The organism is Nocardia sp. NRRL WC-3656, from assembly GCF_000720265.1.
Lineage (GTDB): Bacteria > Actinomycetota > Actinomycetes > Mycobacteriales > Mycobacteriaceae > Nocardia > Nocardia nova.
Map to the genome: position 1 here is coordinate 283,110 of NZ_JOJF01000003.1, position 57,671 is coordinate 340,780.

The window sequence follows — 57,671 nt, forward strand, 5'->3', positions numbered from 1 at the left end:
GGCCGGCTGGGCCTGAACTACCTCGCCGACGACGTCGCACAGCTGGATCGGCGCCTGGACACCCTGTCCGGCGGGGAGACGGTACTGCTCGGACTGGTGGCCGAACTGCTGCGCGAACCCGATCTGCTGTTGCTCGACGAACCTACCAACAATCTGGATTCCGCTGCGCGGCAACGTCTTTACGACGTGGTCGAGGGATTCTCCGGCACCGTGCTGACCGTCAGCCACGACCGCGAACTGTTGCGGCGGGTCACCACCGTCGCCGAACTGCGGCGCGGTGAGATCCGCACCTTCGGCGGGAATTTCGACGATTACGAGCAGATCGTCGAGGCCGAGCAGGAGGCCGCGCGCGCGGCGATCCGCGATGCCCGCAGCGATGTGCGTAAACAGTCGCGCGAACTGGTGGAGGCCAGGATCAAACTGGACCGGCGCCAGCGCTACGGGCAGAAGATGTGGGACACCAAACGCGAGCCGAAGATCGTGATGGCCGAGCGCAAACGCCAGGCGCAGGTGTCGGCGGGCAAACTGCGCAACAACCACATCGCGAAAGTGGAGGAGGCCAGATCGACCCTGGAGCAGGCCCAGGAACTGCTGCGCGATGATCGGGAGATCCGCGTCGACCTGCCGGGAACCAGGCTCTATCCCGGCCAGGACGTGGTGGCGATGGAACAGGTGCGGCTGGCCAACGGACCGGTGGTCACGCTGCGGGTGGACGGTCCCGAACGCATCGCCCTCACCGGGCGCAACGGCGCCGGCAAGACGACCCTGCTGCACCGCCTCGTCGAGGAACCGCCGAAGGTGCCGTGGCGGCTGCTGCCGCAGCGACTCGACATCTTCGACGAGCGGCTGTCGGTCTTCGGCAACGTCTCCGCGGCGGCGCCACACGCCGGCGCCGAGCAGATCCGCGCACAACTGGCGCGGTTCCTGTTCCGCGGCGCCGACGCCGATGTCGCGGCGGGGGCGCTGTCGGGCGGCGAGCGGTTGCGGGCCGCGCTGGCGATGCTGCTGCTCGCCGAACCGGCGCCGAAACTGCTGCTGCTCGACGAGCCCACCAACAACCTCGATCTGCCCAGTCTCCGCCACCTCGCCGAGGCGCTGACCAGCTTCGAGGGTGCGCTGATCGTAGTCAGCCACGACCCGCGCTTCCTCGATGAGATCGGCATCACGCGCCGCCTCGAATTGACCCCGGACGGGTTGGTGGATGAATCGGACTCCGGAACCGGTTGAACGAACGGGGTGCGTCGGGCCGGACCGGTGCGCCTTGGGGAAAACTCCTACTAAAGTGGGTGTTCTGGGCTGTTGAAGCGGTCGGCTAGGGTGTGGCGATCGAGGCGTGAGAGGTGGTGGCATGACTCAGCATCTGGAGAAGGCGAATGCCGGGAATTCGGCAGCTGGTGATGCCGCGCCGGCTGCCGCACCGGCGACTCCGCCGGCCACCCCCGCCGCGCCGCGTCCGGCGGTGTCGAAGTCGGGCGCCGACCGGAGCGGGCAGCCCGCGGCGCCCTCGCCGCGGAACATGCCGATGAAGCAGCCGGGTACGCCGGCGGCGGTGCCGAGTTCGGCCTCGCGCCGGGTGCGGGCCCGGCTGGCCCGCCGGATGACCGGGCAGCGGGGTATCGCCGCGGTCAAGCCGGTGCTGGAGCCGCTGGCGACCGTGCACCGGGAGCTGTATCCCAAGGCGAATCTGCAGTTGCTGCAGCGCGCCTTCGACGTGGCCGACGAGAAGCATTCGCATCAGTTCCGCAAGTCGGGCGACCCGTACATCACCCACCCGCTGGCGGTGGCCAACATCCTCGCCGAACTGGGGATGGACACCACCACGCTGGTGGCCGCTCTGCTGCACGACACCGTCGAGGACACCGGCTATTCGCTGGACGAGCTGACCGCGGATTTCGGATCCGAGGTGGCGCATCTGGTCGACGGCGTGACCAAGCTGGACAAGGTCAACCTCGGCGCGGCCGCGGAGGCCGAGACGATCCGCAAGATGATCATCGCGATGGCCCGCGATCCCCGGGTGCTGGTGATCAAGGTCGCCGACCGGCTGCACAATATGCGCACGATGCGCTTCCTGCCGCCGGAGAAGCAGGCGAAGAAGGCGCGTGAAACGCTGGAAGTCATTGCGCCACTGGCGCATCGGCTCGGTATGGCCACGGTCAAATGGGAGCTCGAGGATCTGGCGTTCGCGATCCTGCACCCCAAGAAGTACGACGAGATCGTGCGGCTGGTCGCCGACCGCGCACCGTCGCGCGACACCTACCTGGCGCGGGTGCGGGCCGAGATCGTGAACACGCTGGCGGCGAGCCGCATCAACGCCATCGTCGAGGGCCGGCCCAAGCACTACTGGTCGATCTATCAGAAGATGATCGTCAAGGGTAAGGATTTCGACGACATCCACGACCTGGTCGGCATCCGGATCCTGTGCGACGAGGTGCGTGACTGCTATGCCGCCGTCGGCGTGGTGCATTCGCTGTGGCAGCCGATGGCGGGCCGGTTCAAGGACTACATCGCCCAGCCGCGCTACGGCGTCTACCAGTCGCTGCACACCACCGTGGTGGGCCCGGACGGCAAACCGCTGGAGGTGCAGATCCGTACCCAGGACATGCATCGCACCGCCGAATTCGGTATCGCCGCGCACTGGCGCTACAAGGAGACCAAGGGCAAACATTCCGGCGACGTCGCCGAGGTCGACGATATGGCCTGGATGCGGCAGCTGCTGGACTGGCAGCGGGAGGCGGCGGATCCGGCCGAGTTCCTGGAGTCGCTGCGGTTCGACCTGAAATCCCCGGAGATCTTCGTGTTCACGCCGAAGGGCGATGTGATCACGCTGCCGCAGGAGTCGACTCCCGTCGACTTCGCCTACGCGGTCCATACCGAGGTGGGGCATCGCTGCATCGGCGCACGAGTCAACGGCCGGTTGGTGGCGCTGGAACGGCAGCTCGAGAACGGTGAGGTCGTCGAGATCTTCACCTCGAAGGCGCAGAACGCCGGCCCGAGCCGGGACTGGCAGAACTTCGTGGTGTCGCCGCGGGCGAAGGCCAAGATCCGGCAGTGGTTCGCCAAGGAACGCCGCGAGGAGGCGCTCGAGGCGGGTAAGGAGCAGATCTCCAAGGAGGTCCGCCGCTCCGGTCTGCCGCTGCAGCGGCTGATGAGCGTGGACGCGATGTCCGCGTTGGCGCACGAACTGCACTATGCCGACATCTCCGCGCTGTACGCGGCGGTGGGCGAGAACCAGGTCTCGGCGCACCACGTCGTGCAACGCCTGATGGCGCAGCTCGGCGGCGTCGGCGACGTGGAAAACGAACTGGCCGAACGGAGTACGCCGTCGACGCTGCCGGCGCGGCAGCGCACCATCGGTGATGCCGGGGTCGAAATCCCCGGCGCTCCCGGTACGGTCGCGAAGCTGGCCAAATGTTGTACACCGGTGCCGGGCGACGAGATCATGGGCTTCGTGACCCGCGGCGGCGCGGTGAGTGTGCACCGGACCGACTGCACGAACGCGGATTCGCTACGCGCGCAACAGGAACGGATCATCGAGGTCAAATGGGCGCCCTCGCCGTCGTCGGTCTTCCTGGTGGCGATTCAGATCGAGGCGCTGGACCGCACCCGGCTGCTGTCGGATGTGACCAAGGTGCTGGCCGACGAGAAGGTCAACATCCTGTCCGCGTCGGTGATGACCTCCGGTGACCGGGTGGCGATCAGCAAGTTCACCTTCGAGATGGGCGATCCGAAGCATCTGGGGCACCTGCTGAACGTGGTCCGCAATGTGGAGGGCGTCTACGACGTCTACCGGGTGACCTCGGCGGCCTGATCCGCCGGGGGCAGCTCCGCCTGGGCACGCGACAGCTGTATCGCGGCCACGCACATCACCAGCACGGAAGCGATGACGACGATCGTGCCGATCGGGCCGGTCCGCAGTCGCTCGTCGAGCACGGTGAGGCCGAGGAAGGCCGCGCCGAGCGGTTCGGCGACGGTGAAGGCCGGCAGCGAGGCCGACAGCGCCCCGACCTGGTAGCCGCGCTGTTGCAGATAGAGCCCCACGATGCCCGCGGCGACCAGGGTGTACAGCTGCCAACTGGTGAGCGCCGTGCCGAGTCCGCGCCCGAACAGATGGATGACGTGCTGGGTGAGCGCGGCGGAGACGCCGAACAGCAGACCGGCCGCGGCTCCCAGCATGAGCGCCTGCAGTCCGGTCACCCGGACCACCACCGCCACCACGACCGCGGCGGCGACCACGCCGAGAACCAGCACCAGCGGCCACATCCAGGTCGACCACGGCGCATCGGGGATGCCCTCGGTGGGGTCGCCGACGACGAGGAAACAGGCCAGCGCGGCCGAGAGGGCGATCGCGTGCGCCCACATGACCGGCGTGACCGGGCGGCGGCTGTAGTGCGCGGCCAGCGGCAACGCGAAGACCAGGGCCGTCACCAGGATCGGCTGCACGATCAGCACCGATCCCAGCGCCAGCGCCACCACCTGGAAGACGAAGCCGCCGGCGTCACCGAGGATGCCGGCCCACCAGCGTGGATTGCGAACGAGCTGGGCTACCAGCGCGTCACCGGCGGGCACGTCGGCCGCCGCGCGTTGCTGGGCGACCGCCGACACGGCGAACAGGAGGGCGCCGACGAAGGCGCAGACGACCGCGGCGACGGGAAAGTTGCTCACCCGATCAGTCTGCCGTCCGCGACCGGGTGCCCGGCATCGGGGACCGGTGTGCCGATCCGAGGGGGTGTGGTGACGACGCTGCGAGACCGCGGAACCGCGATGGCGGTTTCGGAATAGGCGGAATGTGCGCTACGGGCGAATGGCAATTGTTCGGCAACACATTTCGGGCCGGTGTCCGCAGTCGCGTCGAGTTGCCCTCCGCCGGGCGCGAATTGCGCATTCGCCGCAAAGTTGCCGGGGCTCATATCGACTCTCGGTGTCGGCCGGCCGGTCCGGCCGCGGCGAATCCTTCGCGCAGGTAGGAAGGTTCGCGGGCGGCGATCGCGGGTGTGCTCGAGCCCCGACGGGGGCCTGCACTCCGAGCCGGATTCTGTTACGGTTTATTGCGTTTCGGGGCGCGCGCGATGTTCGGCGACAACTCGAATCCACATGATGATCGCCGGACGGGTCGCAGTGGCACTCGACCCTCAGAACTGTTGCAGACAGCGGGTTTAAAGGGGGTCAGATCATGCTGACCGTGCTGACATGCTCGGCGGCGACCGTACCGGTCGCGTCGGGTCCTCATTGCGGATTTCGCGCATCCACATCCGCGCCGGCCCTCGATTCGGCGTTCGAGATACCCCCGTTCACACCCCTTGACCTGCCTGGATGTGGTATTGCCCGAATCTCGGCGGCCTCGGACGGCGCGTCGAGTTCGCCGAATTCGTCGGGTACGGGACAATTTCCGTTCGGGAAGGGCCTCGGTGACGCCGCACCCGGTGGTGTGCCGTTGGCGACGTCCCATGGCGGTACCGCTGACAACAACTACCCGTTCTCCACGAACTGATCGCCGAGAGGGTCCGACGATGCTGCACGACGTGCCCGGCTCCGCGGGGATGAGGGAATGTTGAAGCCGTACAAAGAAGTCCAACGGTGGTTCCCGGCGCTGGAACCCGAACATGCCGTTCCCGTGGCCGCACCGGGGGAATCCGACGCCGTCGACGACGAGGCGGAACCTGGAGCGGCGCGGTACCCGCACTACATCCGTGACACCGAGCCCGAGCCGTTCGACATTCCGTTCGCCGACGAACCGGCCACCCGGCGCAGCGAATTCGTCGGGGGCTGGACCGACTGGGTCGGCAGCCACGCACCCGGGCCGGACGACGACTACCCGGTCCACGAGGGTGAGGTACTGCGCCTGCCCCGCGACGCCGAGACCGGCGAGGGCCGGGCTCGTGGCCGCCGCCGGACCCGCCCGGCCGGTGCCGACGGCGACGATGCGGAGGGATCCGGGGCGCGCTCACCGGGCGACGACGCGGACGAGCGCGACGACGTGGACACTCCCGAGTGGATTCTGCCGCCCCGGCGCGAACACGGCGACGGCGCCGCGGGCCGGATCGTGCGCCGCGCCCCGGGCCCGGCCTCACCGGCCCTGCGCGACTACATCCGCCCGAGCCGGCTGCGAGTCGCGCTCGTCCTCGCGGTAGCCCTGTTATTGCTGGTCGCCGCAGGCGGTTTCGCCCTGTACGTGCTGCGCTCCGGTCACGACGGAAAACAGTCGGTGGCGCCGCTGCCGGCGCGCCCGGCCGTGGGTGACGACGCGCCGATGCTGCGGCTCACCTCGGCGTTCGGCGCCGATTCCGGCCCGCGGGTGGGTTCGGCCGGGCACTGCCCGACCGAACGGTCCGCGCGTGTGGTGCGCGGCGCCGAGGTCGGCGGCACCGATTCCGGGCCGGACGCGATCATGTGGTTCCAGCACGCCTTCTACGTCGAACGCTCGGCCGAGCGTGCGCGCGAGGTGGTGGCGCCGGATGCGGCGGTCTCGCCGGCGCCGGTGATCCAGCGCGGCATCGCCTCGGTGCCGCTGGGCACCGACTATTGCGTGCGGGTGGTCACTGTGGACGACAACAGGTATTCGGTGGAGGTGACCGAACGGCGGCCGGGCGCGGCCCCCGCCACCTACGACAAGCAGTTGGTGACCACCGCGGTGGTCGGCGGCCGCACCCTGATCACGGGCATCACGGCCGGGTAAGAGGAGAGCTGAGATGGGACAGGACTGGAGCCGATGGCTCGACGAGACGTCCGACGCGGACGTCGCGGCGGGCTCGCGACCGCGTGGACGGGCGCCGGTGGTCCGGTTACGCAAGGGTCGGCGTGACGACGGCGAGGGCGGCGGCCTGCCGCGTCCGATCCTGGTCGTCGGCGGCTGCGGTGGCGCCGGAACCACCACCACCGCACTGGGACTCGCGGGTGAACTGGGCGCGGAGGCGGCGGCCGTCGCCGTCGACGCCACCGTGGCCGGCAGTGATCTGGCCCTGCGCGGCGCCGACGAACATCTGAGCCCGATCAGTCTGCAGCAGTGGCTGTACGGCCGCGGTGACGACGAACCGGCGCCGCTGAAGGAATGTCTCTCGCAGGCGAGCTCCGGTATCGGCCTGCTGTGGCGCGACGCCTCCCCGTTGCGCCGCCGCGCCACGTATCTGACGGTGGCCCGGGCCGTCGCCGACGCCGGATACACCCCGGTGTACGACGGCGGCAGCCCGATCGCCGCCCGTCAGCTGCGGCCGCTGCTCGAGGATGCGGAAGTGGCTCTGGTGCTGTCGATTCCGGCGCGCGCCGACGCCGCCAATCGTTTGCGGGTCACGCTGGAATGGCTCGACGACGAATTCGGCGGTCACGCCGAGGGGCAGGGCGGCGGCATCGTGGGCGACACCACCATCGTGATCTCACATCAGTTGCCCGGCAACAACTCTCGGGTGGCCGACCATCTGCGCGAACACCTCACCGGCTGGGTGCGCGACATCCGCGAGATCCCGTACGACACCCACCTGGCGCGCGGAGAGCTGGTGCGCCACAACGCACTCGATGCCGAAACCCGGAGGGCGTACCGGCGGCTGCTCAGCGGGATGGCATCATGACCGCGGCCATGAAGGAACCTCGCTCTTCCGAAAACCCGCCTGCGGCAGGCGTTGTCGCACCGGCGGAGTCTCGTCGCGCACCCATCTGGGACCGTCCGGTACCGGGCGCCGGACGTGCGCCGCTGGTGTGGTTGCTGGGGGTGCACGGCGGCGCCGGAGCCAGTACCCTCGCGCATGTGCTTGCGCCTGCGGCGGATTCGCACCGGCGCTGGCCCGGTGTGTTCGAACGCGAATCACCTTTCGTGGTGCTGGTCGCCCGCGAGACCATCGCCGGGCTGACCCGCGCCCATGATCTGCTGCGCCAGCACCGGGCCGGGCTCGCGGGACCGAGCGAGGTGCTGGGCCTGGTGACCGTGGCCGCGCGCCCGGGCCGGATCCCGGCAGAGATCCGGCGCTACCGCGATGTGGTCGGCGCATTGGCCGGGGAGGTGTGGCAGATGCCCTGGATCGAGGAGTGGACGCTGGTCGAACCCGATCAGCTGCCGGTGTGGTCGCCCAGCGACCCGCCGCCACAGCAGCGCAAACGCAAACTCGATCCGCTGCAAGAAGTTCCGCACGAGGTGGACGCGCTGGGAATGAGCATCGTCGACCTCGTGCGGGAGACGGTCGGCGCCGGTTCGCAACAGGAGGAGCAACGATGATCGTGCCCGGACGTTGTGCTGCCGCGACCACGCCGACAGCTGTTTCCGACGGTGTACCTCCGGTACCCGGCTTTGTATTCCGATCACCTATTGAGAAGGACGCTCGATGAGTACCATCCTGGCCGCTGTACACGAGACGTACGGCGTTGTTCTCGCTCAGGTCGGGAATCCGACACCCGAGACGCCGCCGGCCGCCGACAAGCTCATGAAACTGGTGCGCTACTTCACGTGGTTCGTGCTGCTGTCGGGCATCTTGGGCATCACCTACGCCGGTGGCCGCTTCGCCTGGGAGAAGTGGACCGGTGGCGGCCTGGAATCGCCGAAGATGGTGGCGGGCGCCATGATCGGCGGCATCGTCGCCACCAGTGCGGGCACGATCATGAACGCAGTCATCGGATCGTGAGGGGCGCCGCGATCGTGCTGGCCTACAAGCAGATGCCCGCGGACGTGATCGAACCGATCATGCAGCTGATCAACTGGTTACTGTGGTGCGTGCTGTTGCTGTGCCTGGCCTGGATGATCATCTCCGCGGGCCGGCTGTGGTCGGCGATGCGCGACGACATGGCCGTCAACGACGCCTCGCACGGCATCGTGATGAGCCTGCTCGGCGCCATCGTGGCCAGTTCGGCGAGTGCGATCGCATTGACCCTGCTTCCTGCGTGAGCCGGTGACAGATTTCCGTATGCACGCCGACGACACCACGGCGACAACCACATTCGACGAAACGACATTCGACGACGACCTGCGACGGGAGGTGACGGTATGAGTAACAAGGACACCTACGACGAGCGCAGCGGCGTCTCCTTCGGCGTCATCGTCTCCGCTGCCGTGATCGCGCTGATCGTGATCGTCGGCGTCTTCGTCTACGTCGGCCGCGACACCTCCTCTTCCGGAGCCCGGAAAGCGGATCCGCCGCCCTCGCCCGTCGCGGGCTCGGGCGCGACCGGATTCGCCGGACCCGATACGGATCTGTTCGGCCGGCGGGTCGATATTCCCAACAACCCTGCGGGACAACCGCTTCCGCAGAATTCCGCGCAGCAGCACAGCTCGTCGGATTCGGACTGGCTGACCGCGGCACCCGCCGGCACCACCGAACCGCGCGGCTGGCAGCGGGTCTACGGCGCCTCGGTGCCGTTCTCCACCAGCGACGGTCCGACCCGGATCGACGACAAGGGGCTGGCCGTCGACTATTCCCACACACCGCAGGGGGCGGCATTGGCGGCGGCGCAGATCACCTATCGGCTCAACGCACGGCCCGGCGACCGGGATCTGTACGTGCGCCAGGTGCGGGTCTCGGCCCAGCAGATCGCGGCCTACGACAAGGCGCGCGGTGACGGCAAACTGCCCGATCAGCAGCCGGCGCGGATCACCAAGTACCTGGTCGCACCCGACGCGTTCCAGATCGAGAACTACGCCGACGATATGGCGATCGTTCGGCTGGCCGCCCGCGGGCCGAACAACGACGGCAAGCAGGTGTGGGCGGCGATCCGGCTGATCATGGTGTGGGACAACGGGGATTGGCGACTCAAACCCACCGACACCAAAGCCACGCCGAGTGAATACGTCGACACCCTGCAGGGGTGGACCCGATGGTGAGCACAGCGATTTCGAGAAAGGCACGAGAGTCAGCCGATGGTCCGGATCGATTCCCTGCGACGCATCGAGGAGTGGATCTCATGGTGAGGCGCATCGTCACGATCCTCGCGGTCGTGTTCACCGTCATGATCGCGACCCCGACGGTGGCCTACGGGCAGACCTACGGATTCGACCAGACCTGTAACGAGATTCACGACGATCTCGACGGTCTGGGCCTGCCCGGCGTATCGCTCGGCGATGCCGCCTCCGCGGCGTGCAAGGCCGGCAACGCCGCCACCCATCCCGGTGACGCCGCGAACGCGGTGAAGGACAAGGCGTGGGATTCCACCTTCGGCAAGGTGGTCGACTCGTTGATGAACGGTCTGGGCGAGGCGCTGATCCTGGCGCTCACCTTCTGGATGAAGGTGCCCAACGATCGCATCAGTGACGGAGGAGCGCTGTTCCAGAAGATCAACGACTACACCTATCAAGCGCAGATTCTGCTGCTGATCGTGTCGGTGATCCTGTCCGGCGCCAGACTCGCCGAAGCCAGACGCGGTGCGGCACTGAGCGAGGCCGCGGAATCGTTCCGGATGTTCGCCCGCGTGGTCTTCAGCTCCTGGATGCTGGGTGCGGTGGTAGTCGCGGGTACGCAGGCCTCGGACCGCTTCTCGCAGTGGGTGATCGAGGACGCCACCAACGGCAATGCCCGCAGCCTCGCCGAGTTGATGGTGAAAACCTCCAAGCTGCAAGCCTTTTCGCCCGGCCTGGTGCTGATCATCGCGATCGTCGGCCTGCTCGGCGCGCTGGCGCAGATCGTGCTGGCCATCGTGCGCCAGGGCATGCTGGTGGTGGCCGCGGGTGTGCTGCCGCTGGCCGCGGCGGCGTCGGGAACCAGCACCGGCCGCCAGGCGTATCCGAAGCTGATCGGCTGGATCATCGCGTTCATGCTGTGGAAACCGGTGGCCGCGATCGTCTACATGATCGCCTTCGTCACCGCCGGTGACACCAACTCGACGACACCGACCTCGGGTCTGCCGGACGCCGACCAGGCGCAGCGGATGCTGGTCGCGATCGTACTGCTGTGCAGTGTCGCCTTCGTCCTGCCCGCGCTGATGCGGCTTGTCACCCCGGCGGTGGCGATCGCCGGCAGCGGTGGATCCGGCCTGGGCGCCACCGGAGCGGTGCTGCTGGGAGCAGCCGCACTGGGCGCGGTGGGTACCAAGGCGGTCGGCGTGCGCACGCAAGCGGCGGCGGGAGCGCCGGGATATGTGGGCCGCAACGGAGGTCAGCGTCCGCCCGGCGGCACGGGCCGCGGCGGCAGTCCCCGGCCCGTTCCGCCGCGCGGCCCGCGCCCGGGCGGCGGAGGCGGGGGTCAGCAGGCGCCCGCGAGTCCGCGCGCACCCGGCGGTGCCGCGGCGGTACCATCCGGCGCGTCGCGAGCCATGAACAACATCGCGACGGCCCGGGCCGCGGGCGCGCACCTCAACCGCGCCGACGAAGCCATGGGCGATATCGCCGGTGACCGCTGGACCAACCGCGCACCCGACCTCGGCAGGAGCACCATCCCGCGATGACGACGACCGACACCTACGAGCGCCGCTCGTACGGGCTGTGGCAGAAGCCCCGCAGCGCAGGCCTTTTCGGGTTGCGCTGGGGGGAGACGGTGCTCGGCTTCGTCGTCGTCATCACCGCCCTGATGACGGCGCTGGTCGCCGGGCCGAAACCGGCGCTGTTCGTCGCGATCATCGGTGTGGTCGTGATGGTTCCACTGGTGTGGCGGACGGGGGGCCGCTCCGGTTACGAGACGGGATTGATGATGTTCCATTGGTTGCGCGGCCGCAGCAAGGGCGAGCACGTCTATCGCGGCGGCCGGTTCTCCCGCATCCCCGGCGGCGTCGCGCGCCTGCCCGGGCTGATGGCGCCCTCGCGGCTGTACGAGGGAATCGACGCCGGCGGCTACAGCTTCGGCATGATCCACCTGCCACAATTCGCGCAGTACACGGTCGTGCTCCGGGCCTGGCCGCAGGGACACGAGGCGGTCGACCAGCCGGTGATCGATCGGTGGGTGTCAGCCTGGGGAACCTTCCTGGCCTCGCTGGGCCAGACCTCCGACATCGTCGCGGTGGTTCCGGTGATCGATACCGTGCCGGAGACCGGAAACCGTTTGCTCACAGAGGTTTCCACCATCACCCGGCCGGAATCGCCGGCGCTGGCGCAGCAGGTGATGTACGAGCTGGCAACCGAATTGCCGCAGGAGCGCGTGCAACTGCTGCCGCGCGTGGCGATCACATTCAAGGCCACCACCGCCGAACGACGCAAGAATCCGGCCGAGGAGGCCGTCGAGATCGGTCGCCGGCTGCCGGGGATCTGCGCGGCGCTGGCCGAAGCGGGCGTGCGGGCGCAGCCGATGTCGGCCGACGAGGTGATCTCGTTCATCCGTCGCAGCTACGACCCGGCCGCGCAGGCCGATCTGGAAGTGGCCGCCGGCGAGATCGGCGGGCACGGGCTGGATTGGGCCGACGCGGGCCCGATCTCGCACGAGGAACGCTGGGATCAGTTCATCCACGACGGCGGCCGCTCGGTCACCTGGGAGATGGACGCCGCACCCGAGGGCGCGGTCGACGAGCGGGTGCTGCAGCGCCTGCTGGCACCGAATCCGGAGGTCCCGCGCAAGCGGATCGCGATCGTCTACCGTCCGCATTCGGCCGCCGACGCCGCCGAGATCGTGGACGACGACTACAAGAACGCGCTGGTCGCGCAGCAGAGCGAACGGGGCGTGGTCTCCGCCTCGGCGACGCTGCGGGTGGGCGCCACCCAGCAGGCGCGTGAGGAACAGGCGCGCGGTCACGGCGTGACCCGATTCGGTGCGCTCGTCACCATCACCGAACCGCTGCGCGGTGATCTCCCGCGGATCGAAGCCATTACCCGCGACCTGTCCACACAGGCCCGGTTGAAGATCCGGCGTTGCTACCGATACCAGGCGGCGGCCTTCGCGGCCTCACTCGGCTGCGGGGTGATCCTGCCGGAACACGCGAGTATTCCCAAGGCATTGGCGGGGTGAGCGCAGATGGCAGGTGAGCACGAGCCGCCGGTTCGCTACCGGGGCGAACCACCGCGCTACAGCGAACGGGTGGTGGATCCGGAGAACCCGGTCCAGGCCCGGCCGCGCCCGCGCACGGCCCACGACGACGAGTGGGGCATCGAGGCCTACGCGCCCGGCCTGCCCCGCTCGGAATACGGTGGCGCACCTGCCGATTGGGACGACGTACCGCTGCGCCCGGCGCGCCGCCGAGCACGACGCGAGGAGGGCGAGCGCACCCGACCGGACGCCGCCGCGCCCCAGGAACGCGGTGGGCGCGCGACGGGGCACTCGCGCACGGATGCCGGCGCGGACGGTGCGGGACGCACCCGAGGAACGGCGGCTCCCCGGCGGGAGACCGAGCGTCGCCCGGCACCCGAACAGGGCGTGAGCGGTGGTGCGCCGCACCGTGGTTCGGGCAGTGACCCGATCTCCGGCGAGCGCGGCTCGGGAAGTCCGCGGCGGCGCGGTGACGATGCGGCGAGGCCCGGATCCGCCGGGGGCGAACGTGCGATGCGGCGGGCCGAGTCGGAGCCGGGGCGTCGTCGTCCGGCGGACGGCGACCGAGACGGATCGGCCGGGCGCGACGGGAACCGCCGCGGAGCCGGCGATGCGGGCGGCGCCCGCGGCCGTGCGGGCGGGGATGCGGTGGAGTCCGAGCGGAACCGTGGCGGCCGGTCGACATCGGAGTCGGCGCGCAACCGGTCCTACGGTGGCCGGGACATCGACCGGTCGAGCACGCACCCGGGCCGCGATACCGGATCGACCGGTGACGCGGCACCGCGAACGACCTCGTCCGAGAACGACGAGACGCGCGACGACGTCGCGACGACCCGCACGGCGACGTCGCGAGCCGGTAGCCGGATCGCGGGCGCGGAAGACAGCGCGGACCGCGAAAGCCATGGCGCCGAACGCGATACGGTGATGCCGACGACAACGAGCGGCCCTCGACAGGCCGGCACAGCCGAGGAGTCCGGGCGGGACGGGAGCGCGGCCGGAGCGGTTCCGCCATCGCCCGGTGATGCGGACTCGCCGACCGCGACGCGCCCGGCGCCGAGCGACCACGACTCACCCGACCAGGGTGCGGACCTCGTGGACGGCGACCGCGCCGCTCGTGCCGAGGAGGCCGAGCAGGACGCCTCCGCGGACCGCACCGAATCCGCGCGCACCCGCGCGAGCGGTCGAGCCGGTGCGGCGGGCGGCGCCGCCGCCGACGACCGGATCGCGGCACGCTCCGGCGGTGACACCCCGTCCGCGTCCCACGTCGCCGACCACGATGCGCCGCACGACAATTCGGCCGGTGCCCGCACCCGGCGCCGGGTGAGCGGGCCGGAGGACCGGTCCGACGATCGAGAGATTTCCTATGCGCATGGCACCCCGCACTCGGCCGAGCTGCCGGCCGGATTCGACCAGGTATCGCCCGAGACGCGCGGAGGGCGCTACATGACCGGCGACCACGAGCCGGCGCCGCGGCGGAGTACGCGCACCGAATACAATTCCGGGTCGTCGCGCCGCCGGACGGAAGCGCCCGCGCGGCGATCCGGCCGGGGCCAGCGCACGCTCCGTGATCGCAACGGCTCGAAAATGGCGTCCTACGAACAGCTTTCGCGGGCTTCTCGTGCCGACGCCGAAGCGGGCAATCGGCGGGATCGGCGCAGTAAACCGGTCAAGAAGAAGAATCAGGGCCCGCCTCTGCTCGACGACGCGGCCCGGGCGCGGCTGGAGGCGGTGGCCCGCGAGGGCGCCGGATTGCGCGCCGCCTGGGCGGCGTTCCGGATTCGCACCGACGACCTGCGCCGCGTCAACGCCGCGGCCCGCATCGAATCGGTTGTCGAGGACGGATTCGACCGCGGCACGGCGCAATTGACCGATCGCGGCTATGTCGGTCCCGGCGGCGGCCGGATGAACGTGGTGGGCCGCCCGGTCGAATACCGGGCCACCACCGCGCAGGTCGCCGGACTGTGGCCGTGGTCGGTGGGCGCCGGCGCCCCGCTGATCGGCACCCCGCTCGGCTCGCATCTGCACACCGGCGCGCCGGTGTGCTTCGACCCGATGAACTGGTTCATGCGCGGCAGTTTCATCACCGCCCCGAGCCTGTTCGTGCTGGGGCTCAACGGTTTCGGTAAGTCGTCGCTGGTGCGCCGCATCGTGCTCGGCGGTGTCGCCCAGGGCATCACGCCGCTGATCCTGGCCGATGTGAAACCCGACTACCGCAAGCTGGTGGAGATGGTCGGCGGCCAGGTCATCGACCTCGGCTACGGACACGGCAAACTGAATCCGCTCGCCGGTGGTGTGCTCGGCTCGATCGTGCCGCTGCTGGACGACCTGCCCGCACTGCAGCTGCAGGTGACCCAGGAATTGCGGGCCCGCCAGGTCACGTTGATCGCGGGTCTGGTGGAACTCGTGCGCGGCGCCCGCGTGCGCGACTACGAGGAGACGTTGATCTCCACGGCGCTGCGCATCCTGTACCGCGAGGGCAGCGGCTTCGCGCCGGAATCGCCGCCGATCATGGAGGATCTGCTCGAGGTGGTGGTCGGCGGCGGCCAGGAGCTGATGCTCGATGCCGGCGCCGACAACGCCGAGGAATACCACGAGGCCACCAAGGGGCTGCGACGGTCGCTGCGCGCACTGACCCAGGGACCGTTCGGCGCGGTCTTCAACGGTCAGACCACGACACCGATCGACACCTCCGCGGTGGCGGTCTGCATCGACGTCTCGCACATCCCGACCGGGGACAAGAAGCTCAAAGCCGGTGTGATGCTGGCCTGTTGGGCCGACGGCTTCGCCTCGGTGGAGGCCGCGCACGTCCTTGCCGACGGCAAACTGGGACCGCAGCGCTACTTCCAGGTCGTCATGGACGAGCTGTGGCAGGTGCTGGGACTGGGCGACTTCATGGTCGACCGCGTCGACGAACTGACCCGTCTGCAGCGCGGCATGGCGACCTCGCTGATCATGATCAGCCACACCATCAAGGACCTGCAGTCGCTCGGATCCGAGGCCGCGATCGCCAAGGCGCTGGGCTTTCTGGAACGTGCGCGCGCCAAGATCTTCGGTGCGCTGCCGCCCGAGGAGATCAGCCGCCTGGACTCGACGATCCCGTTCACCTCCGCCGAGGAGGAGATGGTCACCAGCTGGTCGGCCCCGCAGGCGCTGACCGGCGAGGCGCTCAAACCCGGCCAGGCCCGACCGCCCGCGCCCGGCACCGGAAAGTTCCTGCTCAAGATCGGTGAGGATCGCCGCCCCGGCATCCCGTTCCATATGGAGTTCACCGTGTCGGAAAAAGAGAGCGGAATCCACGAGACCAACCAGCGTTTCAGCGAATTCACCGAATCCACGGCCCGGCGGGGCGACGAGGGGAGTGCCGCGTGATGCCGCACAGGTCATACCGAAGAGTGTCGCCGCAGGTGCGGAAGGCGGCGGTGGAGCAGGTCGTCGCGCTGACCGACAAACTGCGCAGCGAGTCGGAGGCCTGCCGGGTCGTCGCCGAACAGATCGGCGTGCACACCAATTCGGTGCGCAACTGGGTGCGTGCCGCGGAGGGACCCAGCCTCGAACGGATGGACGCGGTGGCCCTGCGCCGCAAAGTGGCGCTGCTGCAACAACAACTGGCGGCCGCGGCGGAGATGAACCGCACCCTGGTGGAAACCCTGAACGAAACCCGCCGCGCGACATGACGGGTGCGCGGTGAACGCGAAAACCCTCACCGCCCTCGTTCTCGGCGGTGTCGTCTCTCTGATCACCCTCGTGGTGGTGATCGTGTTGCCCTCCTCGGAGGATCCGTGCGCCGATCAGCCGACCGCGCCCGGTTCCGGCCTGCCGGATACCTCCGGCGCGCCGTGGGCAGCGGGTGCGTCGGAGTCGGGCTCCACCACACCGACCGCCACGACGGACCCGCGCGGCTCCACATCCGCCTCCACCAGTGCCGCCGATATTCCTGCGGCACAGGCGAATCCGAGTGCGACCGGCGCGCCGTCGCTGGCGGCGGGGATCGCGCCGATCCGGCGCACCTGGCCGCTGCCGGGCGGATCCTTCACGGTGTCGGACACCTTCGGCGCGCGCGGAGGCACCCATCTCGGTGTGGATCTGGCCGCACCGGACGGCACCCCGGAGTTCTCGGTGGCGGACGGCGTCGTCGTCGCCGCCGGTCCCGCCTCCGGCTTCGGCAACTGGATCGTGATCGACTCCGTCGACGTCAACGGTCGTCCTTTCTCCGCCGTCTACGGCCACGAATGGGCGAGCGGGGTGAAGGTGCGGGTCGGGCAGCGGGTGCGGGCCGGTGAGGAGATCGGCGCGGTCGGGTCGGCGGGCGAATCCTCCGGTCCGCATCTGCATTTCGAGATCGTGCCCGGCGGGCGCCTGACCGGCGGGCGTCAGATCGATCCGCTGCCGTGGCTCGACGGCGCGCTGACACCCAACGCCGGTGGCGCCTTCCCGTATTCGACGAACCCGCTGTGCAGCCGCGGATTCGGCAGCGCCGGCGGCGCGCTCGCCGACGGCAAGGTACCGCCGGAACTCGAAATCTGGTATCGCCGTGCGGGTTCGCTGTGCCCGGAGATCACCGCCTCGGTGCTGGCCGCGCAGGGCCGTCAGGAATCCGGATTCCAGCGCGGGCTCACCTCGCCCGCCGGCGCCGAGGGACTGGCTCAATTCCTGCCCACCACAGCGCGGGCCACCGATCCCGACGACGGGCGGCCGTATCTGCTCGACGCGGACGGCAACGGGCAGGCCAGTCTGTGGGACGACGGCGACGCGATCATCGCTCAGGGGCGCTATATGTGTTCGATCGCCCATCAGGTCGAGCGGTGGATCGGCGAGGGCAAGGTGCACGGTGATGTGGTGCCGCTGTCGCTGGCCGCCTACAACGCCGGCGAGGGTGCGGTTCTCGCCTCGGGCGGGATGCCCAATCAGGTGGCCGCGCACTTCTCCGAAACCCGGCCCTACGTCACGAATATCCTCGCCATGGAGGCGCAGTACCGGGCGCCGGGATCGATGGGCCGATTCCAGCCCGGGCACGGTTCGGCGGGCGCCGATATCCTCGCCGCGGCCCAGCAGTGGATGGGCACCCCGTACGTGTGGGGCGGCGGTGGCCCGCAGGGGCCGACCGGCGGCGGACTGGACGGCCCGGGCCTGACCTCGGCCGCCGTGTTCGCGGCGTCCTCGGGCGCGAAGACGTTGCCGCAGACCGCCGAACAACAGTGGGAGGCGGGGGTCGAGGTGCCGATGCGCAACGCGCAGCAGGGCGATCTGGTGTTCTCCCGCTTCGGGGTGCGCGGGCCGGCCGAGGTCGGCATCTACGCCGGCAACGGCCGGATGATCCGTTCCACCGACCCCTCGGGCGTGAGCGAAGCGCCCGTGCCCGGCGACGCGCGGTTACGGAGGGTGTTGTGACGGTACGACGATCGGGACACGCCGGGATCGCCGGATCGCCGGGAGTCGCCCGGCACGAACCGGGACCGATAATCTGGAGACAGCGTCCGGAGTTCCGGGCGCCGGGCCGCCGACCTACGGGACGGGCCGTCTACGCGAACCTGGTGGTGATGCTGGTGGTGAGCGTCGCACTGCTGTCCGGCTGCGCGGGCGGGTCCGAACGAGCCGAACCACCGGCGGCCACGTCGACTCCGCGTCAGCTCGAGGCCGCCCCGGCACCGGATCCCGGCACTCCCGACGGCGTCGCCGTCGCCGCGCTGCGCGAGATCTTCACCTGGTATCCGGCCACCGAGACGCAGGGCGCCTCGCTCTCCCGGGCTCGGAAGTGGCTGGGCCCCAGCCTGCTTCGCACACTCGACGCACCGCCGGGCGAGGAGACTCCGAAACCGACGCTGCGCTGGGCCGAATGGGGACGTTCGGGTGTGCGCGTGGAAGCGTTCACCTTCGCATCCGGCGAACAGGCCCCGGGCAACGGCGATTCGGACCACCAGCAGTTCAAGATCGGTATCGAGCAGACCGCCGTGCACGCCGACGGTACCCGCGAGCCGCTACCCCCCACGACGGTGATCGCCACCGTCGTCCGCACCCCCGACGGCTGGCGGCTCGACGGATTCCGTTGAGCCGCAGCCACATACTCGGTCATTCCAGGAGGCGAGATGGCGAAGAAGGTGAAGGACCCGGCCGATCCGGGACCGGACCTCGCGCTGTATCTGATCTACATCGGTTTCGCGGTGGTCGGCACCCTCTGGGGCGCACTGCATCTGGGCAACAAGCTGTCGACGGTGCCCCAGGACGTGCCGATCAATCCGATCGCCTGCATCGCGAAGATCGCGCGGGGACAACTGACGTGGCCGACCGCCTCCACGGTGATCGTGCTGCTCGTCGTGCTCGTCGTCGTCGGCATCGTGTTCGTGCGGCGCGAGATGAAGAAGCGCCGCAGCCGCGGAAAACTGCCGGTCGACGACAAGGCCCAGTACATGGGGAGCGGCGGGGCGATCGCGGCACTCACCGAGGCCGGGGTGCGGGACAAGGCCCGCCAGCTGGGCGTGCGGCTCGGCTACGAGGATTCGCCCGGCGTGCCGATCGGTGTCGGGGTGGTCGACGGTGTGATGCTGTTCGGTTCGTACGAGGATTTGCATCTCGACATCTGGGGCCCCCGCCAGGGTAAGACCTCCGCGCGGGTCATTCCGGCGATCCTGTCGGCGATCGGCCCGGTCCTCGTCACCTCCAACAAGCGCGATGTGGTCGACGCGACCCGAGATGTGCGGGAGGGCAAGGGTTCTCGCACGTTCGTCTTCGACCCGCAGGGCGTCGCGGGTGAAGAGCACGCCCTCTGGTATTGGGATCCGCTGGGCTGGGTGGACGCCCGGCACGAAGGATGTGAGATGCGAGCGGCGCGACTCGCAGGTCACTTCGCCGACGCCGACGACGGTGGCGAAGGTACCCCCGACAGCTTCTTCGACCCGGAGGCCGAAGATCTGCTGGCGGGTATGTTTCTCGCCGCCGCCGTAGCCAACCGGTCGATCACCCAGGTATGGGATTGGGTGACGGATCCGAGCGATACCGAATCCGTCCAGTTGTTGCGCGCCGCCGGGCACCATTACGTGGCCTCGGGTCTGGCACAGCAGTACAACGCCTCCGAACGGGTCCGTGACAGTATTTTCGGTACGGCGAAGAAGATGGTCCGCTGCCTGAAGTTGTCGAATGTGCACCAATGGGTCACGCCGGGCACCGATCGCTACGCGTTCGATGAATGGGACTTCCTGAACCGCAACGGAACCCTGTACTGCCTGTCGCTGGAGGGCCGCGGTTCTGCCGGCCCGCTGGTCAGTGCCCTCACCGAAGCGGTCGTCGACGTCGCGATGCGTAAGGCGACCCATGAACATATGGGCCGGCTCTCCATTCCGCTGCTCGCGGTGCTCGACGAGGCGGCCAACATCGTGCGCTGGAAGGATCTGCCGAAGCAGTACAGCCACTTCGGATCTCGCGGCATCGTCGTGATGACCGTCCTGCAGTCGTGGGCGCAGGGCGTGCGGTGCTGGGGTCAGGCCGGTATGGAGGCGCTGTGGGCGGCGGCCAATATCAAGGTCCTCGGCCCCGGCGTCGACGATATGGCATTCCTGGCGGCCCGTTCGGAGGCGATCGGCGACTACGACTCCATCTCGTCGTCGGTCTCGGAATCCAAAGGCGGCAAGAGTTATTCGCGTTCGCTGGGCTCCTCGCGGACCCTCAACGCGAACGCGCTGGCAACCCTGCCGCGCGGGCGGGCCGTGGTGTTCTCCTCGGGTGCGCCCGCGGTGCTCGTCCGGACCGTGCCGTGGTGGGAAGGGGAGTACGCTGCCGAGGTGCGCAAGTCGATCGAACAGCATGATCCGCAGCGTCGCACCACGATGAGCGACCTCGTGGGTGAGCGGACCGTCCTCGACGGCGGATCGATGCCCGGTGAGCCGCCCGAGACCTACGGACAGCCCGAGGAGGTTCGCCCGCTGTGAACGACCAGCCCCAGGACATGATCTACTCGAACGTGGTCGAGTTCGTGGAGAACTACCTCAGCCTCGTCTACCGGCGTCAGGTCACCGACCTCACCGATACGGTGTGGTGCCCCGAGTGGTGGAAGCATGCCGAGGCGGCCATGCGCCTCGAAGCACTGTGGCGCGCATGGGAGTACCTGCGCCAGGATCCGCAGACGGGGATGAGCGTGTGGTTCCTCGACCACGCGGACCCGCATATGGGGCGGTTGTTCGATCCGCGCGGGCCGTTCAAATACTGCAGTGTGCGCAACGGCCACAAGGATATGCTCAGCCCCCTCCCGCTCACCCCGCCGCAGCAGGGCATGTTCGGCGAACCCAGCAAGGCGGACCCGAACAAGGGCTGATCCGCGACCCGTCTCCGCGAGAACGACCGTCGCCGAAAACGACTGTGCCGCCACCCGTTCCGGGTCGGCGGCATAGTCGTGAGCGGGTTCGTCAGCGAGAACGATCGCGGCCGCGTTCGCGTTCGCGCATCCGCTCGTCGTGTTCACGCGCGCGGGTGACCCGCGGCGGTTCCTCCGGCCGGGTGCGGACCGCGGCCTGCGGCGGCTGCGCCTGACTGACGTCCATGAGCATGCGCACGGCCGCCAATTCCGGCGCCACCCCGACGCGGGACAGATGGGCGGCCAAGGCCTGGCGTCGCTCGGGGGAGTCGTAGCGGGTCAGTTCGCGTTCACGCGCCTTCTGCCGCTCGGCGGTGCGGGCGCCGCGCGCCACCCGGGAATGTTCCAGGCGGTCCTTCTCCAGCGAGATACCGCGTTCCAGGGCGGGCCGCTCGAGCATCCGGGCCAATTCCAGGTTGCGCGGATCCTTCGCCTTGGCTTCGCGAGCCTCGCGCAGCAACCGCTCCCGGGTCTCCTTGATCCGCTCCTGGGTGACCTTCACGCGCGCTTCGGCTTCTCGCTGACCACGTTCGCGGGTGCGCAGTGCGACCAGTGTCGCAAGCTGCAACATTTGCCTCATCAAAGCCGCTGTCTCGCGGCCGATGTCGTCGAGTTCCTCGGCCATTGCCTGCTCCCCGATGCTGCAGTTGTCTCTGTGGACGATTGTGGTGCTTCGTATCGGACTCCGCCACACGAACGGTCGATCCGTGGTGGCGGCGCCCCACCTTCAGCGCTGTCCGTTCTATGAGGTTACCAGCGCGGAGCAGGGCAGCCTAACCCCGGATCCGGTCCATCGCAGGCGGATCCGGGCCCGCGCCGGGGATCAGCTCAGCTGCATCGTCTTCACCGTGACCGGCTGCTTCGGCGCGCCGTCGCCGGTCGACGGGTCCTCGACGCCGTCCTTGGCGATGGCGTCGAGGGTCTTCAGCCCGGCCTCGTCGACGGTGCCGAAGATGGTGTACTGCGGCGGCAGCTGGGAATCGCCGTAGACGAGGAAGAACTGGCTGCCGTTGGTATCGGGGCCGCTGTTGGCCATCGCCACCACACCACGCTTGTACTGCACCGGAACCCGCTGGGCGTTGGGGTCGCCGGGCGCGAATTGGTCGGTCGGGTATTCGTTGGGGAAGGCATAACCCGGTCCACCGTTGCCCTGACCGCTCGGATCACCGCACTGCAGCACCTTCAGACCCTCGCCGGTGGTCAAGCGGTGGCAGGGGGTGCCGTCGTAGAACTTCTGCTGCACCAGGCTGACGAAACTGTTGACCGTGCAGGGCGATTCACCGGCGTTGAGCGAAATGCCGATCGGCCCCCGGTTGGTGTCGACGGCGACCTTCGGCGAGTCCGCGGTCGAGACCTCGGCCTGCTCGGGCTTGTGCACCGGCTTGGCGGCCTGCCCGGCATCGGTGTAGGCGCAGCTCACCGTCGCGGTCTTGGGCTTGGCCTCCGGCGGGGGAGCGGCCTGCGGGGTGGACGAGAGCGAGGCGTCGGGGGTCTTGGCCGCGGCGTTCGCGGTGTCGTCGCCGCGGGTCAGGTAGTAGATCCCGACGCCGGCCGCGACGACCACGACCACACCGAGCGCCGATCCGGCGATCGCCAGCTGCTTACGCTTGCGCGCACGCTGCGCCTGTCGCTCCAGTCGGCGTTCCAGCTTGCGCTTGGCCGCCGCTCGTCGCTGTTCGTTGGTCGGCACTACCCGGTCCTCCCGTGTCGGTTGCGTATCGGCATAAGAGTGTGCCATCACTTCCTGAGACGACCCCTAACTTCCCCGGATCGTTCCGTACAATCGCGCTGCTCGGCCCCGTGCTGGGTGAACCGGTTGGACTTGCCGCGTCCGGGTGGGGGAAACTGGACCATTGTGACCAAGACCAGCAGCTTCACCGCCCCGAAAGGGATTCCGGATTATGTGCCGCCCACCTCGGCGGAGTTCGTCGCCGTACGGGACGGGCTCGTGCACGCCGCGCGACTGGCCGGATACGGACATGTGGAGTTGCCGATCTTCGAGGACACCGCGCTGTTCGCGCGCGGTGTGGGCGAATCGACCGATGTGGTCACCAAGGAGATGTACACCTTCGCCGACCGCGGTGAACGCAGTGTGACCCTGCGGCCGGAGGGCACGGCCGGGGTCATGCGGGCGGTGATCGAACACGGCCTCGACCGCGGTCAGCTGCCGGTCAAGCTGTGCTATTCCGGCCCGTTCTTCCGCTACGAGCGGCCCCAGGCCGGACGTTACCGGCAGTTGCAGCAGGTGGGCGTGGAAGCGATCGGCGTCGACGATCCGGCGCTGGACGCCGAGGTGATCGCCATCGCCGACGCGGGCTTCCGGTCGCTGGGGCTCGAGGGCTTCCGGCTCGAGATCACCTCGCTCGGCGACGAGACCTGCCGGCCGCAGTATCGCGAACTTCTCCAGGAGTTCCTGTGCGCCCTGCCGCTGGACGAGGAGACCCGCCACCGCGCCGAGATCAACCCGCTGCGGGTGCTCGACGACAAGCGCAAGGAGGTCCGCGCCCTCACCGCCGAGGCGCCGCTGATGCTCGACCACCTCTCCGACTCCGCGAAGGCGCACTTCGAGCAGGTGCTGGGCCACCTGGACGCGCTCGGTGTGCCGTATGTGGTCAACCCCCGCATGGTGCGCGGCCTGGACTACTACACCAAGACCACGTTCGAATTCGTGCACGACGGCCTGGGCGCGCAGTCGGGTATCGGCGGCGGTGGGCGCTACGACGGGCTGATGGCGGAACTGGGCGGCCAGCCGCTGTCCGGGATCGGGTTCGGACTCGGTGTCGACCGCACCATGCTGGCGTTGCAGGCCGAGGGTAAGGCCGCGGGCGAACCCGCGCGGGTCGATGTGTTCGGGGTGCCGCTCGGGGAGGCGGCGATGGCCCGGCTGGTGGTGCTCGCGGCCGACCTGCGCGCGGCCGGGATCCGGGTCGACCTGGCCTACGGCGGGCGCGGCGTGAAGGGCGCGATGAAGGCCGCCGACCGGTCCGGTGCGGCGTTCGCGCTGGTCCTCGGCGACCGGGACCTGGCCGACGAACAGGTGGGCTTGAAGGATCTCGGCTCCGGTGAGCAGCGCCAGATCCCGCTCGCCGAGGTGGTGGCGCAGGTGTCGGCGGCGCTGGGCGCGCAGCGGTAGTACGGTCCGAGCATGTCTGGGAAACCGTGGCGCGCATCGCTTTCCGGTCGGCGCGCCGGCCGGTGCGGCGTGTGCGGATGAGCGCGGCCTCGTGAACGACGCGAATTCCGCGGCGCAGCAGCCGGTCGGCCTCGACCTCATCGCACCGGAGCTGTACGCGCCGATGCTGCGGCGACTGGCGCTGGGTGCCATCGGTGCGGGTGTCGTCGTCGGCGTGGTGGTCGGGCTGGTCGTGAGCTGGCCGGCCGGCGTCGTGGTCGGCACGGTGCTCGGCGCGCCGACGGCGATCTACGCGCTGGCGGTGCGGCGACGGCGAATGTGGTTGTCGGGCACCGTGATCGAGGCTCGGACGCTGGCAGGGCGACGGCGGCTCGACGTCGCCGCGGCGACGGGTGTCGAGGTGCTCGTGTATCCGGGACGGCTGAGCCGGATCGCGCTGCGGATCACCGCCGGCGGCCGGACCCAGACCGTGCCGCTGGCGATGTACACCGACGCCGGCAGCGGACGTGAACTGCACATCCTGGGATTGCGGAAGCTCGCCGACGCGCTCTCCTCCGCCGAGTTGGCCGCCGCGCTGGCGCTGTCCGGATTGCTGGTCGGGCAGTTGCGGGCCGAGGCTCGGGACGCCGGATTGGAGGAGCGGCCGCTGTATCGGGCGGTGCAGCTGGTGCGGGCGCGCGATATCGTGCAGCCGGTGCGGCTGAGCGACAGTGACATCGCCACGCTGAGCCGAGATAGCGCGGCATAAGTGTCCCGCTCGGGACGAAACGGACGTAAATCACCGCTGCGGTGCGCGGCACGAACGATATGTGATCACCGTCCGGTAACGAAATAGCGGTGTCGGTGCGGGCGGGCGTTTCGGCATCCTCCCCGGTTGGCAATCTTTCAGCTTACTTCGGTTCGGCCGGCGTCCCGCTATATCGCGGGGCTGTGACCACACTGGTACCCGAACCGGCAGGGGCTTGACCTTCCATGTCTAGTAATCCTCCCGTGTGCAGCGAACACTGAGACTTGGAAGGTTCAAAGATCGAAAGAGTTCGAACGAAGGGTTCGCCATGCACACCATCAAATTCCGTAAAGCAGCGGCGGTTGCCGCTCTAGCAGTGGCCCTCGGGGCTGTCGTAGCCCCCGCCGCGTCTGCCGCGACCCCATCGGGCACCTCTCCGACGGCCAGCGACATCGACGGTTCCGTCGCGATCTGCTTCCCCTTGGGCAGTGTCGTCTGGTGCATCTGAGCTGTCGCGAGAAGGGGTGCCACCGGAGGGGTGGCACCCCTTCCGTGTGGGCAGGTGGCGGGCGAGGCCGCCGGACGGAACGCCGAAAACGGTTGCGGGAGGGTGAGGATCCGCTCGAGCTGTCTGGTTGCTCACGGTGCCGGCTTTCGGCCGGTGAGGGTCGTTAGGGTGAAGATCGAAGCCGACCGTCGAGTTCTCGTGAACAAGGAGTTGTCGTGAGCAATGCCACCCGCACGCATGTGACCGTCACCGTCACCGGAGCGGCCGGTCAGATCGCCTACGGGTTGCTGTTTCGCATCGCCTCCGGCGCCATGCTCGGCCCGCAGACGCCGGTGCGGCTGCGGTTGCTCGAGATTCCGGCGGCGGTCGGCGCCGTCGAGGGGGTGGCGATGGAGCTCGAGGACGGCGCCTTCCCGCTGCTCGAATCGATCGATATCAGCGACGATCCGTGGGTGGGATTCGACGGCGCCTCGGTCGCCGTCCTGGTCGGCGCCCGCCCGCGCACCGCGGGGATGGAGCGTTCGGATCTGCTGGCGGCCAACGGGCCGATCTTCACCGATCAGGGCGCGGCGATCAATGCCAGCGCGGCCGACGACGTGAAGGTGCTGGTGGTCGGAAATCCGGCCAACACCAACGCCTTCATCGCGATGAGCAACGCACCCGACGTCCCGGCCGCGCGCTTCACCGCGTTGACCCGGCTCGACCACAACCGGGCCATCGCCCAGCTCGCCGCGCGCAGTGGCGCCCCGGCCGCTTCGATCACGCGAATGACGGTGTGGGGCAACCACTCCGCGACGCAGTATCCGGATATCAGCCACACACTGATCGGCGGGCAACCGGCCGATCGCGTGGTCGACGATCCGGCCTGGGTGCGCGAGAGCTTCATTCCCACCGTCCAGCAACGCGGTACGGCGATCATCGCCGCGCGCGGGGCGTCTTCGGCGGCCAGTGCGGCGAGTGCGGCCATCGACCACATTCACGATTGGGTACTGGGCACGCCGTCCGGTGACTGGGTGTCGATGGCGGTGCCCTCCGACGGCTCCTACGGGGTGCCGGAGGGGCTCATCAGTTCGTTCCCCGTGACGTGCGCCGGCGGCGAGTACTCGATCGTGCCGGATCTGGAGATCGACGAATTCTCGCGCGAGCGTATCGATCTCAGCGTTGCCGAGCTGGCGGCCGAGCGCGAGGCGGTGATCGATCTCGGCTTCGCCAAGCGCGGCTGAGCCGATCGACCGCTCGCGCCGCCGATCACACCTTGGCGATGACCTTCTCCGCGTACTTCTCCAGATGTGCGATCTTGTCCGCGAGCGGCTCGGTGTCGTCGCCGGCGACGTAGGGGTAGCGGAAGCCGACGATCACGTCGGTGACGCCCTTGTCCTCGAGCCGCTTGATGCCGTCGGTGGTGTAGGCGTCCAGCGAGGCCGCGTGAATCTCGAACGGCGTGGACGAGTCACGCTCGGAACGCAATTCGTTCAGCCGGGCGAGCATGCGGTCGAGATCCTCCGGATCGCCACCGGCATGCATCCAGCCGTCGCACAGGCGCACTGCGCGCCGCAACGCGGCATCGCTGTGGCCGCCGACCAGGATCGGCAGCGGTTCGGTGGCACCCGGGGTGATCTTGATCTTCGGGATGTCGTAGAACTCGCCGTGGTATTCGAAGTACTCGCCCCGCGAGAGGCCGCGCACGATTTCGATGCATTCGTCCATGCGCTTGCCGCGCCGCTCGAACGGCACGCCCATGATCTGGAAGTCCTCGGGCCACGGGCTGATGCCGACCCCGAGCGAGAAGCGGTTGCCGCTGAGGTAGGCGAGCGAGGCGGCCTGTTTGGCCACCAGCACCGGCGGGCGGATCGGCAGCTTCACCACGAAGGGGGTGAACCGCAGACTGGTGGTCACCGCCGCCAGCGCGGCGGAGAGGATGAACGCCTCGATGAACGGTTTGCCGTCGAGGAATTCCCGGTTGCCGTCCGGGGTGTACGGGTAGGTCGAATCCGACTCCGCGGGATAGGCGACGCTGTCGGCGATGGTCATACTGTGGAATCCGGCCGCCTCGGCGGCCTGTGCCAGCGGTACGTAGTGCGCCGGATCGGTCATCGCCTCCGCGTAGGTGAAACGCATCGGTGGTCCTCTCGGGTGTTGCCGATATGAAACTAGAACAGATTCTAGTTGTGCTGGCGATCCTAGTGGGATAGGCAGTGCGTTGTCCTGAGTTCGGCCACTGATCGGGCTAATGAACCTGTTCTAAGTACGGCTCCCGACGAGGAATGGCCCGGACCGTACGGTCCGGGCCATTCCGGGTGATGATTCGGCCGCCGCGCCGCGGCGATCAGAGCTGGTCGTTCTCGTAATCGCTGATGAGCTCGTCGGAATGGGTCTGGCCGATGACCTCGGGCGCGGTCTCTCCCAGCGGGCCGGTGAGGTCGGTGTTGCCGGTGAGGCTCTGGTAGTTCTGCACCGTGCGGCCGCGCTCGTCGTCGGAGTTGCGCTGCCCGGCGGCCGGTGTGCCGCCGCCCATGAAACCCGAACCGGGCGTTCCCTGGCCGGGCATACCGGGCATGCCCGGACCGAACGGCATCCCGGGGATTCCCGGCCGGGCGCCCGGAACCGAGGAGCCCAGGCCCGGTTTGGCCGCTGCGCCGCCGCCGGACGCGGTGCCGCCGAGCCCGCCCATGAGACCGCTCAGCCCGCCGCCGCTCATCGAACCCGGGTGCGCGCCGTTACCGCCGAAGGCGCTGGCATGCGTCGAAGCCCCCGGCAGGCCAGAACCGGTCAGGTCACCGAGACCGGCGGCCTGGGTGTCCGCACCGCCGCCCGATAGCAGATTCTGGGCCTGCTCCACGACCGGCTGTCCGACGTTCTGCGCGACCGCCTGGGCGGCATCGGCCGCCTGCGGCGCGTACTGGCCGGCGAGCTGGTTGACCACATTCGCCAATTGGCCGGTGTAGCCGCCCAATTCGCCTCGGGTGGCGTTGACGATCGTGACCGCCTGGCCGAGATATTCGGTGGCCGTGGCGATCAGCGTGGCCTGTCCGGGTGGAGTCAGGGCAACCGGCGCGAGCGCGGTGGCCTGGGTCGCGAACGACTGGGCGACCTGAGTGAGCTGGACGTTGCCGCGCTGCACCACCGCCGCTGCCTCGTCGGTGAGTTTCGAGATGTCGAAGCCGCGCTGGCTGGCGTCCTCACCGTGCGCCTGGACCTGTTGGCCCGCCGCCTGGGCACTACTGGCCGACTGGCCCTGCCAGACCTGCTCGACCGATTTCATCGCGCCCATGCCGATCTGCATGGCGCTCTGGATGACCTGCGAGGACTGGCTGAGCAGATCGGCCGGATTCAGGGCCCCCATCACACCGGTGCCGAAACTCGACAGCAGGTCGATGAACGGTTTGAACAGCACGTCGATACCCGGCAGCGCGGGCAGGGCCATACCGTTCATCAGCGCGGCCACCGGATCGGCGGGCATGGGCGGCAGAGTCGCCGGCAACGCCGCGGCGACCGGAGCGGCGGCCTGCTGGACCGCGCCGGCGGCACCGTCGAGTGCGGCCGGCGCCTGGTTCACCGCGGCCTGGGCCCCGTCGAGCACGTGCTGCGCGCCGGGCACCGCACCGAGCGCTCCGGCGGCCTGATGCAGCGCCTCGTGGCCCGCGCCGAGCAGCGGCGACGCGGCGTCGCCCAGCACGCCGGTATGGGCGTCGCCGGCATCGGGGGTGCCGGAACCTCCGCCGGGCAGGTGCGGAGCGCCGATTCCGTGGGAACCGTTGTCCTCGAACTCTTTCCGTGCGGTGGTGAAGGCCGGCGCCGATGCGGGCGGCGTATCCGGCGGCAGCTGCGGCAGCGGGATATCGGTGATCGGACCCTGCTGTGCGGCCGAGGCCAGAATGGGATCCGGAGTGGATACCGGTGCGGCGGGCGCGATCGATGAGGTGTCGGCGGCGGGTGCGGCCGGGGCGGCGATGACGCCGGAGTCGGTTCCGGAACCGATGGTGTGCACCGATCAGCCTCCGATCGCGTTGCCGATGGCGCCCAGGGCGCCGGCGGCGGCTCCGTCGTTGTCGCCGAGGATCGCGACGGTGCCGAATGCGGACTGCCCCAAGTGATTACATTTGGCCGACAGGTCGTTGACATCGCTGCAATGCAGTACCTGCGCGGCGGCGAACATCGCCAGATAGTCGGCGCCGATGAGCCCGAAAACGGGCGTCATCGCGGCTACATGCGTCGCGGTGTCCATATCGGCCGCTCCCGCGATTTCGGTTCCGATGCTCTGATGTGTCGCCCCGAACGCGCTGATCGCGCTCTGGTCGGCGGTGAGATCGCTCATCGAACTGCCCCCCAATCATCGTGGTCAACTGAGTCGTCAACGTCGAACAAGCCTCGCGACCGGGCGTCGACCGGAGGCTGGGCTGGGCTCAATATAACCGACCCGGCCGACGCGATTCGAGTCCGACAAACTAGAACATGTTGCAAATTAGAACGGGTTCTATATTCTCGTCGCATGAAGGTCGCAGTCACCGGCGCAGCCGGCTTCCTTGGCACGAATCTGCTCCACCAGCTGGTGGAGCGCGGTCACGAGGTGACCGCCATCGACCGGGTAAGGCCCTCCGGCGCAACGGATCCGAGTGTGACCTGGGTGAGCGGCGACGTGCTGGATCCGGTGTCGATGCGTTCGGCACTGGCCGGGGCCGAGGTGGTCTACCACCTCGTCGCCGTGATCACCCTCGCGCATCGCAACGATCTGGCCTGGCGCGTGAACACCGAGGGAGTGCGGGTGGTGGCCGAAGCGGCACTCGCGGTCGGCGCCCGGCGCATGGTGCACGCGAGTTCGATCCACGCGTTCGATCAGTACACCTGCGGCGGCCGCATCGACGAGACCGCGCCGCGCTCGGTCGATCCGGGGTTGCCGGTCTACGACCGCTCAAAATTCCAGGGCGAGGTCGAATTGCGCGCGGTCGTCGACCGGGGTCTCGACGCCGTGATCTGCAATCCGACCGGTGTCTACGGCCCGGTCGACCACTCCGACTCCCGGATCAACACGACGCTGTGGGACGCCGCGCGCGGCCGGGTGCCGGTGATGATCGGCGGCGGATTCGATCTGGTCGACGTGCGTGACGTCGCCACCGGCCTGATTCTCGCGGGCGAGCGCGGGCGTACCGGCGAGAACTATCTGCTCTCGGGCGCGATGGTGACGATGCTCGAGGTCACCCAGCTCGCCGCCCAGGTCAACGGAAAGCGGGGCCCGCGCTTCGCGATTCCGGCCAAGGTGATCTCCGGTGCGCTGCCCGTGCTGGAACCGATCGGGAAGATGCTGGGCAGCGATCGGGTGTCGCGGGCGGCGATGGGCGCATTGCTGTCGGCTCCCGTGATCGACGGAACCAAGGCGCGGACCGAACTCGGATACCTGCCCCGGCCGACCGAGGAAACCGTGCGTGACCTGGTGGCTTTCTATAAGGGCGAGTCCGTGCGCACGGTCGCGAGCAGTATGGCCTGAGATCGTTGCGGGGCCGGCGCCGCGGCGTGCGCGGGGTGCGTCCGCGGCGCGGTCCTTGATATCGTATCGAACGGGTGTTCGACTGGATGGGTGCGATGGCAGAACCAGAACCCGGCAGCCGACGACGGCGCGCTTCCAGGGCTGGAGCGTGCCGGGTTCGTCCGCAGCGTGCAGACGCCGGAATTCGAGGGCGTCACCTTTCACGAGGTGCTGTGCAAGAGCGCGCTGAACAAGGTGCCGCAGCGTTCGGCGGTGCCGTTCGAATGGACGATCAATCCGATGCGCGGCTGTTCACACGCTTGCAGATACTGCTTCGCCCGGCCCACCCACGAATATCTGGACCTCGACGCCGGCCGTGATTTCGACACCCAGATCGTGGTCAAGACGAATGTGGCCGCGGTGCTGCGCCAGGAGCTACGCCGTCGCTCGTGGCGGCGCGAGCCGGTCGCGCTGGGCACCAACACCGATCCCTATCAACGGGCCGAGGGTCGCTATCGCTTGATGCCCGGGATCATCGCCGCCCTCACCGACGCGGGCACGCCGTTCTCGATTCTCACCAAGGGCACGTTGTTGCGGCGGGACCTGCCGCTGCTCGTGCAATCGGCCCAGGTGGTCCCGGTGAGTCTGGCGGTGTCGATCGCGACGGTCGATGAAGAACTGCACCGCGCGGTCGAGCCGGGTACGCCCGGCCCGCGGGCCCGGTTGGAACTGGTGCGCGTGCTGACCGAGGCCGGATTCGACGTGAACGTGATGGTGGCTCCCGTCATTCCGTATCTCACCGACGACGTCGCCCACCTGGACCGGTTGCTCGGCGCGATCGCGGCGTCCGGCGGGGCGCGGGCCACCGTGCTGCCCATGCATCTGCGCGGCAGTACCCGGGGCTGGTTCCTGCAGTGGCTGGCCGAACATCACCCGGCGCTCCTGCGGCGATACCGGCAGTTGTACGGTCGTGGGGCGTACGTCACACCGGAGTATTCTGCGTGGTTACGGCAGCGGGTGGACCCGCTGCTCACCCGGTATCGGCTCGACCGGCACCGGGAACGACCGGCGCGGGGCCGGGCTGCGGGCCTCTCCGAGCCGGGCGATGACATACAGGCACTACGGTCCGACCCGCAGTTGGCGTTGTTCGGTTGATCGCTCCGCCGGATACCGGCGGACCCACCGGCCCCTGGGGGCCCGGCCGCGTGCGGCCGAAATTCGTTGTACCGCATGCTCGCCGGGTTGTTCGTTCCACGGATTCTCCGGCGAGCCGCGGAGTAACTTGGCGTGTGGTACCTCATCCCTACGAGGAAGTGATGCAGGCGCATGGTGTCGAATCAGGGCGTTGACGACCCCACCGGCAGCGAAAAATTGGAGAAGGTCGTCATCCGCTTCGCCGGTGATTCCGGCGACGGTATGCAGCTGACCGGAGACCGATTCACCCACGAGGCGGCCGCCTTCGGCAACGACCTCGCCACCCAGCCGAACTTTCCGGCCGAGATCCGAGCACCCCAGGGCACGCTCCCCGGGGTGTCGTCGTTCCAGATCCAGATCGCCGACTACGACATTCTCACCGCGGGCGATCAGCCCGACGTACTGGTCGCCATGAACCCGGCCGCGCTGAAGGCGAACATCGACGATCTCGCACGGGGCGCGACGGTCATCGTCAATACCGACGAGTTCACCAAACGCACCCTCGCGAAGGTCGGCTACGAGCGAGATCCGCTGACCGACGACAGCCTCGGCGACTTCGTGGTGCACCGGGTGCCGATGACGTCGCTGACACTGGCCGCCACCGAACCGGCCGGAGTCGGCAAGAAGGACGGCCAGCGCGCGAAGAACATGTTCGCCCTGGGGCTGCTGTCGTGGATGTACGGCCGGCCGCTCGGCGGTACCGAGGCCTTCATGCGCGAGAAGTTCGCCGCCACGCCGGAAATCGGCGAGGCGAACGTGCTGGCGTTCCGGGCCGGCTGGAACTACGGCGAAACGACCGAAACCTTCGCCACCACATACGAAGTCGCGCCCGCCGCGTTGCCGCCGGGCACCTACCGGCAGGTCACGGGCAATACCGCCCTGGCCTACGGCGTGATCGCGGCCGGGCAGCTGTCCGGGCTGCCGGTATTCCTGGGCACCTACCCGATCACGCCGGCCTCCGACATCCTGCACGAGCTGAGCAAGCACAAGAACTTCGGCGTCACCACCTTCCAGGCCGAGGACGAGATCGCGGGAATCGGTGCGGCACTGGGAGCTTCGATCGGCGGCGCACTCGGCGTGACCAGCACCTCGGGTCCCGGGCTGGCGCTCAAGAGCGAGACCATCGGGCTGGCGGTGATGACGGAACTGCCGCTGGTGATCATCGACGTCCAGCGCGGCGGGCCCTCGACCGGTCTGCCCACCAAGACCGAACAGGCCGATCTGCTGCAGGCGCTGTACGGGCGCAACGGCGAATCGCCCGTCGCCGTGGTGGCGCCCCGCTCACCGGCGGACTGTTTCGCCGCCGCGGTGGACGCGGCGCGGATCGCGCTCACCTATCGCACTCCGGTGCTGCTGCTGTCCGACGGCGCCATCGCCAACGGATCCGAACCCTGGTCGATTCCGCGGGTTTCCGACCTCGAGCCGATCGACCCGGCATTCGAGCCACCGGTGGAAGACGGCGCCGCGGCCGGGGCACCGTTCCAGCCCTACTCGCGCGACCCGGAAACCCTCGCCAGGCCGCTGGCCAGGCCCGGCACCGGCGGCCTGGCCCACCGGATCGGCGGGCTGGAGAAGGCGGACGGCAGTGGCAACATCTCCTACGATCCGGCCAACCACGAACTGATGGTGCGCCTGCGTCAGGCGAAGATCGACGGCATCGCGGTGCCTGATCTCGAGGTCGACGATCCCGACGGCACCGCCGAATTGCTGCTGATCGGCTGGGGCAGTTCCTACGGCCCGATCGGTGAGGCGTGCCGGCGGGCGCGCCGCCGCGGCGTACCGGTCGCGCAAGCGCATCTCCGGCACCTCAATCCGTTCCCCGCCAATACCGGCGACGTGTTGCGGCGCTATCGCCGGGTGGTGGCGCCGGAGATGAACGGCGGCCAGCTCGCGCTGCTGCTGCGCGGCAAATACCTGGTCGACGTGCAGCCGTGGACGAAGGTGGCCGGGACCGCCTTCTCCGCCCAAGAGCTGGTCGGCGTCATCGACGCGGCACTGGACGGATCCATCGGCGAGCTGGAACAGAACAAGGCCTTCGATGCCCGGGCCCGGGCGACCTACCGCACGACAGGGGGATACCGATGACCATCGCCGACACCTCGCTCATCGGCGCCGATCTCGGCCTGACCGGCGTGTCCGGAGTACCCGGCGCCGAGGGGCCGCAGAAGGTCAAGGACTTCACGTCCGATCAGGAGGTGCGCTGGTGCCCGGGATGCGGTGACTACGTCATTCTCGCAACCGTCCGCGGCTTCCTCGCCGAGCTGGGCCTGCGGCGGGAAAACCTGATGTTCGTCTCGGGAATCGGATGTTCCAGCCGATTCCCGTACTACCTGGACGCCTACGGCATCCACTCCATCCACGGTCGCGCCCCGGCTATTGCCACCGGACTCGCGGTGACCAGGCCGGATCTGTCGGTCTGGGTGGTCACCGGCGACGGCGACGCCCTCTCGATCGGCGGCAATCACCTGATCCACGCGCTGCGTCGCAACGTGAACATGACGATCCTGCTGTTCAACAACCGGATCTACGGCCTGACCAAGGGCCAGTACTCACCGACCTCCGAATTGGGGAAGGTGACCAAGTCGACGCCGCTCGGTTCGATCGACCATCCGTTCAACACATTGTCGGTGGCGTTGGGAGCGGAGGCGAGTTTCGCCGCGCGCGCCCTCGACTCCGATCGCGCCGGCCTCACCGAGGTGCTGCGCGCCGCGGCCGAACACCGCGGGACCTCGTTCGTGGAGATCCTTCAGGATTGCCCGATCTTCAACGACGGCTCCTTCGACGCGCTGCGCCGCGACAACGCCGAATCGCACCTCATCCGCTTGCGGCACGGGGAACCGATCCGCTTCGGCGCCGACGGTGAATTCGCGGTGGTGCGCAACGGTTTCGGGCTCGAGGTCGTCGCGACCGCGGAGGTCGCCGAGAGCGAGATCGTGGTGCACGACGCCCACTGCGAACGATCCGAATACGCCTATGCGCTCTCGCGGTTGACCTCCCAGGACCTGACTCATGTCCCGATCGGCATCTTCCGCGACGTCACCCGCCCCACCTACGACGACGGGGTCCGTGCGCAAACCGCAGTGGCCGTCGAGCGCAAACCGGTTGGGCCGCAGTCGCTTCAGGAGCTGTTGAACGGCAGGGAAACCTGGACGGTCGGCTGAGCCGGCCGGGCCGGCTCAGCGGTCGGCGACGAAGGCGTCGACCAATTTCTTGCACAGGTCCGCGAAACGGCTGCGGTCGGCCTTCTGTGCGTCGGTGAGTCCGTCGGTGCCGCCGGGGGAGTACACCACCAGATGCACATCCTGGTCGGGTGTGGCTCCCAGGAAGTCGAGCAGGGTGGATCCGCCGTTGCCGTCCTTGGGCATGCCCAGATCCGCTGCCGCCAACTTCTTGGCGTCCTCGGCGGCGGCGTGGACGGCGTCGAGGGAGACGTGTCCGTTGCGCTGCTGCGGTGCCTTGTCGGCCGGACGATCCGGATTAGCGGCGTCGGGGCTGTCGACCGCATGCCCATCGGAATAGACGAGCAGGGTCGGGACCGGGGTCACCCCGGCGTGCTCCCCGCCCGGGATCGTGGTCAGAGCCACCGACAGTCCGGCCGCGGGTTCGTCGGCCACGGCGGTCATCGCGCCGCCGGCGATCGTCAGGGCCGCGGCGCATACCGCCACAGCCGCCCGCACACCCGGCAATCCTCGCCTCGCACCGCCGAATTCCCGCACAGTGTTCACTTCTGCCCTCCACTCGTCTCGGTCTCGCCGACCATTGTGAACCGCACCGCTACCGACATCCGAGCGGCCCGCCCGCTCGAAGAGCTCGCCGCCCACGCTCAGCGCAGGGCCGGCGGATTGTTCAGATCCGCTGCCGAGAAGGTGTCACACGCTGCGACCTGGCCGTTCCGGTAGCCGGTCAGGAACCATTTCTGCCGTTCGGTGGACGAACCGTGCGTCCATCCTTCCGGATTCACCCGCCCGGTGGCGGCCTTCTGGATCCGATCGTCGCCGACCGCCGCCGCGGCGGAGAGCGCGTCTTGGATGTCGTTGTCGGACAACGGCTTCAGCAGTGGCTGAGATCCGCCGGGCGCCGGTGTCTTGTCCGCGTAGCTCGCCCACAGGCCCGCGTAGCAATCGGCCTGCAATTCCAGGCGAACCGATCCCGAGTCGGGGCCTTTGGGATCGCGCTGGGCACGGCCGCTGTCGCCCAGCAGGTTCTGGATGTGGTGCCCGAACTCGTGCGCCACCACGTACTCCTCGGCCAGCGGACCACCCGCCGCACCGAACTTGTCCCGCAGTTCCTGGAAGAACCCGGTATCGAAATAGGCCTTGCGGTCCGCCGGGCAGTAGAAGGGTCCGACCGCGCTGGTCGCATTGCCGCATCGAGTGTTGACCGAGCCGGTGAACAGCGTCACACCGGGCTTCGTGTACTGCACCCGGGTCTGACGCGGCAGCACCCCGCCCCAGACGCCGTCGAGACTCTGCGCGGTCAGCACCACCCGGCACTGCGCATACCGGTTCGCGTCACCGTTGGTTTTGCAGACGGAGGTGTCGACACCGCCGGTCTGCGTTCCCGATGTTCCGCTGCCGAGCAGATTGCCCGGATTCACGCCGAACAGCACCGCCAGAATCAGCACGATCAGGCCACCGCCACCGCCCAGGGCGAGTTTGGGACCCATTCCGCCTCCGGTGGAGACCCGGTCCGGATCGATATCCATACCTTCGTTGAAGGTCATCGTTGCTGCTCCTGTGGATCGAGTGGGCTGCTCGGCGCTCGGTCAGCCGAAACAACCTTTACAGCTTTGCATGAGCGCCCGCGGCTCGAGGGCCGAGTGGCTTTCGTGTCAGCCTGGTGCCCCGACGGCGAATCCCCCGGGCCCAGACGGCGGATCCGTGGGCGCCCGCCGTCGGGGCCGAGCTGTGCGCGCCCCGGCGGGACGCGGGGAGCCGGATATCGGTTTCCGTCCGCCGAACCTGTCTCACTACCATGGGGGCGCACCAGGTCATCCCGCGCCCGGTGCACCGTGTCGTCGAAAGGAATCCCGTGCTGCGCACCCACTTGGCTGGTTCGCTGCGAAGCGAGCACGCCGGTCTGACCGTCACCCTCACCGGCTGGGTGGCCCGGCGGCGAGACCACGGTGGCGTGATCTTCATCGATCTGCGCGATGCGTCGGGGGTCGCGCAGGTGGTCTTCCGCGAGGGTGAGCCGGCCGAGCACGCCCACAGGCTGCGCGCGGAGTACTGCGTGCGGGTCACCGGTGTGGTCGAGGCGCGTCCGGACGGCAGTGAGAACCCGAACCTGCCCACGGGTGCGATCGAGGTGAACGTCACCGAACTCGAGGTGCTCAACGAGGCCGCGCCGCTGCCGTTCCAGCTCGACGAGCAGCCCGGTGAGGAGGCGCGCCTGAAGTATCGCTACCTCGATCTGCGCCGCGAGGGTCCCGCCCACGCCATCCGGCTGCGGTCGAAGGTCAACGCCGCGGCCCGCGAGGTGCTGGCCCAGCACGCGTTCGTCGAGGTCGAGACCCCGACGATGACGCGGTCCACCCCCGAGGGCGCGCGTGACTTCGTGGTGCCCGCACGCCTGCAGCCCGGCAAGTTCTACGCCCTGCCGCAGAGCCCGCAGCTGTTCAAGCAGTTGCTGATGGTCTCCGGTGTGGAGCGCTACTACCAGATCGCCCGCTGCTACCGCGACGAGGATTTCCGCGCCGACCGCCAGCCCGAGTTCACCCAGCTCGACCTGGAGATGAGCTTCGTGACGCAGGAGGATGTGATCCTGCTGGCCGAGGACATCCTGGTCGCGCTGTGGAAGCTGATCGGCCACGAGATCCCGACCCCCATCCCGCACATGACCTACGCCGAGTCGATGCGCCGCTACGGCACCGACAAGCCCGACCTGCGCTTCGGCATCGAGATCACCGAATGTGCCGAGTACTTCAAGGACACGCCCTTCCGGGTCTTCCAGGCGCCGTACGTCGGCGCGGTGGTGATGCCGGGTGGGGCGAGCCAGCCGCGGCGCCAGCTCGACGCCTGGCAGGAGTGGGCCAAGCAGCGCGGGGCCAAGGGCCTGGCCTACATCCTGGTCGGCGAGGACGGCACCCTCGGCGGCCCGGTCGCCAAGAACCTGTCCGACGCCGAACGCGAGGGGCTGGCCAAGCACGTCGGTGCCGCGCCGGGCGACTGCATCTTCTTCGGCGCCGGAGACGAGAAGTCGAGCCGGGCGCTGCTGGGCGCGGCGCGTGGCGAGATCGCGCGCAAGTGCGGCCTGATCGACGAGGACGCCTGGGCGTTCGTCTGGATCGTGGACGCGCCGATGTTCGAACCCGTCGCCGACGCCACCGCGAGCGGTGATGTGGCCCTCGGGCATTCGGCCTGGACCGCGGTGCACCATGCGTTCACCGCGCCGAAGCCGGAGTCCATCGACACCTTCGACACCGATCCCGGCTCGGCGCTGGCCTACGCCTACGACATCGTCTGCAACGGCAACGAGATCGGCGGCGGCAGTATCCGCATCCATCGCCGCGACGTGCAGGAGCGGGTGTTCAAGGTCATGGGCATCAGCCACGACGAGGCGCAGGAGAAATTCGGATTCCTGTTGGACGCCTTCGCTTTCGGCGCGCCGCCGCACGGTGGTATCGCCTTCGGCTGGGACCGCATCACCGCACTGCTGGCCGGAGTGGATTCGATCCGCGAGGTCATCGCGTTCCCGAAGTCCGGCGGCGGTGTGGACCCGCTGACCGACGCGCCGGCCCCGATCACCGCGCAGCAGCGCAAGGAAGCCGGCCTCGACGTGGTGCTCGACGAGCACGGCAAGCCGAAGACCACGTAGGTCCGATCCGCGAACCGCTTCGATCCGAACCCGTGAGCGCCACCGTGGTTGGGGGCAGCCGCGGCCGCGCACCGGTTAGTCTGCAGATCGTCCGGCGCCACTCGGTGCCGGACGATCTGCAGACGACAGGGGATTGAGGTGCTGCACCTGCGGGCGGTGTGCCCACCGGAGTCGACCGACGCCGCGGTGACCGCGCTGCGGTCCGAGCCCGGCGCCACGCTCATCACCGTGCAGCGCGGCGCCTCGGTCGAACCGCCCGGTGATCTCGTCCAAGCCGATATCGCACGCGAGTCGGCCAACGACGTGCTGGCCGGTCTGCGCGGGCTGGGCATCGGCGACTACGGCGGCATCATGCTCTCCCCGGTGGAAACGGTGCTGTCGGCACCGGCCGACCGCGCGGTCGAGGCGGCGCCGGGCGATCCGTCGGATGCGATCGTCTGGGCGGAGCTGCTCGCCCAGACCCACGAGGAATCGACGCTCAGCCCCACATTCCTGTCGTTCATCACGATCGCGTGCCTGCTGGCCGTCGTCGGTGTTGCCACCGATTCACCGGTGACGGTCGTCGGCGCCATGGTGGTCGGCCCCGAGTTCGGGCCGCTGGCCGCCATCGCGGTCGCTGTGGTGCGCAGAAACTTTCGCCTCGCCCGCCGCTCGATCCTGGCCTTGTTGATCGGCTTCCCGGTGGCGATGGGGATCGCGGCACTGGCCTCACTGGTGTGGGAACAGTTCGGCTGGATCACCGTCGATCGCATCCACGCCATCCGCAATGTGGACTTCATCTACGAGGTGGGGCCGTTTTCGCTGGTGGTGGCCCTGCTCGCGGGTGCGGCGGGGATGATGTCGCTGGTGACCGCGAAGTCGGCGGCGCTGGTCGGGGTGTTCATCTCGGTGACGACGATTCCGGCCGCGGGTTTCGCCGCGGTCGCCGCCACCGTCGGCGAGTGGCACAAGGCCTTCGAGTCGATCGGCCAGCTGGGCGTGAACATGGTCGGCATCGTCGTGGCGGGCATCATCGTGCTGCAACTGCGTCCCCACCACGGGCACGCGCTGGGCCCGCCACGTCCGAAGCGGCTGAATGTGCTGGCGCGCTGGTGGTCCGGCGACGACCGCTGAGGCCGGCGGCCGGCTCAGGCGATCAATCCGCCGGTGAGCATCCGGTAGGAGTAGGTGACCGCGATAACAGTGAGCGGTCCCACCACCAGCAGGCCGATGCCGCACAGTGCGGTGGCGACGATGGTCAGCGCGGCGACGGTCAGGGCCAGCAGCAGCGTCGGGACGAAATTCGAGACCACCAGTTGCACACTGGATTTGATCGCGCTGAACGGATCGAGGTCCTGGTCGATGACGTAGTGCAGCGAGAACATGCACAGATAGCCGACGATGAGTGCCGGCACGATGCACAACACCGCGCCGACGCAGGCCGCCACGAAGACGAGCAGCGCGGTGATCAGCACGTTGCCGGCGTTGACGAAGCCGAAGAACGACGCGAAATCCGGTGGTGTGCCATCGGTTTCGTACAACGCGCCGCGAATCATCGCCGCCTGCAGCAGCCAGACCACGACCGCCGCGAGCAAGCCGATCAGCATCACCGGCATCAGCGAGTTCATATGCGTGACGTTCACCACCACCGTCACCATCAGGTAGGCGACGAATCCGACGAGCGTGATCGCGACCCAGGGAATCGGATTGGCGCGGAAGCGATCCCACGCGAAGCTGAGCGCCCGGCCGATATTGAGACCCGGCGCCGCGGCGTAACCCGGTCCGCCGGGGTATCCCTGCGGCGCGCCGTAACCGGGCGCGCCCTGCGGCGGCATGCCGGTATCCGGTGCGCCCCAGGTCGGATCGGCGGGCGGCGGATAGGCGCCCGGCGGGACGCTGCCGGGCGGACCGTAGGTGGGCCCGGGCTGTCCCTGTGCTCCGGACGCCACCGGGGGCACCCCGCCGGGGGTGATGACCGGCGGCGGCTCGCCCGGCGCCCCGCCGTACCGCGAGGCGCCGTACTGCGGGGCCCCGGTGCCCTCGAACTGCGGATATCCCGTGGCTCCGGCCATTTCGGGGCCGCCCGGCGTTGCGGGATGTTCGCCTGTTCCGGCGCCGGGTCGTCCTGGACCGGTGGGATGCTGCCCGGGCCGGCTCTCCGGTCGCCGTTCACCGCCTTCGCCGGTGTCGCGGGGTGCGGACTGCGGGGAGTCGGTCATCGTCGGACCTTTCGAATCACCTGGGTTCTGGTGCGGCACACTGCAGTTGAGATTTCGACACAACCGGACACGGCCGGGCGTGTCAAGCGCCGGGCCGCGGTATCCGGCCGGATCCGCGACCCGGCCGACGATGAGCGTAATGAGCATCTCGGTCCGGTCGCAGCCGCTCGGCGGGGACACGCCGACGACGCGCGAAAGGTTGCCGAACCGCTCGCTGAAAGTGACCTGGAGCGAGTAACTTGGTTGGCGATGACCGCACTATTGGCCGAACGCGCCGCCGAAGTCGTGTCCGCGGCACAACAGTTGCTCACGAAGCGCATGGGTGCTGCGGTGAAGCTGAGCGATCCGATCGAACTCAGCGGCAGTGGCAGGACGACGGTGCTGCGCGTACGCGTAGCGGAGAACTCGTTCTCACTTCCCCGCACCCTGATCGTCAAGCAGGTCCGTGGCGCCGCCCAGGAGCGCCGGATCGGTGGTTTGGCACCCGGGGTCGCGAGTATCGATTCGGCGTTTCTGCGTGAGGCGGTGTCCTACCAGTTCACCACCGCGCTCAGCAGCGAGCACCGTCCCGGTGCCTATCTGCTGGCGCACAGCCTGCCGGATCGGCTGCTGATCCTCAGCGATCTGGGCGAGAACATGTCGCTCACCTCGGTGCTGCAAACCGGCGCCGAACCCGCCACCCGCAACGCCCAGATGGCGTTCGCGCAGGCACTGGGCCGCATGCACGCCGCAACGGTCGGCCGGGAGGCCGATTTCGTGGCGCTGCTGCGGCGGGTGGAGGTGGTGCACCGGGTCGACGGGATCGCCCAGCAGGCCGAGGCCGCCATCGGTGAGGTCCCCGGAATGCTGGCCCGTGAGGTCGGCATCGACGTGCCGGGCGAGATCGCGGAACGCATCGTGCGGGGCAATCGCCTCTTCTCCGCGGGCCGGTTCCGCGCGTTCAGCCCCTCCGACCTGTGCCCCGACAACGTGATCCTCAACGACGAGGGCGCTCGGTTCCTCGACTACGAATGGGGCGGTTTCCGCGACGCCACGCTCGATATCGCCTACGCGCTGGTGTCGTTCCCCGGCTGCCTCTGCGACTTCGAACTCTCCCGCGAGCGGGCGCACCAGATGGTCGAGGCCTGGCGCTCGGAGGTCGTGGGCGTGTGGCCGGCCCTCGCCGACGACGATCTGCTCGCCGAACGCATCCTCGAGGCCCGGCTCATCTGGGTCTGGCTGACGACGTTCTGGTTCCTGCCCGCCGATCACACCCGCATCGCCGCGGCCCGCGAACACGGACTGTCGGTGCCGCGCTCGGCCGCACTGATCAATCGCTGGGCCGCCCTCGCCGAGGATGCGCGCTGCACCGGCGACGACACGCTCGGCGACTTCGCCGAGCATGTCTCCGCCACCCTCGAGGAACTCTGGGAAGAGTGACTCAGCGGGCCGGGCGCGGCCCGACGATCGAGGCTCGTTCCATGATCCGGGTCTGCGGCCAGTAGTCGCTGGCGGCATAGTGCTGCACGGCCCGGTTGTCCCAGAAGGCGACGGTGTCGGGCTCCCAGTGCAGCCGCACCTGGTGTTCGGGGTAGTCGGCCTGGCGGCAGAGCCGGTCCAGCAACCCGCGGCTCGCCTCGGGATCCATGCCGTCGATGCGGTCCACGAAGATCCGGTTGACGTAGAGGTGGCGGCGTCCGGTCGCCTCGTGCGTGCACACCACCGGGTGGCTGACCGGCGGATGCTGTGCTCGCATCGCCTCCTGTGCTTCGGGCGTCTGCCCGCGGCCGAATGCCCGGGTGTAGTCGTGGGTCGCGGTGAGGTCGTCGATCTCGGCGCGAGTGCGGGCATCGAGCGCCTCGTAGGCGGCGTACATATCCGAGAACAGGGTGTCGCCGCCGATCGCGGGAACGGCGACGGCGTGCAGGATCGCGCCCATGGACGGCTGCGGGCGCCACGTCACGTCGTGATGCCAGATGTTCTCGACCCCCGCGATGGTCGGCGTCTTCTCGAAGCGGACCAGTTCCGGCTGTTCGGTGTTGGACGGAATGAACGGATGCACCTCGAGCGTGCCGAAGCGCGCCGCGAACGCGACGTGTTGTCCGGCCGTCAGCGGCTGCTCGCGGAAGAACAGCACCTTGTACTCGTGCAGTGCCCGGCGCAGTTCCGCGATCACCTCCGCGGGCAGCTCGCGGGTCAGGTCCACGCCGCTGATCTCCGCGCCGAGGGTGACGCCGGCCTGCCGCGCGTCGAAATGCTGCCAGCGCAGCGCGGCCAGTCGGTCGCGCTCGGCGACCAGATGGGTGAACGGGCCCGCGATCAGCGGAAATTCGGGCAGTGGGAACGAGCTCACGCCGTACTGGGCGACCGGTTCGGTCTCCGCGGCGGTGGTGTGCGTCATGGCGTTTCCTTTGGCGATCGGGCGACTGTAGTCAATTGACTACACCGGTATTCGCTACTGTAGCCCGATGTCCGAGAACCCGCCATCGACTCCGCGTCGCGACGACTCCGGCGCCGGACCGGTCGGTCGTGCGGCGGTCGTCGCGGCGGTCACGGAGGCCGCCGCCGACCTGTTCGCCGAGCGCGGCCCGGCCGCGACCTCGATCCGGGACATCGCCGACCGTGCGGGGGTGAACCACGGCCTGGTGTTCCGGCATCTCGGTGCGAAGGACAAGCTGGTCGGAGCCGTGCTGAGCTATCTCGGCGAACAATCGGGCGCACTGGCCGCCGCCGGACAGCTCACCGCCACCGATCCCCGGCTGCGCCGGCATCTGACCGTGCTGGCCCGCTGCATCCTCGACGGCTATCCGGTCGGTGAGCTGCAAGAACAGTTCCCGGTGATGGCGATGCTGATCGAGAACCTGCGGCCGCAGATGGACAGCGACCGCGCCGCCGGACTGGCGGTGGCACATCTGGCCGCGTTCGCCATGGGCTGGCAACTGCTCGAGCCGTTCCTGCGCAGCGCCGCGGGCCTGCGCGAGCTGACCGACGCCGAACTGCGCGCGTCGATCGAGGCGCAGGCCGCGCGGATTCTGCGTCCCGACCCCACCTCGTCCTGAATGTCGGTGCTCATCGGTACCGTCGAGGCGTGAGCGAAGGGTTGTTCGAGGCGCCGGAGGTGGAGGAGTCGTCTGAGTCGTCCGGCATATCCACCGCACTACCGCCGGCGGGCCGGATGTCGCCGCTGGCGGTGCGCATGCGGCCGGCGAGCCTGGACGAGGTGGTCGGTCAGCAACATCTGCTCGGCCCCGGATCACCGCTGCGCCGGCTGATCGAAGGATCCGGCGCGGCATCGGTGCTGCTCTACGGCCCGCCCGGGACGGGCAAGACGACGTTGGCCGCGCTCATCTCGACCGCCACCGGCCGTCGCTTCGAGGCGCTGTCGGCGTTGTCGGCGGGCGTGAAGGAAGTGCGGGCGGTCATCGAGCTGGCGCGACGGCGGCTGCTCGCGGGGGAGCAGACCGTGCTGTTCATCGACGAGGTGCACCGGTTCTCGAAAACCCAGCAGGACGCCCTGCTGGCCGCGGTGGAGAACCGGGTGGTGCTGCTGGTCGGGGCGACGACGGAGAACCCGTCCTTCTCGGTGGTGTCGCCGCTGCTGTCGCGCTCCCTGGTGCTGCAGCTGAAGTCGTTGTCGGACAACGATATTCGCACGGTCCTGCGTCGCGCGATCGACGACGAGCGAGGCTTGGCCGGGCAGTACACCGTCACCGAGGCGGCGCTCGACCACATCGTCCGCATCGCCGGCGGCGACGCGCGCCGATCGCTCACCGCCCTGGAGGCCTCGGCGGAATCGTCGCTCGACGGCACGGTGGACGTGGATCTGGTCGAGGCCAGTGTCGACAAGGCCGCGGTGCGCTACGACCGCGCCGGCGACCAGCACTACGACGTGATCAGCGCCTTCATCAAATCGCTGCGCGGGTCGGATGTCGACGCGGCGCTGCACTATCTGGCCCGGATGATCAGCGCGGGCGAGGATCCGCGCTTCATCGCGCGGCGATTGATGATCCAGGCGTCCGAGGACGTCGGCATGGCCGATCCCACCGCCCTGCAGACCGCGGTCGCCGCCGCGCAGGTGGTCCAGCTGGTCGGTATGCCGGAGGCGCAGCTGGCGCTCGCGCACGCGACCATCCACGTCGCCACCGCACCCAAATCGGGTGCGGTCGCGGCGGCCATCGGCGCGGCCATGTCCGACATCGCGGCGGGTAAGGCGGGCGCGGTGCCGCCCCACCTGCGCGACGGGCATTACGCGGGCGCGGTGAAACTCGGCAACGCGCAGGGCTACAAATACCCGCACGACCACCCGGACGGGATCCTCGCGCAGCAGTACCCGCCCGACGAACTGGTCGGCGCCGACTACTACACCGCGACCGATCACGGCTACGAGCGCGAGATCGGGCCGCGGGTCACCAAGTTGCGCCGCATCGTCCGAGGTCGCTGAGCCGGGTGCGCGCCGCACGACCGCTGAAAACCGGCTGGACCGCGCCCGGTAGGCTGGATATTCGTGCAGACCCACGAGATCCGACGGCGTTTCCTGGACCACTTCGTCCGTGCCGGCCACACCGAGGTACCGAGTGCCTCGTTGATCCTGCCGGACCCGAACCTGCTGTTCGTCAATGCGGGCATGGTGCAGTTCAAGCCGTATTTCCTGGGCCAGGAGGCGCCGCCGTTCTCGCGTGCGACCAGCGTGCAGAAGTGCGTGCGCACCGGCGATATCGAAGAGGTGGGCGTCACCACCCGCCACAACACGTTCTTCCAGATGGCGGGCAACTTCTCCTTCGGTGACTACTTCAAGGAAGGTGCGATCACCTTCGCCTGGGAGCTGATCAGCAAATCTCAGGAAGAGGGCGGATTCGGCTTCGATCCGGAGCGGATCTGGGTCACCGCCTACGAGAGTGATCCCGAGGCCGCCGAGATCTGGCATCGCGTCGCCGGAATTCCGAAGGAGCGCATCCAGTTCCGCGACGGCAAGGACAACTACTGGGATATGGGCGTGCCCGGTCCCGGCGGGCCGTGCTCGGAGATCTACTACGACCGCGGACCGGAATACGGCGCCGAGGGCGGCCCGGTCGCCGACGAGGATCGCTACCTCGAGATCTGGAATCTCGTGTTCATGCAGGACATCCGCGGCGAGCAGAGCCCCAAGCTGGGCTATCCGCCGGTCGGATCGCTGCCGAAGAAGAACATCGACACCGGCATGGGCATCGAACGCGTGGCGATGCTGCTGCAGGGCGTGGACAACGTCTACGAAACCGATCTGCTGCGCCCCATCATCTCCAAGGCCGAGGAGCTGACCGGCAAGAGCTATGGCGTCGAACACGCCGACGATGTGCGCTTCCGGGTCATCGCCGACCACGCCCGCACCTCGGCGATGCTGATCGCCGACGGCGTCAATCCCGGCAACGACGGCCGCGGCTACGTGCTGCGCCGGCTGCTGCGCCGGATCGTGCGCTCGGCCCGGCTGCTGGGTGCCGAGAAGCCGGTGATCGGCGAATTCATGAAGGTCGTCAGCGAGCTGATGTCGCCCTCGTACCCGGAACTGGCCACCGATTTCACCCGCATCGAGACCGTCGCCGTCGGTGAGGAGACCGCCTTCCTCAAGACGCTGAGCACCGGGTCGAAGCTGTTCGACGACGCGGTCGCCGAGGTGAAGGCCACCGGTGGGCGCACGATCGCGGGCAGTGAGGCGTTCACCCTGCACGACACCTACGGTTTCCCGATCGATCTGACCCTGGAGATGGCCGCCGAGGCCGGGCTCGAGGTCGACGAGTCGGGCTTCCGCACGCTCATGGCCGAGCAGCGGCAGCGAGCCAAGGACGATGCGCAGGCGCGCAAGCACGCGCACGCCGATCTGTCGATCTACAAGGAACTGGTCGACCGCGGCGCCACCGAATTCACCGGCTTCGACGAACTCGCCACCGAGGCGCGGGTTCTCGCCCTCATCGCCGACGGTGTCCGGGTCCCCACCGCGACCGCCGGGCAGGACGTCGAGGTCATCCTCGATCGCAGTCCCCTCTATGCCGAATCCGGTGGTCAGATCGCCGACCGCGGCACCCTCACGGCGTCGGGCACGGAGTTGCGCGTCAATGACGTGCAGAAGATCGCCAAGAAGCTGTGGGTGCACAAGACCACCGTCGAACGCGGTCAGATCACCGAGGGCGATGCCGTTCTCGCCCAGGTCGATCCGGTGTGGCGGCGTGGCGCCACCCAGGGACACTCCGGCACGCACATGGTGCATGCCGCGCTGCGGCAGGTGCTGGGCCCGAACGCCGTGCAGGCCGGTTCGCTGAACAAGCCCGGCTATCTGCGCTTCGACTTCAACTGGCAGGGCCAGCTCTCCGAGTCGCAGAAGGCCGACATCGAGGCCGTGTCCAACGATGCGGTGGGCTCGGACTTCCCGGTGAACACCTTCGTCACCGATCTGCCCAAGGCCAAGGCGATGGGCGCGCTGGCGCTGTTCGGCGAGAACTACGGGTCCGAGGTGCGCGTCGTCGAGATCGGCGGGCCGTTCTCGATGGAACTGTGCGGCGGTACCCACGTCGAACACTCCTCGCAGATCGGGCCGATCACACTGCTCGGCGAATCGTCGGTCGGTTCCGGCGTGCGCCGTGTGGAGGCTTTCGTCGGGCTGGATTCCTACAAGTACCTGGCCAAGGAGCGAGCCCTGCTGGCCGGTGTGGCCGCCTCGCTCAAGGTGCCCTCCGAAGATGTGCCGGCCCGGGTCGAGCAACTGGTGGAACGGTTGAAGGTCGCCGAGAAGGAACTCGAGCGCACCAAGGCCGCGGCCGTGCTCTCGCAGGCGGGTACCTACGTCGAGCAGGCGCAGCGGGTCGGCAAGGTGCTGCTGGTCGCGGCCGCCGCCCCCAAGGGCGTCGGCGCGGGCGATCTGCGGACCCTGGCCACCGATATCCGCGGCCGATTCGGCAGCGAGCCGGCGGTGGTCGTTCTGCTCGGTAATGCCGACGGCAAGGTGCCGTTCGTGGTCGCGGTGAACAAGCCCGCCCAGGAGCTCGGCGTGAAGGCCGGTGAGCTGGTCGGCAGTTTCGGCCCGAGTATCGCGGGCCGCGGCGGCGGTAAGCCGGAGATGGCGCAGGGCGCCGGCTCCGACCCGTCCGGTATCGAGGCCGGCCTGGCCGGCGTGCGCGCACGGGTGGCCGAGATCGCCGCCTGATGGACCATTCCGAGAATTCGGAGCCTTCGGAACCGGAGCCGTCCCGATCGGGGGCGGCTCCGGAAGCCGGGGCCGCCCGGCCGGACGACATCCCGGCCGAACGCCCCGACGCGCGGACCGATCCCGGCCGCGGCCGGCGGATCGGCATCGACGTGGGGACCGTGCGCATCGGAGTCGCCGCGAGTGACCCGGACGGGATTCTGGCCACCCCGGTGGAGACGGTACCGACCGTCAAGGGTGGAAAACGCGGTCCGGCAACCGATCTGCTCCGGGTAGCCGAGATTGTGCGGGAATACGAAGCTGTCGAGGTAATCGTCGGTCTACCACGCACATTACGGGGGGCTAGCGGCTCGTCGGCACAGCTGGCCGCCCGGTTCGCGCGACGTTTGCGGGACATGATTCCTGGTGTGCCGATACGACTTTCCGACGAACGTTTGACTACGGTGTCAGCTGCACGTGCATTGCGGGATAGTGGCGTTCGCGCGCGCGGCCGGCGGCAGGTGATCGACCAGGCGGCCGCCGTGTCGATCCTGCAAGGGTGGTTGGACGAACGGAGTGCGGTGTTGAACTCGGCCGGTGCAGACGAGGCCAGGTGGTCGGATGAGTGACCGCTGGTCCCGGGCCGGAGAACGCTCGCGCCGGCGCGCCGACGAGCAGCAGCGGCGCTACCGGCGTGGTGGTGCGCATCGCAGCGCCACCGACGAGTGGGACGACTTCGAGGACGACGACACCGCCGTCATCCCGCGCTACGTGGACGAGGACGAGCTGGCCGCGCACTACGCCGACCCCGCCGCCGGGTACGACGCTCGCTACGACCACGAGCTCGCCGGCGCCGGATACGCGGATCCCGACTACCCCGACCCCGACTACGCCGACGACTACGCCGAACCGGGGTACGAGCGGACCGGCGGCAGCGGCCATCGGTATCGCCGCGACGAGTACGACTCCGAAACCGATATCGAACCGATCGCCGACGACGAGCCGGAACCCGCGCCCGCGGCGGTCAGGCGCGGCGCCCGGGCGAGCGCGGCCTCGCCGCAGGAGGCGCAGCGGGGGACCCGGCGCGGTTCCGGCGGCAAGTCCGCGGGGAGAGCGCAGGCTCGCGCCTCGGGGCGACCGGCACGGTCGGGCTCGTCCGGGGGGCGTAGCCGCCGCACTCGCGTGGCCTCCCGCAAGGCGGCCGAGCGGCAGCGTCGCCGCCGGAATCTGCTCGTTCTGGGGTGCGTATTCGTCGTCCTGTTCGTGGTGGCCGGTGGTTACGCCGGATACAAATTCATCCGCTCGATGGGCGGACCCGAGGATTTCGACGGACCACCCGGCCCGCTGGCCGTGGTCCAGGTGCACACCGGTGACACCGCCGAACAGATCGCGCAGACCATGGTCGAAAGGGGTGTCGTCCGTAGCAGCGGGGCCTTCTACCAAGCGGCCGTGCGGAATTCGGGCATCACCTCGGTGCAGCCGGGCTATTACGCGGTGCCGACGCACAGCAAGGGTGCCGACGCGGTCGCGGCCCTGCTGAAGAAGACCTCCCGGGTGGGCAACGTGGTGGTCTCCGAAGGACGGCGGCTGCACGACTCCACGGATGTGAACACCGGCGCCCGTAACGAGGGCATCTACCGCAAGATCGCCGACGCCAGCTGCGTCGGGACCGGTGCGGACAAGAAATGCGTCACCTACGAACAACTCGATGCCGCCGGGGCCACGGCCGACGCGACCGCGCTGGGCGTTCCGGCCTGGGCCGTCGACGCGGTGCGCAAGGTCCCCGATCGCACCCGCCAGCTCGAGGGCATGATCGCCGCGGGCACCTGGGATTTCGATCCTTCCGGCACGCCCGAGCAGATTCTGGCGCAGCTGGTGAGCGAGAGTGCCGCCGGCTACGAGACGACCGGACTGCTGCAGTCGGGGGCGACCAACAAACTGAATCCCTATCAGACGCTGATCGCGGCCTCACTGGTCGAACGGGAAGCGCTGCCGCAGGACATGTCGAAGGTGGCCCGGGTGATCGTGAATCGGCTCGCGGTCGATCAGCCGTTGCAGCTGGATTCCACGGTCAACTACACCCTCGACCGCACCGAGGTCGCCACCACGGATGCCGACCGGGCCCGCAAGACACCGTGGAACACCTACGCCATGCCGGGGCTGCCGGCCACGCCGATCTCCTCGCCGTCGCTGGATGCCATGCGCGCGGTGGAGAATCCGGCGCCGGGACCGTGGCTGTACTTCGTCACCGTCGACAAGCAGGGCACCACCATGTTCGCCGAAAGCTACAGCGAACATCTGCGCAATATCCAACGCGCCCAGCAGAGCGGAATTCTCGACAGTGGCCGATAACGGAGCGGGATCGCCGGAATCGGGACGCAAGGCAGCGGTACTGGGCAGTCCGATCGCGCATTCGCGGTCCCCGCAATTGCATCTGGCCGCCTATCGCGCGCTGGGGCTGGACTGGACCTACGAGCGCATCGAATGCACCGGCGAGCAACTGCCCGCCCTCGTCGACAGCTTGGATTCGTCCTGGGTCGGGCTGTCGGTGACGATGCCCGGCAAGGTCGCGGCCCTGAACTACGCCGACGAACGGACCGAGCGCGCGGTTCTGGTCGGCTCCGCCAACACCTTGGTGCGCACCGCGACCGGGTGGCGAGCCGATTGCACCGATGTGGACGGCGTGCGTGGCGCGCTGCAGGGCGGCGGCGTGGAAACGGTGCGCCGATCGGTCGTGCTCGGGGCGGGCGGTACCGCGAGACCGGCACTGCTGGCGCTGTCGGAACTCGGCGCCGAGATGGTCACCGTGGTCGCCCGCGACGCCGAGCGGGCGGAGCCGACCCTTGCGCTGGCTCGCCGACTGGGAATGGCGACCGAGTTCTCCGATTTCGACGCCGATCGGGTGCACGCGGCATGTGCGCGCGCCGACGCGGTGGTCAGCACGGTGCCGGCCGCCGGTGCGGCGGTGGTGGCCGACGCGGTCGCGGCGGCGCCGGTGGTGCTGGACGCGATCTACGATCCGTGGCCGACGCCGCTCGCGACCGCCGTGCGGCGTGCGGGGCATACCGTCGTCAGCGGATTGCAGATGCTGCTGAATCAGGCCTACGGCCAGGTCGAACAGTTCACGGGCCGGCCCGCGCCACGGGCGGCGATGGCGGCGGCTCTGGATCTCCGTGACTTCTAGAACCGGTTCCAATTCGATGACGTCACAACACAGGCTAAGGTGATCGACATGAATTCGTGGGTGTTGCGCGCCATAGTCCTCGGTGCGCTGACCGTCGTACTGCGAACCCTGCTGGGTTTCGGCATGATCTACTGGCCGACCAACGGCTCGTGGATGCGCATCGTGTGCTTGATCGTGCTGGTCGTCGCGGGCGTCGCCTGGGGGCTGATCGACGGTCGCAGTGATCGGCGGGCCAATCCCGACCCGGAGCGCGGCGGTGCCGACCTCACCATGCGCTGGCTGAAGGCCGGTGTGGTCGGTGGTGTGGGCAGCGGGCTGGTGGCGTGGCTGCTGGATTTCGTGCCGAAGTTCGATCTGGGCGACAACGGTCTGCTGTTCGAACTGACCGCCGGTGCCTCGTTCATCGTGCTGATGATCTTCATTCCGGCGATGGTCGGCGTGGCGATCGGCCGTTTCCTGGTGGGCCGGGATCGGCGCAAGAGCGAATCCTCGGTACCCCCGGCGGCGGCCTCCCCGGCCTGATCGCCGAATGATCGGCTCATCCGGGCCGCGGATCCTGTCCGCGGCCCGGATTTTCATGTGCTAGAGCAGGATTCCGCCGGTGGGGCTGTCCTCGCGGGCGATGGTCGCATACGCCGCGGCCAGCAGCGACGGATCGGGACCCTCCAGCCGGCCCGGCTTGGCCAGACCGTCGAGAACGACGAATCGAACGATGCCCGAGCGGGTCTTCTTGTCGGTCTGCATGGTTTCGAGCAACTGCGGCAGCGCATCGGCGTCATAGGTGGTCGGCAGGCCGACGCTCTCCAGAATCGCGCGGTGCCGGTCGGCGGTCGCGTCGTCGAGGCGCCCGGCCAGCCGGCCGAGTTCGGCCGCGAAGACGAGGCCGACCGAGACCGCCGCACCGTGGCGCCACCGATAGCGTTCCCGCCGTTCGATCGCGTGGCCGAGGGTGTGGCCGTAGTTGAGGATCTCGCGCAGGCTCGCCTCCTTCAGATCGGCGGCCACCACGTCGGCCTTCACCTGGATCGCCCGGCGGACCAACTCCGGCAGCACGTCGCCCTTCGGGTCCAGTGCGGCGGCGGGGTCGCGTTCGATCAGGTCGAGAATGACCGGGTCGGCGATGAATCCGGCCTTGATGATCTCGGCCATTCCGGCGACGATCTCGTTGGGCGGCACCGTTTCGAGGGTGACCAGATCCACCAGCACGGCCGACGGTTCGTGGAAGCAGCCGACCAGGTTCTTCCCGGCCTCGGTGTTGATTCCGGTTTTGCCCCCGACCGCCGCGTCGACCATCGCGAGCAGCGTGGTGGGCACGTGGACGACCTTCACGCCGCGCATCCAGGTGGCGGCGACGAACCCGGCCAGATCGGTGGCCGCACCCCCGCCGAGGCTGATCACGACGTCCTGGCGGGTGAGGCCGATGCGGCCGAGCACCTCCCAGCAGAAGCCGGCGACCGGCAGGTCCTTCCCGGCCTCGGCATCCGGGATTTCGATGCGATGCGCGTCGAGGGTGTCACCGTGCGAGCCGACGGCCTGCTCGGCGAGCGCCTGCCGCACCACCTCCGCGGTCTCGGTCAGCGGCGGCTGATGGAAGATCGCCACGGTCCGCACGCCGGGATGGCGGGCGACCTGCTCGACCAGTTCGCCCAGCAGCCCCCGGCCGATGATCACCGGATACGGATCGGCGGTTCGGACGTCGATGCGGGTGGGCTCGCTCATGTGTGCTGCTCCGATTCCTCTAGTGCTCGTCGTAGGCGTGCCCGGCGGGCGCGGGCACGGCGGGACCGACCGGCCCCGGGTGCCGCTTCGTGCGCGGTCTGCGCGGCGTCACCCGCGAGACGTCCAGCGGGCAAAGGTGTTTCGTCGGGTGCGGGCACCGGCCGCAGCTCCGGTCCGGAGCCGACCGGGCGCACCGGCTCCGGATGGGGCGCCGCCGGACCGGGGTTCCGACTCGCGGCGGGAGGGCCGGCGGCACGGGTGGCGGTGCGCCGGATTCGTCCCGGTCGTGCATTCTGCTGTGCGGCGGATGGTTTCGCGTCGGTGTCGGCCGCCGCCGGTCCGGGCGTGCGGGCGGGACGTTCGGTGGCGGGGTCGATGGGCGGGGTGTCGGCCGAGGTGCCGGTCCGGTTGCGGGAGTGCCGACGGCCGCCGCGACGGGATCGCCGGGCTCGGCGGCGCGGCTGGGTACGGTCCGTCTCGATCGAATCCGGTTGCGCGGCTTCGGTTTCACCGGGCTCGGGTGCGGTCCGCGCGGCGCTGTCGGCTGCGGCGCGGGTGCGGCGACGACGCCCACGCGGGCGGGAACGACGGGTGCCCGTGGGTTCGGCGCACGTCGAATCCGGTTGCGGCGCCGGTATTTCGGCCGGTTCGACGCCGAGTTTGGCGAGGATGGCACGGACGACGCGGCCGGGACTGCGGCCGTCGGTGCGGATCCGGATGGAGGCCACCTCGCGATACAGCGGGCGGCGCACGCGCATGAGTTCGCGATATTTCGCGCTCGGATCGTCGCCGTTGAGCAGCGGCCGATTCGTCGACGCCCCGGTCCGGCGCAGTCCCTCGGACACGCTGATCTCCAGGTACACCACCGTGCGCCCGCGCAACAACTCCCGGGTCGCCGCGGACAGGATCGCACCGCCGCCGAGGGATACGACCCCGTGTTCGGCGAGGATCGCGCGGCGCACCACGCGTTCCTCGATGCGCCGGAATTCCGGTTCGCCGTCGGTGGCGAAGATGTCGGGGATGCTGCGACCGGTGTCCTGTTCGATCCCGGCGTCGGTGTCGTAGAGCGAGACGCCGAGTTCGCGAGCGAGCTTGCGCCCGATCGTCGACTTACCGGCCCCGGGCGGGCCGATGAGGATCACGCTGGGCCGGCTGGGGTCGCTGCGGACGATCACGACGGCTGTCCCGGGCGCCGGACCCGGGCGGTGCCGCGCGCGGGATCAGCCATTCATGCCTCCGACGCCACGACGCCCGGGATGTGCGGGCGGGTCTGGATACGCTTCTGGTACGTCGTGAGGTTGTCGACGGTCTCGGCGAGAGAATCGCCGCCGAACTTCTCCAGTACCGCCTGCGCGACCACGAGCGCGACCATGGCCTCGGCGACCACCCCGGCGGCGGGCACCGCGCAGACGTCGGAGCGCTGATGGATGGCCACCGCCTCGTCGCCGGTGGCCATATCCACGGTGGACAGCGCGCGCGGAACGGTGGAGATGGGCTTCATCGCCGCGCGCACGCGCAGGGCTTCGCCGTTGGTCATACCGCCCTCGAGGCCGCCGGCGCGATTGGTGGAGCGCAGCACGCCGTCGGGACCGGGACGCATTTCGTCGTGGGCGGCGCTGCCGCGCCGTCGCGCGGTCTCGAATCCGTCGCCGACCTCGACACCCTTGATGGCCTGGATCCCCATCAGGGCAGCGGCCAGCCGGGAATCCAGACGCTGTTCCCCGCTGACGAACGAGCCCAGTCCGACCGGCAGTCCGGTGACCACGACCTCGACGACGCCGCCGAGGGTGTCGCCGTCCTTCTTGGCGGCCTCGATCTCGGCGATCATCGCGGTTTCGGCCTCGGGGTCGAATGCGCGGACCGGGCTGGCGTCGATGGCCTCCAGATCGGCGGCGGACGGCACGAAACCCGGGCGCGCGGTCGCGGTGCCGATCGAGACCACGTGGGAGACGACCTCGACGCCGAGGGCCTGGCGCAGGAACTGCCGTGCCACGGTGCCCGCGGCGACCCGAGCGGCGGTTTCGCGGGCACTGGCGCGTTCGAGCACGTTGCGGGCGTCGTCGAAGCCGTATTTGAGCATTCCCGAGTAGTCGGCGTGGCCGGGACGGGGGCGCGTCAGCGGGGCGTTGCGGGCCAGCTCGGCCAGTTCGGCCTCGTCGACCGGGTCGGCGGCCATGACCTCGGTCCACTTCGGCCATTCGGAATTGGCGATCTCGATCGCGACGGGGCCACCCATGGTGCGGCCGTGGCGGATCCCGCCGATCACGGTGACCTTGTCGGCCTCGAACTTCATCCGCGCGCCGCGGCCGTAGCCCAGTCGTCGCCGCGCCAGTTGCGCGGCGATATCGGCCGAGGTCACCTCGACACCGGCCACCATCCCCTCGACGATGGCGACAAGAGCGGGACCATGAGACTCACCAGCAGTAATCCAGCGCAACACGACCTCCATCTTTCCACGTCACAACGGTTCCCCGGACATCGGTGTCCGCGCGGCTACACCGTGGGCCACAGTGCCGCAACGGTAGCCAGGCACATCGCGGGCCCGTGTGGCACCGTGATCGAGGCGCCGAACACACCATGGCGACGGTTCGAATCTCCGGGCGCGGCCGGGCGGTCGCCGGGATGCGCGGCACGGATCGCGGTGCCGTCTCGGACGTGCGCGATCGGCTCGCCGCCGGCGTCGGCCGCGCGGGAGGCACGGGCGGCGACCTGGATCGCGACCAGCGCGCCGAGTCCGGCCGAAGCGGTCAGCAGAGGTGCGCCGATCGCGGCCCACACCCAGCAGGACGGCCCGCCCACCGCCGCGGCAGCGCCGGTGCCGAGCGCCAGTTTCACATCTCCCGCCCCGCACGCCGCCGACTCGACGAGATGTACCAGTAGGTACGGCACGGCGAGCAGCAGCGCGCCGGCGACCGCCGCGCCGGCACGGCCGGTCGATGCCGCGAGCACCGGCACCACCGCCGCACCCGGCAGGGTGAGCACGTCGGGCAGTCGACCGGTCCGAATGTCGATCACGCTGAGCGCGACGCACCAGACGATCAGTGCGAGATAGGCGGTGGTGGTCATGCACTCATCGTCGCTCGCGGCACGCGCCCGCCCGGTCCCGCGAACCTGAAATGTGGACAACCGCAACAGTTGTGAACACGCGACGAGTAACACCGGCTCGCAGCCGGTCGTGGACGGGGTCGGGGGTGACGGCGTGACGGCCTCGCAATACGACAGCGGTAGCGTGGCAGCCATGTCTGCTGATGACGGTGCCCGGCGCCCCGACCACGCTGCGCGTCGGGCCGGGTTGCGAGACCTGTTGGTGGAGAACGGGGTCGATGCCCTGCTGGTGACCGATCTGGTGAATATCCGGTACCTGACCGGCTTCACCGGCTCCAACGCCGCCCTGCTCGTGCACTCCTGGGACGGCAGCCAGGTGGGTGAGGACGGGGAGCGGACCGTGATCTGCACCGACGGCCGCTACATCACCCAGGTCGGCGAACAGGTGCCCGACGTGCACGCCGAGATCTCCCGCGCCAGTGCGCGCCGGCTGGTCGAACTGGCCGGGGAGTGGCAGATCGGCCGCGTCGGATTCGAAAGTCACGTCGTGACCGTCGACCAGCACCGCGGCTTCGTCGATCAGGGCAGCGGCCTCCAATTCGTCCCCGCGCCCGGTCTGGTCGAACAATTGCGAACGGTCAAAGACGACTACGAGATCGAGCAGCTGCGGGCGGCGTGCGCGGCCGCCGACACCGCGCTGGCCACCCTGCTGGAACGAGGGGGACTGTGCCCGGGCCGCACCGAGCGTCAGGTCGCTCGCGAGCTGGAATGGCTGATGTTCGAGCACGGCGCCGACGCGATCGCCTTCGAGACCATCGTGGCCGCCGGTGCCAATTCCGCAGTGCCGCATCATCGCCCGACCGACGCGGTGCTGGCGGCGGGCGATTTCGTGAAGCTCGATTTCGGCGCGGTGGTCGGCGGCTACCACTCGGATATGACGCGCACCCTGGTGCTGGGCGAGCCGACAGATTGGCAGCGCGAGATCTACCAGCTCGTATACGAGGCGCAGCGGGCCGGCCGCGAGGCGCTGGCACCCGGTGTGCCGTGCGCGGCGGTCGATGCCGCGGCCCGCTCGGTGATCGCGTCGGCCGGGCACGGCGACCTGTTCGTGCACGGCCTCGGACACGGCGTCGGACTTCAGATCCACGAAGCGCCTCCGGTCGCCAAAACCGCGACCGGTACACTTCTGGATGGCGTGGCGGTGACCGTCGAGCCAGGTGTGTATTTCCCCGGCCGCGGCGGAGTTCGCATCGAGGACACGCTCGTGGTTCGTGCGGGAGGTCCGGAGTTGCTCACCCACACCACCAAAGACCTCACCGTGGTCGACTGACCCCGGCTGCCCCACCGGGCCGGTCCCTA

At 69.2% G+C, this 57,671-nt stretch carries 47 protein-coding genes and 1 pseudogene (1 of these 48 only partly in view); 34 read left to right on the top strand and 14 right to left on the bottom strand.

Annotated features, from left to right (window positions below; all coding sequences use genetic code 11):
• Positions 1-1,227, top strand: the 3' portion of a protein-coding gene (locus IG65_RS0106545) for an ATP-binding cassette domain-containing protein (protein WP_030513924.1). The gene continues 378 nt to the left of window position 1, outside the view; the window shows 1,227 of its 1,605 coding nt (coding positions 379-1,605); its start codon lies off the left edge, out of view; the stop codon is at positions 1,225-1,227.
• Positions 1,228-1,516: 289 nt separating this feature from the next.
• Positions 1,517-3,808: a bifunctional (p)ppGpp synthetase/guanosine-3',5'-bis(diphosphate) 3'-pyrophosphohydrolase gene (locus tag IG65_RS0106550; protein ID WP_228797531.1), complete on the top strand. Its 2,292-nt coding sequence runs from the start codon at positions 1,517-1,519 to the stop codon at positions 3,806-3,808.
• Here IG65_RS0106550 and IG65_RS0106555 read toward each other — a convergent pair.
• Positions 3,784-4,662 carry a DMT family transporter gene (locus tag IG65_RS0106555; RefSeq protein ID WP_030513926.1) on the bottom strand — a complete coding sequence of 293 codons (879 nt, stop codon included), beginning with the start codon at positions 4,660-4,662 and terminating at the stop codon, positions 3,784-3,786. The genes IG65_RS0106550 and IG65_RS0106555 overlap by 25 nt on opposite strands.
• Before the next feature lie 883 nt (positions 4,663-5,545).
• On the opposite strand from IG65_RS0106555, the gene IG65_RS0106565 reads away from it, so the two are divergent.
• The 14 genes from IG65_RS0106565 to IG65_RS0106645 all read left to right on the top strand — a co-directional run bounded on the left by IG65_RS0106565 (position 5,546) and on the right by IG65_RS0106645 (position 21,159).
• A complete protein-coding gene (locus tag IG65_RS0106565; protein ID WP_030513928.1) occupies positions 5,546-6,673 on the top strand; it encodes a hypothetical protein in 1,128 nt (375 codons plus the stop codon).
• A gap of 13 nt (positions 6,674-6,686) precedes the next feature.
• Positions 6,687-7,559: a hypothetical protein gene (locus IG65_RS0106570; RefSeq protein ID WP_030513929.1), complete on the top strand. Its 873-nt coding sequence runs from the start codon at positions 6,687-6,689 to the stop codon at positions 7,557-7,559.
• Positions 7,556-8,200 carry a hypothetical protein gene (locus tag IG65_RS0106575; protein ID WP_030513930.1) on the top strand — a complete coding sequence of 215 codons (645 nt, stop codon included), beginning with the start codon at positions 7,556-7,558 and terminating at the stop codon, positions 8,198-8,200. Before IG65_RS0106570 ends, IG65_RS0106575 begins: the two co-directional genes overlap by 4 nt.
• Before the next feature lie 106 nt (positions 8,201-8,306).
• Positions 8,307-8,603, top strand: coding sequence for a hypothetical protein (locus IG65_RS0106580; protein ID WP_030513931.1), 297 nt, complete (start codon positions 8,307-8,309; stop codon positions 8,601-8,603).
• Entirely contained in the window at positions 8,600-8,863 is a 264-nt protein-coding gene (locus IG65_RS0106585; RefSeq protein ID WP_308248237.1) for a hypothetical protein, read from the top strand. Before IG65_RS0106580 ends, IG65_RS0106585 begins: the two co-directional genes overlap by 4 nt.
• A 99-nt stretch (positions 8,864-8,962) precedes the next feature.
• Entirely contained in the window at positions 8,963-9,796 is an 834-nt protein-coding gene (locus IG65_RS0106595) for a hypothetical protein (protein WP_030513933.1), read from the top strand.
• Between the two features lie 80 nt (positions 9,797-9,876).
• A complete protein-coding gene (locus IG65_RS0106600) occupies positions 9,877-11,352 on the top strand; it encodes a hypothetical protein (RefSeq protein ID WP_030513934.1) in 1,476 nt (491 codons plus the stop codon).
• Positions 11,349-12,839 (top strand): SCO6880 family protein, encoded by a 1,491-nt coding sequence (locus IG65_RS0106605; RefSeq protein ID WP_030513935.1) that lies wholly within the window; start codon positions 11,349-11,351, stop codon positions 12,837-12,839. Before IG65_RS0106600 ends, IG65_RS0106605 begins: the two co-directional genes overlap by 4 nt.
• A gap of 6 nt (positions 12,840-12,845) precedes the next feature.
• A complete protein-coding gene (locus IG65_RS38955) occupies positions 12,846-16,226 on the top strand; it encodes a hypothetical protein (RefSeq protein WP_231509073.1) in 3,381 nt (1,126 codons plus the stop codon).
• Between the two features lie 35 nt (positions 16,227-16,261).
• The gene (locus tag IG65_RS0106625) at positions 16,262-16,531 is read left to right on the top strand and encodes a transposase (RefSeq protein ID WP_227463133.1); all 270 of its coding nucleotides are present in this window, start codon (positions 16,262-16,264) and stop codon (positions 16,529-16,531) included.
• Positions 16,532-16,541: 10 nt separating this feature from the next.
• Positions 16,542-18,245 (top strand): peptidoglycan DD-metalloendopeptidase family protein, encoded by a 1,704-nt coding sequence (locus tag IG65_RS0106630; protein WP_030513938.1) that lies wholly within the window; start codon positions 16,542-16,544, stop codon positions 18,243-18,245.
• A 149-nt stretch (positions 18,246-18,394) separates the two neighbouring features.
• Positions 18,395-18,904, top strand: a complete 510-nt coding sequence (locus IG65_RS0106635) for a hypothetical protein (protein WP_030513939.1) — start codon at positions 18,395-18,397, stop codon at positions 18,902-18,904.
• Positions 18,905-18,940: 36 nt separating this feature from the next.
• Positions 18,941-20,776 carry a type IV secretory system conjugative DNA transfer family protein gene (locus IG65_RS0106640; protein ID WP_030513940.1) on the top strand — a complete coding sequence of 612 codons (1,836 nt, stop codon included), beginning with the start codon at positions 18,941-18,943 and terminating at the stop codon, positions 20,774-20,776.
• A complete protein-coding gene (locus IG65_RS0106645; protein ID WP_227463134.1) occupies positions 20,773-21,159 on the top strand; it encodes a DUF4913 domain-containing protein in 387 nt (128 codons plus the stop codon). Before IG65_RS0106640 ends, IG65_RS0106645 begins: the two co-directional genes overlap by 4 nt.
• A gap of 91 nt (positions 21,160-21,250) precedes the next feature.
• Here IG65_RS0106645 and IG65_RS0106650 read toward each other — a convergent pair whose 3' ends face one another.
• Positions 21,251-21,823, bottom strand: coding sequence for a hypothetical protein (locus IG65_RS0106650; protein WP_030513942.1), 573 nt, complete (start codon positions 21,821-21,823; stop codon positions 21,251-21,253).
• A 198-nt stretch (positions 21,824-22,021) separates the two neighbouring features.
• Positions 22,022-22,888, bottom strand: a complete 867-nt coding sequence (locus IG65_RS0106655; protein WP_030513943.1) for a peptidylprolyl isomerase — start codon at positions 22,886-22,888, stop codon at positions 22,022-22,024.
• A 165-nt stretch (positions 22,889-23,053) separates the two neighbouring features.
• On the opposite strand from IG65_RS0106655, the gene hisS reads away from it, so the two are divergent.
• The 3 genes from hisS to IG65_RS0106675 all read left to right on the top strand — a co-directional run bounded on the left by hisS (position 23,054) and on the right by IG65_RS0106675 (position 26,789).
• Complete coding sequence (gene hisS / locus IG65_RS0106660; protein ID WP_030513944.1) at positions 23,054-24,331, top strand: histidine--tRNA ligase; 1,278 nt, start codon at positions 23,054-23,056, stop codon at positions 24,329-24,331.
• 91 nt (positions 24,332-24,422) lie between these two features.
• Complete coding sequence (locus IG65_RS0106665) at positions 24,423-25,079, top strand: hypothetical protein (protein ID WP_051755455.1); 657 nt, start codon at positions 24,423-24,425, stop codon at positions 25,077-25,079.
• Positions 25,080-25,781: 702 nt separating this feature from the next.
• Complete coding sequence (locus IG65_RS0106675; RefSeq protein WP_030513947.1) at positions 25,782-26,789, top strand: malate dehydrogenase; 1,008 nt, start codon at positions 25,782-25,784, stop codon at positions 26,787-26,789.
• Between the two features lie 25 nt (positions 26,790-26,814).
• Here IG65_RS0106675 and IG65_RS0106680 read toward each other — a convergent pair whose 3' ends face one another.
• From IG65_RS0106680 to IG65_RS0106690, 3 genes are all read right to left on the bottom strand, one after another.
• Positions 26,815-27,684: a TIGR03619 family F420-dependent LLM class oxidoreductase gene (locus IG65_RS0106680; RefSeq protein ID WP_030513948.1), complete on the bottom strand. Its 870-nt coding sequence runs from the start codon at positions 27,682-27,684 to the stop codon at positions 26,815-26,817.
• Positions 27,685-27,892: 208 nt separating this feature from the next.
• Entirely contained in the window at positions 27,893-29,554 is a 1,662-nt protein-coding gene (locus tag IG65_RS39645; protein ID WP_156055514.1) for a hypothetical protein, read from the bottom strand.
• Positions 29,555-29,557: 3 nt separating this feature from the next.
• Positions 29,558-29,881: a type VII secretion target gene (locus IG65_RS0106690; protein ID WP_030513950.1), complete on the bottom strand. Its 324-nt coding sequence runs from the start codon at positions 29,879-29,881 to the stop codon at positions 29,558-29,560.
• A gap of 174 nt (positions 29,882-30,055) precedes the next feature.
• Here IG65_RS0106690 and IG65_RS0106695 point away from each other — a divergent pair, with 174 nt between their 5' ends.
• From IG65_RS0106695 to IG65_RS0106710, 4 genes are all read left to right on the top strand, one after another.
• Entirely contained in the window at positions 30,056-31,048 is a 993-nt protein-coding gene (locus IG65_RS0106695; RefSeq protein ID WP_030513951.1) for an NAD-dependent epimerase/dehydratase family protein, read from the top strand.
• A 90-nt stretch (positions 31,049-31,138) separates the two neighbouring features.
• Positions 31,139-32,182: an Rv2578c family radical SAM protein gene (locus IG65_RS0106700; RefSeq protein ID WP_036523464.1), complete on the top strand. Its 1,044-nt coding sequence runs from the start codon at positions 31,139-31,141 to the stop codon at positions 32,180-32,182.
• A gap of 171 nt (positions 32,183-32,353) precedes the next feature.
• A complete protein-coding gene (locus tag IG65_RS0106705; protein WP_036523466.1) occupies positions 32,354-34,306 on the top strand; it encodes a 2-oxoacid:acceptor oxidoreductase subunit alpha in 1,953 nt (650 codons plus the stop codon).
• Positions 34,303-35,382, top strand: coding sequence for a 2-oxoacid:ferredoxin oxidoreductase subunit beta (locus IG65_RS0106710; protein ID WP_030513954.1), 1,080 nt, complete (start codon positions 34,303-34,305; stop codon positions 35,380-35,382). Before IG65_RS0106705 ends, IG65_RS0106710 begins: the two co-directional genes overlap by 4 nt.
• Positions 35,383-35,397: 15 nt before the next feature.
• Here IG65_RS0106710 and IG65_RS0106715 read toward each other — a convergent pair whose 3' ends face one another.
• On the bottom strand, positions 35,398-35,946 hold the full coding sequence (locus IG65_RS0106715; protein WP_051755457.1) for a hypothetical protein: 549 nt from the start codon (positions 35,944-35,946) through the stop codon (positions 35,398-35,400).
• 98 nt (positions 35,947-36,044) lie between these two features.
• Positions 36,045-36,944: a neutral zinc metallopeptidase gene (locus IG65_RS0106720; RefSeq protein WP_030513956.1), complete on the bottom strand. Its 900-nt coding sequence runs from the start codon at positions 36,942-36,944 to the stop codon at positions 36,045-36,047.
• A gap of 308 nt (positions 36,945-37,252) precedes the next feature.
• On the opposite strand from IG65_RS0106720, the gene aspS reads away from it, so the two are divergent.
• Complete coding sequence (aspS, locus tag IG65_RS0106725) at positions 37,253-39,037, top strand: aspartate--tRNA ligase (RefSeq protein WP_036523561.1); 1,785 nt, start codon at positions 37,253-37,255, stop codon at positions 39,035-39,037.
• A gap of 138 nt (positions 39,038-39,175) precedes the next feature.
• On the top strand, positions 39,176-40,150 hold the full coding sequence (locus IG65_RS0106730; protein ID WP_051755459.1) for a DUF389 domain-containing protein: 975 nt from the start codon (positions 39,176-39,178) through the stop codon (positions 40,148-40,150).
• A gap of 14 nt (positions 40,151-40,164) precedes the next feature.
• On the opposite strand, the gene IG65_RS0106735 is transcribed toward IG65_RS0106730, so the two are convergent.
• Positions 40,165-41,235: a hypothetical protein gene (locus IG65_RS0106735; RefSeq protein WP_030513959.1), complete on the bottom strand. Its 1,071-nt coding sequence runs from the start codon at positions 41,233-41,235 to the stop codon at positions 40,165-40,167.
• A 249-nt stretch (positions 41,236-41,484) separates the two neighbouring features.
• Between IG65_RS0106735 and IG65_RS0106740 the strand changes: the two genes are divergently transcribed.
• Entirely contained in the window at positions 41,485-42,654 is a 1,170-nt protein-coding gene (locus tag IG65_RS0106740; RefSeq protein WP_030513960.1) for a phosphotransferase family protein, read from the top strand.
• 1 nt (position 42,655) lies between these two features.
• On the opposite strand, the gene IG65_RS0106745 is transcribed toward IG65_RS0106740, so the two are convergent.
• Positions 42,656-43,615 carry a TauD/TfdA family dioxygenase gene (locus tag IG65_RS0106745; protein WP_081879302.1) on the bottom strand — a complete coding sequence of 320 codons (960 nt, stop codon included), beginning with the start codon at positions 43,613-43,615 and terminating at the stop codon, positions 42,656-42,658.
• 67 nt (positions 43,616-43,682) lie between these two features.
• On the opposite strand from IG65_RS0106745, the gene IG65_RS0106750 reads away from it, so the two are divergent.
• From IG65_RS0106750 to IG65_RS0106780, 7 genes are all read left to right on the top strand, one after another.
• Positions 43,683-44,273 (top strand): helix-turn-helix domain-containing protein, encoded by a 591-nt coding sequence (locus IG65_RS0106750; RefSeq protein WP_030513962.1) that lies wholly within the window; start codon positions 43,683-43,685, stop codon positions 44,271-44,273.
• A gap of 29 nt (positions 44,274-44,302) precedes the next feature.
• Entirely contained in the window at positions 44,303-45,655 is a 1,353-nt protein-coding gene (locus IG65_RS0106755; protein ID WP_030513963.1) for a replication-associated recombination protein A, read from the top strand.
• A 63-nt stretch (positions 45,656-45,718) separates the two neighbouring features.
• Positions 45,719-48,385, top strand: coding sequence for an alanine--tRNA ligase (alaS, locus tag IG65_RS0106760; protein WP_030513964.1), 2,667 nt, complete (start codon positions 45,719-45,721; stop codon positions 48,383-48,385).
• Positions 48,385-48,993, top strand: coding sequence for a Holliday junction resolvase RuvX (gene ruvX / locus IG65_RS0106765; RefSeq protein WP_081879303.1), 609 nt, complete (start codon positions 48,385-48,387; stop codon positions 48,991-48,993). Before alaS ends, ruvX begins: the two co-directional genes overlap by 1 nt.
• Positions 48,986-50,716, top strand: coding sequence for an endolytic transglycosylase MltG (gene mltG / locus IG65_RS38965; protein WP_030513966.1), 1,731 nt, complete (start codon positions 48,986-48,988; stop codon positions 50,714-50,716). The genes ruvX and mltG overlap by 8 nt, the downstream gene beginning before the upstream one ends.
• On the top strand, positions 50,706-51,548 hold the full coding sequence (locus IG65_RS0106775) for a shikimate dehydrogenase (protein ID WP_030513967.1): 843 nt from the start codon (positions 50,706-50,708) through the stop codon (positions 51,546-51,548). The genes mltG and IG65_RS0106775 overlap by 11 nt, the downstream gene beginning before the upstream one ends.
• Positions 51,549-51,596: 48 nt before the next feature.
• Positions 51,597-52,070, top strand: coding sequence for a B-4DMT family transporter (locus IG65_RS0106780; RefSeq protein WP_030513968.1), 474 nt, complete (start codon positions 51,597-51,599; stop codon positions 52,068-52,070).
• Positions 52,071-52,130: 60 nt separating this feature from the next.
• Here the strand turns inward: IG65_RS0106780 and aroB are convergent, their stop codons facing one another.
• The 4 genes and pseudogenes from aroB to IG65_RS35740 all read right to left on the bottom strand — a co-directional run bounded on the left by aroB (position 52,131) and on the right by IG65_RS35740 (position 56,333).
• On the bottom strand, positions 52,131-53,267 hold the full coding sequence (aroB, locus tag IG65_RS0106785; RefSeq protein WP_030513969.1) for a 3-dehydroquinate synthase: 1,137 nt from the start codon (positions 53,265-53,267) through the stop codon (positions 52,131-52,133).
• A gap of 656 nt (positions 53,268-53,923) precedes the next feature.
• A pseudogene (locus tag IG65_RS38970) lies at positions 53,924-54,439 on the bottom strand (shikimate kinase); the annotation flags it as partial.
• A gap of 56 nt (positions 54,440-54,495) precedes the next feature.
• A complete protein-coding gene (gene aroC / locus IG65_RS0106795; protein ID WP_030513971.1) occupies positions 54,496-55,716 on the bottom strand; it encodes a chorismate synthase in 1,221 nt (406 codons plus the stop codon).
• Between the two features lie 44 nt (positions 55,717-55,760).
• The gene (locus tag IG65_RS35740; protein ID WP_051755463.1) at positions 55,761-56,333 is read right to left on the bottom strand and encodes an A24 family peptidase; all 573 of its coding nucleotides are present in this window, start codon (positions 56,331-56,333) and stop codon (positions 55,761-55,763) included.
• 172 nt (positions 56,334-56,505) lie between these two features.
• Between IG65_RS35740 and IG65_RS0106805 the strand changes: the two genes are divergently transcribed.
• Positions 56,506-57,642: a Xaa-Pro peptidase family protein gene (locus tag IG65_RS0106805; protein WP_030513973.1), complete on the top strand. Its 1,137-nt coding sequence runs from the start codon at positions 56,506-56,508 to the stop codon at positions 57,640-57,642.
• Positions 57,643-57,671 lie beyond the last annotated feature (29 nt).

Bases quoted from the DNA above. Each gene is read 5' to 3' on its own strand.
- IG65_RS0106565 (WP_030513928.1), top strand. From the start codon at position 5,546: ATGTTGAAGCCGTACAAAGAAGTCCAACGGTGGTTCCCGGCGCTGGAA.
- IG65_RS0106570 (WP_030513929.1), top strand. From the start codon at position 6,687: ATGGGACAGGACTGGAGCCGATGGCTCGACGAGACGTCCGACGCGGAC.
- IG65_RS0106680 (WP_030513948.1), bottom strand. From the start codon at position 27,684: ATGCGTTTCACCTACGCGGAGGCGATGACCGATCCGGCGCACTACGTA.
- IG65_RS0106605 (WP_030513935.1), top strand. From the start codon at position 11,349: ATGACGACGACCGACACCTACGAGCGCCGCTCGTACGGGCTGTGGCAG.
- IG65_RS0106805 (WP_030513973.1), top strand. From the start codon at position 56,506: ATGTCTGCTGATGACGGTGCCCGGCGCCCCGACCACGCTGCGCGTCGG.
- IG65_RS0106575 (WP_030513930.1), top strand. From the start codon at position 7,556: ATGACCGCGGCCATGAAGGAACCTCGCTCTTCCGAAAACCCGCCTGCG.
- IG65_RS0106650 (WP_030513942.1), bottom strand. From the start codon at position 21,823: ATGGCCGAGGAACTCGACGACATCGGCCGCGAGACAGCGGCTTTGATG.
- IG65_RS0106635 (WP_030513939.1), top strand. From the start codon at position 18,395: ATGCTGGTGGTGAGCGTCGCACTGCTGTCCGGCTGCGCGGGCGGGTCC.
- IG65_RS0106600 (WP_030513934.1), top strand. From the start codon at position 9,877: ATGGTGAGGCGCATCGTCACGATCCTCGCGGTCGTGTTCACCGTCATG.
- IG65_RS0106710 (WP_030513954.1), top strand. From the start codon at position 34,303: ATGACCATCGCCGACACCTCGCTCATCGGCGCCGATCTCGGCCTGACC.
- aroB (WP_030513969.1), bottom strand. From the start codon at position 53,267: ATGAGCGAGCCCACCCGCATCGACGTCCGAACCGCCGATCCGTATCCG.
- IG65_RS0106740 (WP_030513960.1), top strand. From the start codon at position 41,485: ATGACCGCACTATTGGCCGAACGCGCCGCCGAAGTCGTGTCCGCGGCA.
- IG65_RS35740 (WP_051755463.1), bottom strand. From the start codon at position 56,333: ATGACCACCACCGCCTATCTCGCACTGATCGTCTGGTGCGTCGCGCTC.
- aroC (WP_030513971.1), bottom strand. From the start codon at position 55,716: ATGGAGGTCGTGTTGCGCTGGATTACTGCTGGTGAGTCTCATGGTCCC.
- IG65_RS0106720 (WP_030513956.1), bottom strand. From the start codon at position 36,944: ATGACCTTCAACGAAGGTATGGATATCGATCCGGACCGGGTCTCCACC.
- IG65_RS0106640 (WP_030513940.1), top strand. From the start codon at position 18,941: ATGGCGAAGAAGGTGAAGGACCCGGCCGATCCGGGACCGGACCTCGCG.
- IG65_RS0106595 (WP_030513933.1), top strand. From the start codon at position 8,963: ATGAGTAACAAGGACACCTACGACGAGCGCAGCGGCGTCTCCTTCGGC.
- IG65_RS0106705 (WP_036523466.1), top strand. From the start codon at position 32,354: ATGGTGTCGAATCAGGGCGTTGACGACCCCACCGGCAGCGAAAAATTG.
- ruvX (WP_081879303.1), top strand. From the start codon at position 48,385: ATGGACCATTCCGAGAATTCGGAGCCTTCGGAACCGGAGCCGTCCCGA.
- IG65_RS0106750 (WP_030513962.1), top strand. From the start codon at position 43,683: ATGTCCGAGAACCCGCCATCGACTCCGCGTCGCGACGACTCCGGCGCC.
- mltG (WP_030513966.1), top strand. From the start codon at position 48,986: ATGAGTGACCGCTGGTCCCGGGCCGGAGAACGCTCGCGCCGGCGCGCC.
- IG65_RS0106580 (WP_030513931.1), top strand. From the start codon at position 8,307: ATGAGTACCATCCTGGCCGCTGTACACGAGACGTACGGCGTTGTTCTC.
- IG65_RS0106550 (WP_228797531.1), top strand. From the start codon at position 1,517: ATGCCGATGAAGCAGCCGGGTACGCCGGCGGCGGTGCCGAGTTCGGCC.
- IG65_RS38955 (WP_231509073.1), top strand. From the start codon at position 12,846: ATGGCAGGTGAGCACGAGCCGCCGGTTCGCTACCGGGGCGAACCACCG.
- IG65_RS0106690 (WP_030513950.1), bottom strand. From the start codon at position 29,881: ATGAGCGATCTCACCGCCGACCAGAGCGCGATCAGCGCGTTCGGGGCG.
- IG65_RS0106695 (WP_030513951.1), top strand. From the start codon at position 30,056: ATGAAGGTCGCAGTCACCGGCGCAGCCGGCTTCCTTGGCACGAATCTG.
- IG65_RS0106745 (WP_081879302.1), bottom strand. From the start codon at position 43,615: ATGACGCACACCACCGCCGCGGAGACCGAACCGGTCGCCCAGTACGGC.
- IG65_RS0106780 (WP_030513968.1), top strand. From the start codon at position 51,597: ATGAATTCGTGGGTGTTGCGCGCCATAGTCCTCGGTGCGCTGACCGTC.
- IG65_RS0106735 (WP_030513959.1), bottom strand. From the start codon at position 41,235: ATGACCGACTCCCCGCAGTCCGCACCCCGCGACACCGGCGAAGGCGGT.